This window comes from Stutzerimonas sp. Brlt_14 (assembly GCF_051948915.1).
Classification (GTDB): Bacteria; Pseudomonadota; Gammaproteobacteria; order Pseudomonadales; family Pseudomonadaceae; genus Stutzerimonas; species Stutzerimonas stutzeri.
Genome location: NZ_JAYJLM010000004.1, coordinates 230,687 through 286,926, shown reverse-complemented (window position 1 = coordinate 286,926; position 56,240 = coordinate 230,687). Strand labels below are relative to the sequence as shown.

At 64.8% G+C, this 56,240-nt stretch carries 52 protein-coding genes, 3 tRNA genes and 2 pseudogenes (1 of these 57 cut by a window edge); 34 read left to right on the top strand and 23 right to left on the bottom strand.

Going from position 1 to position 56,240, the window contains the following annotated elements:
- Positions 1-546 precede the first annotated feature (546 nt).
- Positions 547-1,017: a DUF2231 domain-containing protein gene (locus VF716_RS11730; RefSeq protein WP_011914608.1), complete on the top strand. Its 471-nt coding sequence runs from the start codon at positions 547-549 to the stop codon at positions 1,015-1,017.
- The gene (locus VF716_RS11725; RefSeq protein ID WP_108242322.1) at positions 1,014-2,309 is read left to right on the top strand and encodes a PQQ-dependent sugar dehydrogenase; all 1,296 of its coding nucleotides are present in this window, start codon (positions 1,014-1,016) and stop codon (positions 2,307-2,309) included. The genes VF716_RS11730 and VF716_RS11725 overlap by 4 nt, the downstream gene beginning before the upstream one ends.
- 59 nt (positions 2,310-2,368) lie before the next feature.
- Here VF716_RS11725 and VF716_RS11720 read toward each other — a convergent pair whose 3' ends face one another.
- Both VF716_RS11720 and VF716_RS11715 read right to left on the bottom strand, forming a co-directional pair.
- Positions 2,369-2,713 (bottom strand): ester cyclase, encoded by a 345-nt coding sequence (locus VF716_RS11720; RefSeq protein WP_017244470.1) that lies wholly within the window; start codon positions 2,711-2,713, stop codon positions 2,369-2,371.
- A gap of 37 nt (positions 2,714-2,750) precedes the next feature.
- Positions 2,751-3,320 (bottom strand): flavin reductase family protein, encoded by a 570-nt coding sequence (locus tag VF716_RS11715; RefSeq protein WP_017244471.1) that lies wholly within the window; start codon positions 3,318-3,320, stop codon positions 2,751-2,753.
- 253 nt (positions 3,321-3,573) lie between these two features.
- Between VF716_RS11715 and VF716_RS11710 the strand changes: the two are divergent.
- The 3 genes and pseudogenes from VF716_RS11710 to VF716_RS11700 all read left to right on the top strand — a co-directional run bounded on the left by VF716_RS11710 (position 3,574) and on the right by VF716_RS11700 (position 6,429).
- Positions 3,574-4,333: pseudogene (locus VF716_RS11710) on the top strand (aminoglycoside adenylyltransferase family protein).
- Between the two features lie 152 nt (positions 4,334-4,485).
- A complete protein-coding gene (locus tag VF716_RS11705; RefSeq protein ID WP_125919299.1) occupies positions 4,486-5,778 on the top strand; it encodes a hypothetical protein in 1,293 nt (430 codons plus the stop codon).
- Positions 5,779-6,429, top strand: a complete 651-nt coding sequence (locus VF716_RS11700; RefSeq protein ID WP_440552713.1) for a LysE family translocator — start codon at positions 5,779-5,781, stop codon at positions 6,427-6,429. It begins immediately after the preceding gene.
- Here VF716_RS11700 and VF716_RS11695 read toward each other — a convergent pair.
- Both VF716_RS11695 and rutR read right to left on the bottom strand, forming a co-directional pair.
- Positions 6,367-7,194 carry a helix-turn-helix domain-containing protein gene (locus VF716_RS11695; protein ID WP_157782545.1) on the bottom strand — a complete coding sequence of 276 codons (828 nt, stop codon included), beginning with the start codon at positions 7,192-7,194 and terminating at the stop codon, positions 6,367-6,369. The two genes, VF716_RS11700 and VF716_RS11695, sit on opposite strands and share 63 nt — an antisense overlap.
- 110 nt (positions 7,195-7,304) lie before the next feature.
- Positions 7,305-8,015 (bottom strand): HTH-type transcriptional regulator RutR, encoded by a 711-nt coding sequence (rutR, locus tag VF716_RS11690; RefSeq protein ID WP_017244476.1) that lies wholly within the window; start codon positions 8,013-8,015, stop codon positions 7,305-7,307.
- A gap of 293 nt (positions 8,016-8,308) precedes the next feature.
- Between rutR and rutA the strand changes: the two genes are divergently transcribed.
- The 9 genes from rutA (at position 8,309) to VF716_RS11645 (ending at position 15,183) form a co-directional block, all read left to right on the top strand.
- Positions 8,309-9,391: a pyrimidine utilization protein A gene (rutA, locus tag VF716_RS11685; RefSeq protein ID WP_125883087.1), complete on the top strand. Its 1,083-nt coding sequence runs from the start codon at positions 8,309-8,311 to the stop codon at positions 9,389-9,391.
- Positions 9,391-10,137 carry a pyrimidine utilization protein B gene (gene rutB / locus VF716_RS11680; protein ID WP_011914620.1) on the top strand — a complete coding sequence of 249 codons (747 nt, stop codon included), beginning with the start codon at positions 9,391-9,393 and terminating at the stop codon, positions 10,135-10,137. The genes rutA and rutB overlap by 1 nt, the downstream gene beginning before the upstream one ends.
- Positions 10,138-10,215: 78 nt before the next feature.
- The gene (gene rutC / locus VF716_RS11675) at positions 10,216-10,602 is read left to right on the top strand and encodes a pyrimidine utilization protein C (RefSeq protein ID WP_020305953.1); all 387 of its coding nucleotides are present in this window, start codon (positions 10,216-10,218) and stop codon (positions 10,600-10,602) included.
- Between the two features lie 65 nt (positions 10,603-10,667).
- The gene (gene rutD, locus VF716_RS11670; protein ID WP_011914622.1) at positions 10,668-11,465 is read left to right on the top strand and encodes a pyrimidine utilization protein D; all 798 of its coding nucleotides are present in this window, start codon (positions 10,668-10,670) and stop codon (positions 11,463-11,465) included.
- A 10-nt stretch (positions 11,466-11,475) separates the two neighbouring features.
- On the top strand, positions 11,476-12,066 hold the full coding sequence (locus VF716_RS11665; RefSeq protein WP_011914623.1) for a malonic semialdehyde reductase: 591 nt from the start codon (positions 11,476-11,478) through the stop codon (positions 12,064-12,066).
- A 13-nt stretch (positions 12,067-12,079) separates the two neighbouring features.
- On the top strand, positions 12,080-12,604 hold the full coding sequence (gene rutF, locus VF716_RS11660) for an NADH-dependent FMN reductase RutF (RefSeq protein ID WP_011914624.1): 525 nt from the start codon (positions 12,080-12,082) through the stop codon (positions 12,602-12,604).
- Between the two features lie 318 nt (positions 12,605-12,922).
- Positions 12,923-13,327: an RNA polymerase-binding protein DksA gene (gene dksA / locus VF716_RS11655; RefSeq protein WP_014597731.1), complete on the top strand. Its 405-nt coding sequence runs from the start codon at positions 12,923-12,925 to the stop codon at positions 13,325-13,327.
- 9 nt (positions 13,328-13,336) lie between these two features.
- Entirely contained in the window at positions 13,337-14,539 is a 1,203-nt protein-coding gene (gene zigA, locus VF716_RS11650) for a zinc metallochaperone GTPase ZigA (protein ID WP_125919306.1), read from the top strand.
- Positions 14,539-15,183, top strand: a complete 645-nt coding sequence (locus VF716_RS11645) for a DUF1826 domain-containing protein (RefSeq protein WP_125919307.1) — start codon at positions 14,539-14,541, stop codon at positions 15,181-15,183. Before zigA ends, VF716_RS11645 begins: the two co-directional genes overlap by 1 nt.
- A gap of 45 nt (positions 15,184-15,228) precedes the next feature.
- Here the strand turns inward: VF716_RS11645 and VF716_RS11640 are convergent, their stop codons facing one another.
- A complete protein-coding gene (locus tag VF716_RS11640; RefSeq protein WP_279640562.1) occupies positions 15,229-15,558 on the bottom strand; it encodes a four-helix bundle copper-binding protein in 330 nt (109 codons plus the stop codon).
- 208 nt (positions 15,559-15,766) lie between these two features.
- On the opposite strand from VF716_RS11640, the gene VF716_RS11635 reads away from it, so the two are divergent.
- The 3 genes from VF716_RS11635 (at position 15,767) to VF716_RS11625 (ending at position 18,018) form a co-directional block, all read left to right on the top strand.
- A complete protein-coding gene (locus VF716_RS11635; RefSeq protein ID WP_242100277.1) occupies positions 15,767-16,354 on the top strand; it encodes an IMPACT family protein in 588 nt (195 codons plus the stop codon).
- A gap of 448 nt (positions 16,355-16,802) precedes the next feature.
- The gene (locus VF716_RS11630) at positions 16,803-17,753 is read left to right on the top strand and encodes an adenosine deaminase (RefSeq protein WP_207238608.1); all 951 of its coding nucleotides are present in this window, start codon (positions 16,803-16,805) and stop codon (positions 17,751-17,753) included.
- Between the two features lie 100 nt (positions 17,754-17,853).
- A complete protein-coding gene (locus VF716_RS11625; RefSeq protein ID WP_011914631.1) occupies positions 17,854-18,018 on the top strand; it encodes a hypothetical protein in 165 nt (54 codons plus the stop codon).
- Between the two features lie 2 nt (positions 18,019-18,020).
- Here VF716_RS11625 and VF716_RS11620 read toward each other — a convergent pair.
- Positions 18,021-19,189, bottom strand: a pseudogene (locus tag VF716_RS11620) (Bcr/CflA family multidrug efflux MFS transporter).
- 201 nt (positions 19,190-19,390) lie between these two features.
- On the opposite strand from VF716_RS11620, the gene VF716_RS11615 reads away from it, so the two are divergent.
- Positions 19,391-20,038 carry a TetR family transcriptional regulator gene (locus VF716_RS11615; RefSeq protein ID WP_440552712.1) on the top strand — a complete coding sequence of 216 codons (648 nt, stop codon included), beginning with the start codon at positions 19,391-19,393 and terminating at the stop codon, positions 20,036-20,038.
- Between the two features lie 12 nt (positions 20,039-20,050).
- On the opposite strand, the gene VF716_RS11610 is transcribed toward VF716_RS11615, so the two are convergent.
- On the bottom strand, positions 20,051-20,242 hold the full coding sequence (locus tag VF716_RS11610; protein ID WP_011914634.1) for a heavy-metal-associated domain-containing protein: 192 nt from the start codon (positions 20,240-20,242) through the stop codon (positions 20,051-20,053).
- Positions 20,243-20,390: 148 nt separating this feature from the next.
- Here VF716_RS11610 and VF716_RS11605 point away from each other — a divergent pair, with 148 nt between their 5' ends.
- The 3 genes from VF716_RS11605 to VF716_RS11595 all read left to right on the top strand — a co-directional run bounded on the left by VF716_RS11605 (position 20,391) and on the right by VF716_RS11595 (position 25,313).
- A complete protein-coding gene (locus VF716_RS11605) occupies positions 20,391-22,769 on the top strand; it encodes a heavy metal translocating P-type ATPase (RefSeq protein ID WP_440552711.1) in 2,379 nt (792 codons plus the stop codon).
- Positions 22,770-22,782: 13 nt separating this feature from the next.
- Positions 22,783-23,223 carry a Cu(I)-responsive transcriptional regulator gene (gene cueR, locus VF716_RS11600; RefSeq protein WP_125460376.1) on the top strand — a complete coding sequence of 147 codons (441 nt, stop codon included), beginning with the start codon at positions 22,783-22,785 and terminating at the stop codon, positions 23,221-23,223.
- Between the two features lie 167 nt (positions 23,224-23,390).
- Entirely contained in the window at positions 23,391-25,313 is a 1,923-nt protein-coding gene (locus tag VF716_RS11595) for a methyl-accepting chemotaxis protein (RefSeq protein WP_125460377.1), read from the top strand.
- A gap of 42 nt (positions 25,314-25,355) precedes the next feature.
- Here VF716_RS11595 and bfr read toward each other — a convergent pair whose 3' ends face one another.
- The gene (gene bfr / locus VF716_RS11590) at positions 25,356-25,823 is read right to left on the bottom strand and encodes a bacterioferritin (RefSeq protein ID WP_125460378.1); all 468 of its coding nucleotides are present in this window, start codon (positions 25,821-25,823) and stop codon (positions 25,356-25,358) included.
- Between the two features lie 246 nt (positions 25,824-26,069).
- On the opposite strand from bfr, the gene VF716_RS11585 reads away from it, so the two are divergent.
- From VF716_RS11585 to VF716_RS11575, 3 genes are read left to right on the top strand one after another with little or no spacing between them, the layout of a single operon-like run.
- On the top strand, positions 26,070-27,149 hold the full coding sequence (locus VF716_RS11585) for an efflux RND transporter periplasmic adaptor subunit (RefSeq protein WP_125460379.1): 1,080 nt from the start codon (positions 26,070-26,072) through the stop codon (positions 27,147-27,149).
- A 4-nt stretch (positions 27,150-27,153) separates the two neighbouring features.
- Entirely contained in the window at positions 27,154-30,198 is a 3,045-nt protein-coding gene (locus tag VF716_RS11580; protein WP_125460380.1) for an efflux RND transporter permease subunit, read from the top strand.
- A complete protein-coding gene (locus VF716_RS11575; protein WP_011914641.1) occupies positions 30,195-31,661 on the top strand; it encodes an efflux transporter outer membrane subunit in 1,467 nt (488 codons plus the stop codon). Before VF716_RS11580 ends, VF716_RS11575 begins: the two co-directional genes overlap by 4 nt.
- A 76-nt stretch (positions 31,662-31,737) precedes the next feature.
- Here the strand turns inward: VF716_RS11575 and VF716_RS11570 are convergent, their stop codons facing one another.
- Positions 31,738-32,628: a PA4780 family RIO1-like protein kinase gene (locus tag VF716_RS11570; protein WP_017244499.1), complete on the bottom strand. Its 891-nt coding sequence runs from the start codon at positions 32,626-32,628 to the stop codon at positions 31,738-31,740.
- Between the two features lie 157 nt (positions 32,629-32,785).
- On the opposite strand from VF716_RS11570, the gene ada reads away from it, so the two are divergent.
- Genes ada through VF716_RS11555 form a run of 3 tightly spaced genes read left to right on the top strand, consistent with a single transcriptional unit; the run spans position 32,786 to position 34,949 of the window.
- On the top strand, positions 32,786-33,826 hold the full coding sequence (ada, locus tag VF716_RS11565) for a bifunctional DNA-binding transcriptional regulator/O6-methylguanine-DNA methyltransferase Ada (RefSeq protein ID WP_125883092.1): 1,041 nt from the start codon (positions 32,786-32,788) through the stop codon (positions 33,824-33,826).
- Between the two features lie 51 nt (positions 33,827-33,877).
- A complete protein-coding gene (locus tag VF716_RS11560; RefSeq protein ID WP_125852958.1) occupies positions 33,878-34,120 on the top strand; it encodes a hypothetical protein in 243 nt (80 codons plus the stop codon).
- A gap of 49 nt (positions 34,121-34,169) precedes the next feature.
- A complete protein-coding gene (locus VF716_RS11555; RefSeq protein ID WP_013984059.1) occupies positions 34,170-34,949 on the top strand; it encodes a TatD family hydrolase in 780 nt (259 codons plus the stop codon).
- Positions 34,950-34,958: 9 nt separating this feature from the next.
- Here the strand turns inward: VF716_RS11555 and VF716_RS11550 are convergent, their stop codons facing one another.
- From VF716_RS11550 to nfi, 4 genes are all read right to left on the bottom strand, one after another.
- Positions 34,959-36,989, bottom strand: coding sequence for a methyl-accepting chemotaxis protein (locus VF716_RS11550; protein ID WP_197860857.1), 2,031 nt, complete (start codon positions 36,987-36,989; stop codon positions 34,959-34,961).
- 310 nt (positions 36,990-37,299) lie between these two features.
- Positions 37,300-38,136: a regulatory signaling modulator protein AmpE gene (ampE, locus tag VF716_RS11545; protein ID WP_440552710.1), complete on the bottom strand. Its 837-nt coding sequence runs from the start codon at positions 38,134-38,136 to the stop codon at positions 37,300-37,302.
- 15 nt (positions 38,137-38,151) lie between these two features.
- Positions 38,152-38,703, bottom strand: coding sequence for a 1,6-anhydro-N-acetylmuramyl-L-alanine amidase AmpD (ampD, locus tag VF716_RS11540; protein WP_026006502.1), 552 nt, complete (start codon positions 38,701-38,703; stop codon positions 38,152-38,154).
- A gap of 103 nt (positions 38,704-38,806) precedes the next feature.
- The gene (gene nfi, locus VF716_RS11535; RefSeq protein WP_017244505.1) at positions 38,807-39,532 is read right to left on the bottom strand and encodes a deoxyribonuclease V; all 726 of its coding nucleotides are present in this window, start codon (positions 39,530-39,532) and stop codon (positions 38,807-38,809) included.
- Between the two features lie 154 nt (positions 39,533-39,686).
- On the opposite strand from nfi, the gene VF716_RS11530 reads away from it, so the two are divergent.
- On the top strand, positions 39,687-40,676 hold the full coding sequence (locus VF716_RS11530) for a GlxA family transcriptional regulator (RefSeq protein ID WP_106442357.1): 990 nt from the start codon (positions 39,687-39,689) through the stop codon (positions 40,674-40,676).
- Positions 40,677-40,821: 145 nt separating this feature from the next.
- On the opposite strand, the gene zapE is transcribed toward VF716_RS11530, so the two are convergent.
- The 3 genes from zapE to VF716_RS11515 all read right to left on the bottom strand — a co-directional run bounded on the left by zapE (position 40,822) and on the right by VF716_RS11515 (position 44,117).
- Positions 40,822-41,916, bottom strand: a complete 1,095-nt coding sequence (gene zapE, locus VF716_RS11525) for a cell division protein ZapE (RefSeq protein ID WP_019405341.1) — start codon at positions 41,914-41,916, stop codon at positions 40,822-40,824.
- 163 nt (positions 41,917-42,079) lie between these two features.
- Entirely contained in the window at positions 42,080-43,438 is a 1,359-nt protein-coding gene (locus VF716_RS11520; RefSeq protein WP_079328990.1) for a tryptophan--tRNA ligase, read from the bottom strand.
- Between the two features lie 52 nt (positions 43,439-43,490).
- Positions 43,491-44,117 (bottom strand): alpha/beta hydrolase, encoded by a 627-nt coding sequence (locus VF716_RS11515; protein ID WP_020305933.1) that lies wholly within the window; start codon positions 44,115-44,117, stop codon positions 43,491-43,493.
- Between the two features lie 138 nt (positions 44,118-44,255).
- Here VF716_RS11515 and VF716_RS11510 point away from each other — a divergent pair, with 138 nt between their 5' ends.
- Positions 44,256-44,684, top strand: coding sequence for a YhcB family protein (locus VF716_RS11510; protein WP_013984067.1), 429 nt, complete (start codon positions 44,256-44,258; stop codon positions 44,682-44,684).
- A 40-nt stretch (positions 44,685-44,724) separates the two neighbouring features.
- Here VF716_RS11510 and nadC read toward each other — a convergent pair whose 3' ends face one another.
- A complete protein-coding gene (gene nadC, locus VF716_RS11505; protein ID WP_017244509.1) occupies positions 44,725-45,573 on the bottom strand; it encodes a carboxylating nicotinate-nucleotide diphosphorylase in 849 nt (282 codons plus the stop codon).
- A gap of 426 nt (positions 45,574-45,999) precedes the next feature.
- Between nadC and VF716_RS11500 the strand changes: the two genes are divergently transcribed.
- The 3 genes from VF716_RS11500 (at position 46,000) to VF716_RS11490 (ending at position 49,897) form a co-directional block, all read left to right on the top strand.
- Positions 46,000-48,258: a DUF1631 domain-containing protein gene (locus VF716_RS11500; protein WP_440552709.1), complete on the top strand. Its 2,259-nt coding sequence runs from the start codon at positions 46,000-46,002 to the stop codon at positions 48,256-48,258.
- Between the two features lie 116 nt (positions 48,259-48,374).
- A complete protein-coding gene (locus VF716_RS11495) occupies positions 48,375-48,548 on the top strand; it encodes a DUF3094 family protein (RefSeq protein ID WP_017244511.1) in 174 nt (57 codons plus the stop codon).
- Between the two features lie 53 nt (positions 48,549-48,601).
- Positions 48,602-49,897 carry an NAD(P)/FAD-dependent oxidoreductase gene (locus VF716_RS11490; protein WP_011914657.1) on the top strand — a complete coding sequence of 432 codons (1,296 nt, stop codon included), beginning with the start codon at positions 48,602-48,604 and terminating at the stop codon, positions 49,895-49,897.
- Between the two features lie 117 nt (positions 49,898-50,014).
- Here the strand turns inward: VF716_RS11490 and VF716_RS11485 are convergent.
- The 6 genes from VF716_RS11485 to rluD all read right to left on the bottom strand — a co-directional run bounded on the left by VF716_RS11485 (position 50,015) and on the right by rluD (position 54,886).
- Positions 50,015-50,090, bottom strand: a tRNA-Lys gene (locus VF716_RS11485).
- 5 nt (positions 50,091-50,095) lie between these two features.
- Positions 50,096-50,172: transfer RNA gene (locus tag VF716_RS11480), tRNA-Pro, on the bottom strand.
- Positions 50,173-50,181: 9 nt separating this feature from the next.
- A tRNA-Asn gene (locus tag VF716_RS11475) sits at positions 50,182-50,257 on the bottom strand.
- Positions 50,258-50,443: 186 nt separating this feature from the next.
- Positions 50,444-53,008, bottom strand: coding sequence for an ATP-dependent chaperone ClpB (clpB, locus tag VF716_RS11470; RefSeq protein WP_020305930.1), 2,565 nt, complete (start codon positions 53,006-53,008; stop codon positions 50,444-50,446).
- Positions 53,009-53,177: 169 nt separating this feature from the next.
- Entirely contained in the window at positions 53,178-53,915 is a 738-nt protein-coding gene (gene pgeF / locus VF716_RS11465; RefSeq protein WP_017244513.1) for a peptidoglycan editing factor PgeF, read from the bottom strand.
- Positions 53,912-54,886 (bottom strand): 23S rRNA pseudouridine(1911/1915/1917) synthase RluD, encoded by a 975-nt coding sequence (gene rluD, locus VF716_RS11460; protein WP_011914661.1) that lies wholly within the window; start codon positions 54,884-54,886, stop codon positions 53,912-53,914. Before rluD ends, pgeF begins: the two co-directional genes overlap by 4 nt.
- A gap of 204 nt (positions 54,887-55,090) precedes the next feature.
- On the opposite strand from rluD, the gene VF716_RS11455 reads away from it, so the two are divergent.
- Complete coding sequence (locus VF716_RS11455; RefSeq protein WP_020305926.1) at positions 55,091-56,080, top strand: outer membrane protein assembly factor BamD; 990 nt, start codon at positions 55,091-55,093, stop codon at positions 56,078-56,080.
- Between the two features lie 121 nt (positions 56,081-56,201).
- Positions 56,202-56,240 carry the beginning of a PP0621 family protein gene (locus VF716_RS11450; RefSeq protein ID WP_013984074.1) on the top strand. Its footprint extends 195 nt past the window's final position, so only the first 39 of its 234 coding nucleotides appear in the window; the start codon lies at positions 56,202-56,204; the stop codon falls past the right edge of the window.

Sequence of the window (56,240 nt, the reverse complement as noted above, 5' to 3'; positions counted from 1 at the left end):
TGACGCAAGGCGGGTATCGAGCGCGTCGCCGATGGCGCGGGCGCTTCTCTGTATGCGTGACGCCGCCGCCCGCGTGCACGCCGGGCGACGGGGAGGAGAGAGCAGAAAGCGTGCCACTGGATCGAAGCGCTTATGGATCAGGGACTTGGCGTCGCATCAGAGAAAAACCGGATCAAGTGGTCCGCTTCGGAGCACTTGGTTTGTGCGTCAGGCACGAAAAGCGGGCGGCCGAGGTGCGCCGGACTGAAGGGCGCTGCGGGGCGAATCGGCAGCCAGGCGGGCGATGGCGCGAGGCAAGCTGCAACATTTCATTTCCTCGCCAGCACCGCAGCACACGGAAGCTCGAACGACCGAATCGGGGGGCATCCCTGCGCTCCTTGCCGTTCCGCGGCGCCGCAGCCTCCACGCCGCGCCATGCCCCGCCGCCTACACGCGCACTTGAATGCCCGTCGGCAGTGAACTAACGACGCAGCGTCGCGATCCCCTTTTAAGCACAGTCAGAGCGATCCGGGCCGGCAGCGCGCCGCGCAGGTCCGGTCTCAAGCGATGAGGAGCCCCTCCGTGACCGTTATCACCCACCGCACGCAAACCACCCAGACCACCCACAGCGTCTCCCGCCACGTACCGAACCCCGTGCACGCGACCCTGCTCGCCGGCTCGGTCCCGCTGTTTCTCGGGGCCATGCTGAGCGATATCGCCTACTTCAAGACCTACGAGATCCAATGGAGCAACTTCTCCGCCTGGCTGATCGCCGGCGGGCTGGTGTTCTGTGGCCTGGCGCTGCTGTTCGCGCTGGCGAACCTGATCGGCGCGCGGCACAAGCAGGGGCGACCGCTGATCTATTTCGCACTACTGCTGGCCACCTGGGTGCTGGGCTTTTTCAACGCCCTGGAACACGCCAAGGATGCCTGGGCGACCATGCCCCAAGGGCTGGTGCTTTCGGTGATCGTCACCCTGCTGGCCTGCGCGGCCAGCTGGATCGGCCTGAGCAATCTGCGCTCGGGAGGTGAAGCATGAAGCACTCGAGCGCATTGACCACCCTGGCCATGGCTGCCCTGCTCAGCGGCTGCGGCGGTGAAGAGCAGAACGCTGCCCAGCATTACGGACCCGATCCCAAGCTGCCCGAACCGGAGCGTGGGCTGCTGCCGAGCATGAAGATCGCCGAGCCAACCCCCTGGGGCGATCAGCTACCCACCGTGCCGGACGGTTTCAGCGTGACGGCAATTGCCACCGATCTGAAGATCCCCCGCCAGACGCTGGTGCTGCCCAACGGCGACATCCTGGTGGCCGAAGGCCGCGGCGGCAATGCACCCAAGCTCAAGCCCAAGGACGTGATCGCCGACGTGATCAAGGCACGCGGCACCACCTCGGTGGAGAGCGGCGACCGTGTCACTCTGCTGCGCGACGCCGATGGCGACGGCGAGTACGAGCTGCAGACGGTGTTCGCCGAGGATCTCAACGCCCCCTACGGGCTGGCGTTCCACGACGGCAACCTCTACGTTGCCAATCAGGACGCGCTGGTGCGCTTCGAATATCAGGACGGTCAGACCGAGGCCAGCGGTCCGCCGACCAAGGTCGTTGACCTGCCCTCGGAGATCAACCACCACTGGACCAAGGCGATGACCATCAGCCCCGATGGCCAGTACCTCTACGTCGGCATCGGCTCGAATAGCAACATCACCGAGCGCGGGATGGAAGCCGAGGTCGACCGCGCCATGGTCTGGCAGATCGATGCCGAGACAGGTGCCTATAAGCCGTATGCAACCGGCCTGCGCAATCCGACGGCGTTGGCGATACAACCCGGCTCCGGGCAACTGTGGGCGGTGGTGAACGAGCGGGACGAGCTGGGCGAGGATCTGGTCCCGGATTACCTGACCTCGGTGCGCGAAGGCGGTTTCTACGGCTGGCCCTATAGCTACTGGGGCAAGAACGTCGACCCGCGGGTGCGCCCACAGAATCCGGACAAGGTCACCACCGCGATCACGCCGGACTACAGCCTGGGCTCGCACGTCGCCGCGCTCGGCCTGGACTTCTCCACCGCCGCCATGGGCGAGCAGTTCGCCGACGGCGTGTTCGTTGGCGAGCACGGCAGCTGGAACCGCAAGGAACCAGTGGGCTACAAGGTGACCTTCGTGCCGTTCAGCAACGGACGCCCGTCTGGCGAGCCGATTGACTTCGTAACCGGTTTTCGCACCGAAGATGGCAAGACACGCGGACGCCCGGTCGGGGTGACAGTCGACCCGAGCGGCGCGCTGATCGTGGCCGACGATCTGGCAAACACTGTTTGGCGGGTGACGCGCACCCCATGACGCTCCGGGCGGCGTCGACGGCCGCAGGGCCGTCGGCTTGCCGGGGCCGGGCGAGCGGGCTAACCGATCTGCGCCGCGATCGCGGCCTTGTCGATGACGGACCAGACCTCCCGGACGCGCCGGCCGTTGACCGGGAGGTCGAACAGGATGCCGGTGGGCGTGCAGTCGAACTGCAGCCGACAAGCCACCTGTGGCGGATCGACGATCAGTTGTTGCACGTCGAAGCGAAGGTCCGAGATCGTCCTGAAGTCGTTCTCCAGCATGGCGCGATAGCCGGCCAGGCCGACGCGCTGGCCGTTGTAGTGGACCTCGTCGTGGACGAAGGTTCCGAGCCCGGGCCAGTCCTGCTCGTTCAGGCAGGCGATGTAGCCGCGGTAGCGCTCGGCAAGGTCGGTTTTGTTCATGGGCCGGGCCTGTCGTTCATGTGGCTGAGGTGCCTATCTAATCGTCCAGCAAATCCGGGCGGAACAGCTCGCGCCTGTCCACCACCCGCCCTCCCGCCACCACGAACACCCCGTTCCCGGTGTAGTGCAGGGTTTCCGGGTGCGCCGGCTCCGGCGCGACCTTCGCCTTCACCACCTCGAAGATGAAGAAGTTGTACTGCTCCACCAGCACATCGTCGTACAGCCGGCATTCGAAGCTGGCGTGGCACTGTTCGAGCAGCGGGGCGGCGACGCGTTCGGCCTTGGCGGTGGCGAGGCCGAAGGCTTCGAACTTGTCGACCTCGGCGCCGGAACAATTGCCGATCTTCACCACGGTGTCCAGCAGGGGCAGGGTGGGCAGGTTGATCACGCACTCGCCGCTCTGACGGACGAGTTCAAAGCTGTGGTTGCCGGCAGAGATCATGCAGCCGACCAGCGATGGCGAGAATTCCATGACGGTCTGCCAGCCTAGGGTCATGACGTTGCGCTGGCCGGCGTGGCAGGAGGTGATCAGCACGATGGGGCCGGGTTCGAGGTAGCGGCGCACCTGGTGGACGGGAAAGCCCTGCTTGGCGATGGGGAGGGTCATGGTGGGCCTCGGTGGGAGAGACTGGTTCCATGATTGGGACCGCGTCGTTGAGCAGGGTTCAATAGAGACTGATAGAGCAGCCGCTGGAAAACGCTTCGCGATCTTCACCTTGCGCACTGAAAAGCATCGCCCCAAGACCAGCGGGAGGCGCGCCCTCGCAGCTTTGGCAAGCCACAGGACTGCCAAAGCTGCAAGCCGGAATCAGCAATTGTCATTTAAATGAACAGCATGGAAGCTGGCCCGCCATGAACCTATCAGCCCAAGCGAAATCGCCGAACAGCTGTCCAGCGCCTGCGCCGTGCTCGAACGTCACCTGGGCGGAACGCTGCTGGCCATTCACCTGTTCAGCTCGGCGCTCGACGGCGGGCTCAAGCCACATAGCGACATCGACCTGCTGGTGACCGTGAGCACACCCTTGCCCGCCCCGCTGCGGCGCGCGCTGATGCTGGACCTGCTGTCGGTTTCGGCATGGCCCGGCACCGCCCCATCGCGGCGCGCACTAGAAGTTAAGCTGCTGGTTCGCGAGCACGCGGTGCCCTGGCGATACCCGCCGCAACGCGAACTGCAGTTCGGCGAATGGCTGCGCGAGGAACTGCAGTCCGGCAGCATCCCGCCTGCCGCCTCTGTCCCCGATATCGCGATCCTGCTGAGCAAAGCCAGACAGCGAAGCCTGTGCCTAGCCGGACCGCCGGTCTCCGAGCTGTTCGAGCCGGTCCCGCGGGAGGACTTCGCCAGGGGCGCTTGCGGATATCGTCGCCCAGTGGAACGAGGCGTCGGACTGGCAGGGAGACGAGCGCAACGTGGTGCTGGCGCTGGCACGCATCTGGTACAGCGCCGCCACGGGCGCCGTCGCCCCCAAGGACGTCGCCGCCAACTGGGCCCTCGAACGACTGCCGCCGGAGCACCGCCCCGTTCTGGCTAGCGCGCGGGCCTCTTATCTCGGAAGTGCCAATCACGACCTTGCCGATCGCGCCGAACAGGTGGCCGCGTTTGTGCGCTATGCCGACCAGTAGGGTTGCTCGAAGTCAGCACGGTCTGGCCTATCCAAATCAGCAATGGATTGCGGCCCAGACGATGACAAGCAGCCAGCTCTGCTGCAGCAATTATTTCCAATACCACTTTTTGGCCAGTTGTTTTGATTGCACTTCATTCAAGGAGAGCTATCATGAACAGCATTTTTTGGCCATACCGAAAACAACATAAACTGCGCGCCGTCGAGTTGGCCGAACCTAGATTTCTTACGCCTACTCTAAGGGCATCATTGAAAGGCATTCTGCCGCTGGCCAACGCTATCCGTGATTTGGAACGAGCCGGAGAGGGGGATTCAGAGCTTTCTCGCAGGATGAAAGCTCTGATCAGGAACCATCTGACTACTGCGTCAGCGGAGTTGACCGATAAGGCATCAAGACAAGGCCTCGATCTAATAGCCAAAGGGTTGATTAACGACGATCAATACAAATCGAACGGTTCCATATTGGCAAGCTTGGACGAACAGGAGCTCGTTGGGCATGTGGGGCCGCTCGGCACCTGGCTCGGAAAATCTCGCAAGCTGTTCTTTTCCGCTTTTTTCGGCACACCAAATAATTCTCTTCAAGCGGTTTCAGATGTGGTTGATAAGTATTTCGAAGGAGCAGTCTCAAGGCTCTCAGCTAGCCTGGGCATAGAGCTGAAAACCACCCCAGGCTGCGCCTATAAGATCATCGACCTGTTCGGAATCGCCGGAGAAGCCGATACGTTTCCGAAACACTTTGCTTACTTCATGCCAGAAGATCAAGGCGTCAAATATGCTGAAAATAAACGCACCGTGGTTTTTGCCAACACCTATCTGGTCCTTTATCAACAAATAGCGCATGAGCAAAAAGTTATCTTTGGCTGGACCGATATTGACCTTCCCTGTCGCTCAGAGATAGGGCGCTATCTCATCGGTTGGTTCCGCGGCCATGATCTCGGCCATTCCATCGTCACAGAAGCAACCGACTATCGCCTCCTGAGTAAACACGACCGTTGGGGATCAATGGTAGTCCAAGAAGCCGTAGCGGATGTCTTCGGGTTTCTTCTTATACTGGATCCGGAGATCGCGGAATGCCTCGAACTCGACATCTCGAAGATGATCCGGCTCTATGTTCTGGAACTGCTCCGTTATCTGCGAAGAGGACCTGCAGACTTTCCTGACGCAGGATCTGCCTACATTCAACTCCGCCTACTCGAAGAGTGGGATGTGCTATCGGTTAATAGTCCGGGATCAATCGATATAGACTGTGCGCGGTTTGTTTCTGCAATGGCACGCATCGCCGAGCTGCTGGTCAAAACGGTCCTAGTCAGCGATGTCGGTTCGTTCGATGCCTTTCTGAATAGCTATAGCCCCCATCTTGCCGACACTGATCAGGATCTTTTGTTTGGACTGGAAATTTGCGATACATCGCTGTTTTACGAGCAAACCTTGACGGAGAAAACCTGAGTGGAGTTCTACAATGGCTTCTTGCTGAGCCTATCTCTATGCATGGAGATAGGCCTGGCCAATATGGCGATGATCACGCTGTCGATGCAACGCGGGTTCAGCAAAGGCGTATGGCTTGGGATAGGAACGTGCATAGGCGACCTGGTCTACGCCATTCTGGCCATGGCTGGCATGGCGGTGCTGCTGCAATATGAGGTCGTCCGTTGGGCTCTCTGGCTGGGAGGCTCGGCAGTACTTGCCTATCTGTGTGCAAAAATGGTGACGAGTGCACTTCGAGTAAAGGCCGGGATGGCACAGGTAGATATCCAGTGGGGCAGGACCAACCTGGCTCTGTTTTCAAAGGGCGTATTCCTCGCAATGTCCTCCCCCAGCGCCATACTTTGGTTCGCTGCGGTAGGTGGGGCGATAATTGCGAGACAAGGAGCTGATGCAACGAGTGCCATCATCTTCCTTTCCGGCTTCTTCGCCGCAGGGGTGTTCTGGGCTCTGGTGCTTTGCGGTCTTGCCTACCATGGCGGCAGAATGCTCGGAGAACGGATGCTGAAATGGACTTACATCGCATCAGCCCTGATATTCGCGTACTTCACCCTATACGTTGTGGTTACTGGATACCTTGAATTCGTGATGCCGGCGAGCGTCCCCCACCATTGATGCATAGCGCACCGGAGAGATGCCCATCACTCTCCGGAACGAGTTGGACATGTGGCCCTGGTCGTAGAAATAGAGTTCGGTTGCGACCCGGGCCGCAGCATCGCCCCGCCGAAACCTCTTACGTGCCTCGATCAGCCTGAGCTGCTTCATGAACTGCATCGGCGGCAGCGACTTCGCCGCTTTGAAGCTTCGCACCAGATGAAACTTGGACAAGCCCGTAACGGCACTCATATCGTCGAGGTCGACTTCGTCGTAAAGGCTGTCCTGCATGTACTCCACCAATCTGGCTATCTTGTCCGGGTCGGCCTCATCACTGCCCTTTCCTCCAAAGCGAAAGAGCTCACCAAGCATTCCGTAGAGAGCTTCTTCCCGCTGGCCAGGCAGATTCGCGAAATGCAGGGCAAAGATGGCTTTGAACAGTGCCAGATCATTGAAGACTCCCTCGTCAAAAAGTGGCCCATGCAGTGCACCGCCATTCTCACGGAAAGCCGTGCGCACGCGCTCAGCATCCAGATGAACACTTATGAACCTGGATCCAGCCGAACAAAACCGAGAGGACTGCACTGTCATCGGGTTGTAAATGGTGACCTGGTTCGACAGCACCTCCCCGGAGCGACCGTCGTACCAGATCTTTTCACAGCCGGCGAGATTGGCGCTCACCACATACTCCTCATGAGTATGACGGGGATATTCTGCATCGCAGGCCGAAACCATGGAGCATTCGGCAAATTGGACTTTCGAGAGTGCTTCGATATTCGGTGACATCATCGTGTTCCTTACGAGGACGATACGGTTGCCATACATTCCATCCGGCCAGAATCGAGACTGTATCCGGCGCCCTGCCCATGACGAATGAGTTGCCTTGAAATACCCGGCTAGCGCGGCCGAACCCCGTTGAGTATCAGTGACTGCAAGCTCTGCAGCGCTTCTTCGAAGAACGCCGGATCGTCCAGCGTACGGCCGGCGACGGCCTCGACCTGGACGCGGAAGTCGGCGTAGTGCTGGGTGGTGGCCCAGAGCGAAAAGATCAGGTGATGCGGTTCGACCGGCGCCAGCTTGCCGGCATCGATCCAGGCCTGGATCACGGCGACCTTGTTCTCGACGAGTTCACGCAAAGGCTGTTCCAACTCGCCCAGCAGCAACGGTGCGCCACGCATGATTTCCATGCAGAACAGCCGTGATTCGGCAGGATGGTCGCGGGACAGCTCGAGCTTGACCCGCAGGTATTCGCTGATCGCCTCGACCGGGTCCTGCTCGGCGCTGAACGCCCGCAGCGGTCGCAGCCAGACGTCCAGCAACTGGCGCAACACGTTGACGTAGAGCTCTTCCTTGCTGCCGAAGTAATACAGCAGGTTGGTCTTGGAGACATCGGCCTGGGTCGCTACCTGGTCGAGACTGGTGCCGTGCAGGCCGAAGCGGGAAAACAGGTCCAGCGCGGCGTCGAGAATGCCGGCGCGTTTGCTTTCGATCAGCCGCATGCGGCGGTTCAGGGCGCTGGCGCTGGGTTCGCGCACGGCACCCTTGGCCTTGGCGGTCTTGCTGGCGATGAGCCGCCTGCGGGGCGGCGTAGGGGTCTTGTCTGTCACTGCATTACCGGTAGGGCTCGAACGGGCCGCTACTGTAGCGCGCAGCGGGGCCGCCGCGCACGGCCGGTGACGGCCGACCGCAACGCTGCGCAGTTTTTGCGCATCGGCGGACGCCACGCACAAACCAGGTGCTCCGATTCGGACCAAATGGTCCACCACTTATCGGGAAAATATCCCAAGCACCTGAATGAAAAGGGAAATTCGTTTATGGCCTGCTTCCTGCTAACGCTCTGTGACCCTGCCCGCCATGTTCGGGCAGCGCTTTCTAGCCATTGCGTACAGAGGTGCTACCCATGGATGTTGGTGTTTTCATTCCGATCGGCAACAACGGCTGGCTCATCTCCGAGAATGCGCCGCAGTACATGCCGAGCTTCGAACTGAACAAGGCCATCGTGCAGAAGGCCGAGGGCTACGGATTCGACTTCGCGCTGTCGATGATCAAGCTGCGCGGCTTCGGTGGTAAGACCGAGTTCTGGGAGCACAACCTGGAATCCTTCACGCTGATGGCGGGCCTGGCCGCGGTCACCAGCAAGATCCAGCTGTTCGCGACTGCCGCAACGCTCACTCTGCCGCCGGCCATCGTCGCGCGCATGGCCTCGACCATCGACTCGATCTCCGGCGGCCGCTTCGGCGTGAACCTCGTCACCGGCTGGCAAAAGCCGGAGTACAGCCAGATGGGCCTGTGGCCGGGGGATGAATTCTTCGGCACCCGTTATCAGTATCTCGGCGAGTACGCCCAGGTGCTGCGCGACCTCTGGGCCACCGGCCGCAGCGATTTCAAGGGCGAGCACTTTCAGATGGAGGACTGCCGCGTCAGCCCGAAACCCCAGGCGGACATGAAGATCATCTGCGCCGGCTCGTCCGATGCCGGCATGGCCTTCTCGGCGCAGTACGCCGACTACAACTTCTGCTTCGGCAAGGGCGTGAACACCCCCACCGCCTTCGCACCGGCCGCCGAACGGCTGCAGACGGCCTGCGCCAAGACCGGCCGACATGTCACCTCCTGCGTGCTGTTCATGGTGATCGCCGACGAGACCGACGAAGCCGCCCGGGCCAAGTGGGAGCACTACAAGGCCGGCGCCGACGAGGAAGCCATCGCCTGGCTCGGCGAGCAGGGTGCCGCCGACAAGGGTGCGGACAGCAACATCCGGCAGATGGCCGACCCGACCTCGGCGGTGAACATCAACATGGGCACGCTGGTGGGCTCCTACGCCAACGTAGCGCGGATGCTCGACGAAATCGCCACGGTGCCGGGCATGCAGGGCGTGATGCTGACCTTCGATGACTTTCTCGAGGGCGTCGAAGCCTTCGGCCAGAAGATCCAGCCGCTGATGCAGAGCCGCCGGCACGTCACCGCGCTGAAGGAATCGGCCTGATGAACGCCGTCGAACAGATCTCCGGCTACGGCCTGAGCGCAACGGACGAACCTGTGCAACTGCCGGCACGACCAGAGCCGCTGGCGATGAAGGCGAGCGAAACCGCGCTAATCGTGGTGGATATGCAGAACGCCTATGCCAGCCGCGGCGGCTATCTCGACCTGGCAGGTTTCGATGTTTCGGCGACCCAGCCGGTGATCGCGAAGATCCGCCAGGCGCTGAACGCGGCCCGCGCCGCGGGCATGCAGGTGATCTTTTTGCAGAACGGCTGGGACAACGGGTACGTCGAGGCGGGCGGGCCGGGCTCGCCGAACTGGCACAAGTCCAACGCGCTGAAGACCATGCGCAAGCGCCCGGAACTGGCCGGCACACTGTTGGCCAAGGGCGGTTGGGATTACGCGCTGGTGGACGAACTGGCACCGCAGCCCGGCGACATCCTGGTGCCCAAGCCGCGCTACAGCGGTTTCTTCAATTCACAGCTGGACAGCACCCTGCGCGCCCGTGGCATCCGCAACCTGGTGTTCACCGGGATCGCCACCAACGTGTGCGTGGAATCGACGCTGCGCGACGGCTTCCACCTGGAATATTTCGGTGTGGTGCTGGCCGATGCCACCCACCAGGCCGGGCCGGAATTCGCCCAGCAGGCGGCGCTGTACAACATCGAAACGTTCTTCGGCTGGGTCTCCAGCGTCGACGCCTTCTGCCAGAGCTTCGCGGCCGCGCCAGAGGTGGCGGTCGCCAGCTGATTACCCCAAGTGCCCGACCGCGGCGCCCGCAGAGGCGCCCGCCGGGTTCGCCTGAATGCCTTGCAAGGAATCAACGACATGCCCAAGCAATCCATCATCCCCGCCGGCACCGGCAAACCGCTCGCCCCCTACGTGCCCGGCTCCATGGCCGATGGCGTGGTCTACGTCTCCGGCACCCTGCCGTTCGACAAGGACAACAACGTGGTCCACGTCGGCGACGCCGCCGCCCAGACCCGCCATGTGCTGGAAACCATCAAGGGCGTCGTCGAGGCTGCCGGCGGCAGCATGCACGACGTCACCTTCAACATGATCATGCTCACCGACTGGGCCAACTACGCCAAGGTCAACGAGGTGTACGCCGAGTACTTCCCCGGCGAGAAGCCCGCGCGCTACTGCATTCAATGCGGGCTGGTAAAGCCCGATGCGCTGATCGAGATCGCCAGCATCGCCCACGTCGGCCAATAGCGCCTACCAGAGCGGGTCAGCCGGCACGCCGGCGGCCCGCTGGTCGACCTCGCGGAGGGAGTGACATGCACTACGAACTTCATGGTCGCATGGAGCCGGATGCACCGACCCTGGTGCTCAGTTCCGGCCTCGGCGGCGCCGCTGCCTTCTGGTTGCCGCAGCTGCCGGCACTGACGCAGGACTACCGGGTGCTGGTCTACGATCAGCTGGGGACCAACAAGAGCCCGGCGAACCTGCCGGCGGGCTACTCCATCGAATCCATGGCAGTGGAATTACTGGAGCTGCTGGACACCCTGGGCATCCGCCGCTGCCATTTCATCGGCCATGCACTCGGCGGGCTGGTCGGCTTGCAGATCGCCCTGCTGCGGCCGCAGCTGTTGCAGAGCCTGGTGCCGATCAATGCCTGGAGCAGCCCCAACCCGCACAGTGCGCGCTGTTTCGCAGTACGCCTGAAGCTGTTGCACGACAGCGGCCCGGCAGCCTATGTGCAGGCGCAGTCGCTGTTCCTCTACCCGGCCGACTGGATCGCGGCCAACAGCGAGCGCCTGGCACGCGACGATGCCCATGCACTGGCGCATTTCCCACCGACGATGAATCTGGTGCGGCGCATCGAGGCACTGCTGGCCTTCGATATCGAGGCCGAGCTGCCGCGCATCACCACCCCGACCCTGCTGATCGCCAACCGCGACGACATGCTGGTGCCCTGGCAACGCTCGCAGCACCTGGCCGACAACATGCCCAACGCACAGCTGGCGCTGCTGAACTACGGTGGCCACGCGTCCAGCGTCAGCGACAGCGAACCCTTCAACCAGATCCTGCTGGACCATCTTGCCGAGCAATGCGGCCAGGTCGCAGCAGCCTGAGGACCCGAACATGCACGCCCCCATCGACTCGAATGCCCTCGCGACGCTGTTCAGCGAGGCCCGCACCCACAGCGCCTGGTTGGACAAAGCGGTACCGGATGCCCTGCTCGAACAGCTCTACGAACACGTCCGCCTCGGTCCGACCGCGGTCAACAGCTGCCCGGCGCGCTTCGTCTTCGTGCGCAGCGCCGAGGGCAAGCAGAAGCTCGCGCCCTGCCTGTCCAAGGGCAACCTGGACAAGACCCTGGCCGCGCCGGTGACGGTGGTCGTCGCCTATGACGAGGACTTCCCGGAAACCCTGCCCGAGCTGTTCCCGCACGCCGACGCGCGCAGCTGGTACGCCGGGCAGCCGGCACTGATCACCGAGAACGCACTGCGCAACAGCTCGCTGCAGGCCGGTTATCTGATCCTCGCTGCCCGAGCTTTGGGGCTCGATTGCGGACCGATGTCCGGCTTCGACGGCAAGGCACTGGATGCGGCCTTCTTCGCCGGCACGAGCTGGAAATCCAATCTGCTGATCAACCTCGGCTACGGCGATGCCAGCAAGCTGCGCGACCGCCTGCCACGCCTGCCCTTCGACCGCGCCTGCGTCCTCGCCTGATGGAGAACCGACCATGCAACTGGCTCAATGCGAAACCACCAGTCAATTCAGCGCTCCAGTGATTCGTGAGGATTATCGTGATGCCATGGCGCGCCTGGCCGCGGCGGTCAACATCATTACCACCGACGGCCCCAGCGGCCGTGCCGGCTTCACCGCCACCGCGGTGTGCAGCGTCACCGACGAACCGCCGACGCTGCTGGTGTGCCTGAACCGCAGCGCATCGGCACATCCCATCGTCACCGCCAACGGGCAGCTGTGCGTGAACACCCTGGCCGGTGCGCAGCGGGACCTGTCCAACCTGTTCGGCGGCAAGACGCCCATGGCCGAGCGCTTCGCCGCAGCGCAATGGAGCACCGGCGTGACCGGTTCGCCGCTGCTCGACGGCGCCACAGTGTCGTTCGACTGCCGCATCAGCCACAGCGCCAGCGTCGGCACCCACGACATCCTCTACTGCGAGGTGCTCGCCGTGTACCGCCGCGACAGCAGCGATGCGCTGGTGTACTTCGGCCGCAACTACCACGGGCTTTCAAGCAGCTGAGCAAACGAATGCTCTCCCATCGGGCGGGCTTGGGCGCATCCACGGTGCAGAATGCGGTGGGCTGAAGCCCACCCTACAAAACCTCGAAGCCTTCTGTGCCTGCGCTCCACGTCGCATCCCTCGTAGGGTGGGCTTCAGCCCACCAGAGCGCGCCAACTCGCCCCAAGCCGGCGACAAGACCGCTATCGCAAACATCCTCGTAACCCAATCCAAGCCTACCCATCTGTTGCGCAATGCCTGGCACTACCCGATATGCACTCGTATCAGCCATAAACGTTATGTTATAACTAATCAATCAACCTTGCCGGGCACCCGCTCATGACCGAAGCCGAACTACTCGCCCAACCCGCCGAGGCGTACATGAACGCCGAACAACAGGCCTTCTTCCGCGACTTGCTACTGCAACAGCGCCAAGAATTGCAGAGCCGCATCGCCGAGGAATTCGACGCCTTGCGCGAAGTTGAACCCAGCAGCGATCCAGCCGACATCGGCAGCGCCGAAGAACAGCGCCAGTGGCAGCTGCGTGTGCTTGAACGTGAGAAGAAGCTGCTGGACAAGATCGACGATGCACTCGACAGCATCGCCCGCGGCGAATACGGCTGGTGCGCCGAGACTGGCGAACCCATCGGTCTGCAGCGCCTGTTGCTACGCCCCACCACGACGCTGTCCATCGAGGCGAAACAACGCCAGGAACAGCGCGAAAAACACCAACGATCCGCCTGAGAGACCGCCATGAACCGCCTCCCCGTTACCGTCCTTTCCGGCTTCCTCGGTGCCGGCAAGAGCACCCTGCTCAACCACATCCTGAAGAATCGCGAAGGCCGCCGCGTCGCGGTGATCGTCAACGACATGAGCGAGATCAACATCGACGGCAACGAGGTGCAGCGCGGCGTCAGCCTCAATCGTGCCGAAGAAAAGCTGGTGGAGATGAGCAACGGCTGCATCTGCTGCACCCTGCGCGAAGACCTGCTTGAGGAAGTCGGCAAGCTCGCCCACGAAGGCCGTTTCGACTACCTGTTGATCGAGTCCACCGGGATTTCCGAACCGCTGCCGGTGGCCGAGACCTTCACTTTCCGCGATGAACAGGGTCAGAGCCTGGCCGATCTGGCTCGCCTGGACACCATGGTCACGGTAGTCGACGGGGTTAATTTCCTGCGTGACTTCCAAGAGGCAGAAAGCCTAGCCAACCGCGGCGAAACCCTTGGCGAGGACGACGAGCGCTCGGTCACCGAGTTGCTGATCGAGCAGGTGGAGTTCGCCGACGTCATCCTGATCAGCAAGATCGACCTGATTTCCGCCGCCGAACGTGAAGAGCTGACCGCCATTCTCGGTCGGCTCAATACCCATGCCGAGATTCTGCCGATGAGCATGGGTCAGGTGCCGCTCGACCGAATCCTCGACACCGGCCGTTTCGACTTCGAACGCGCCGCCCAAGCGCCGGGCTGGCTCAAGGAAATGCGCGGTGAGCATGTGCCGGAAACCGAGGAATACGGCATCGCCTCCACCGCCTATCTGGCGCGCCGGCCGTTCCACCCACAACGCTTCTACAACTTCCTCAACCGCGAGTGGAGCAACGGCCGCCTGCTGCGCTCCAAAGGCTTCTTCTGGCTGGCCACCCGGCCAGAGGAAGCAGGCAGCTGGTCCCAGGCCGGTGGGCTGATGCGCTACGACTATGCCGGCCGCTGGTGGCACTTCACCCCTGAATCGGCCTGGCCGAGCGACAGCGAAAGCCGCACGGCAATCCTCGGCAAGTCCCGCGGTGAGTTCGGCGACTGCCGCCAGGAGCTGGTCTTCATCGGGCAGAACATCAACTTCGACCAGCTGCGCCGCGAACTCGACGCCTGCCTGCTGAACGACAGCGAGTGGGCCGTGGGCGTCACCGGCTGGCTGCGCCTGCCGGACCCGTTCGGCCCCTGGCACGAGCAGGTCGCCTGATGCTGGCGCAGCAGATCATTCGCCCACAGCCACGCCAGCTGCTGGGCGATTCTCCCGCGATACTCGGCGAAACGCTGAACGATGGCGTCAACCTCGCCGTATGGCAGCGCCAGCTGCCGCTGCACATAGCCGAGTTCGCCGAAACTCTCCTGGCCCTGGGCGAACCACTGGCGGAATCGTTGGCGCTCGAACCGGCCGGCGACGGTGAGCTGCAGCTGCCAACCCTGGCGGCGGCCTATCGGGACCTTGCCGGCCATGCCGGTTTCGTCGCCGACGTGGCCTGGCTGGTGCGGGCGTTCAGCTGCCTGGTCGATGCGCGGCGCATTGGCTTGCGTCTGCGCATGCTGGACAAGCCAATGTGCCCGCGCTTTCACGTCGATCATGTCCCCCTGCGACTGATCACCACCTACGCCGGCGCAGGTAGCGAATGGCTTCATGAGGGCGGTATGCCGCGTCGGCGTCTGGGTGATCCGGCCGCCGAGCCGACCGACCCGGCGGCCATCCAGCAGCTCGGCGCTGGCGACGTGGCGTTGTTCAAGGGAGAGAAATGGCTAGGTAACGAAGGCGCCGGAATCATTCACCGCTCGCCGCAGGCGACCAGCTCCGAGCGCCGCCTGATCCTGACGCTGGACTGGCTGGGCTAAAGCAAAAGGGCCGCAACTGCGGCCCTTCGGATCGACAAGATCCGATCACGCGGCCATCTTTTCGCACTCGTCAGCACACTTGCGGCAGGCTTCGGCGCAGGCCTGACAATGATCGTGCTTATGCTGGCCGCACTCCGCGGCGCAATCACGGCAGACCTGCGCGCAGAGTTTGCAGAAGGCCCTGGCATAGGGGCTGTCGCGGGTCATCAGCACTGCAGCGATCGCACACATGTCGGCACAGTCACGATCGAGCTCGATGCAGCGCGCCATCATCTTCACGTCGTCCTCGCGCAAGCAGGATGCCGCACAGGTCTCGCAGACTAGGGCGCAATTGGAACAGGCCTGGATGCATGCCTGGTAACTGGAATTGAGCATGGAATGTCCTCCATCTGATATGCCAGCGAAATGCGGTACGGCGGGCCTTTAGGCCATTCGCACGAACCGCCACTTACTAGGTAGGGGTTGGACGGTCCGGCGAAGTTCAATCCGTTCGCCGGATGCTCTTGCGTGATGGCACAGAGCGCAGCCGCGGTGGCGCCGCTACAATGACGCCCCGCAAACCATCACCGACGCCGTAATTGCCATGCCTTTCACCCTGTCCGCTCCCTGCGAATTGCTGGAAGTCATCAGCAAAAGCCGCTTCCTGGCCAAGGCGGCTCCCGTGCAGAGCGCCGAAGAAGCTCAGACATTCATCCAGTCGGTCAGCGATCCGACCGCTACGCATAATTGCTGGGCGTGGAAGATCGGCAATCAGTACCGCTTCAGTGATGACGGCGAGCCCGGCGGTACGGCGGGTCGGCCGATGCTGACGGCGATCGAAGGGCAGGACTTCGATCGGGTCGCGGTGGTGGTGATTCGCTGGTTCGGTGGCATCAAGCTAGGAACCGGTGGCCTGGCCCGCGCCTATGGCGGCACCACGGCCAAATGCCTGCAAGCGGGCGAGCGCAGCGAGCTGGTGTCACGCTCGCGCTGCCATTGTCATTGCCGATTCGCCGAACTGGCGCTGCTCAAGGCGCGCCTGGTGGACTTTGAAGCGCTGCTGGAAGCCGAGCACTTCGACGCCGAAGGCGCGACGCTGGAGATAGCCCTTCCCGCCGACCAGCTGCAGCCACTCGACAGATTGCTCGCTGATATCACCCGCGGGCGAAGCCGGCTGCAAGCCTTGGACTAGACGCGCCTTTGCCCACAATAACTGTGGACGCAATTGTGGATAACAATTGTATGGTGCGCTGCGAAGCGCCTGCCGCGGGGCCTGCAGAAAACTGTACACTTTTTAACCAGAACGTATTTCGTACCCGGTAAGGCCGCGTTAAACGCTTGAATTTCGGTGTTTTTTGACTGGCCGGCCGAGCGATGACGTTATGCCATCAATTGCGTTCTGCCAGCTGCCAGTTATGCCCGATTCACGTGGAGAACCTTGTGGATAACGTTGGGAACAACCTTGCCAGCCCGCGCCGTTCTTGGCCCGCAGACCACTGGTCAAATTTTCGCCAAATGCAACGGGAGCTTCATCGCGTTGTCATCGGCGCCTGATAGCCGCTTCAAACGGCCGATGGCCATATCGGTCATACAGCCCCGTCGCTAGAATGCCCTCATACCCGCAAGACGAGAATTTCGCGATGCAAGACTGGCTCAACAACCTGCCCAAGGCCGAACTCCACCTGCACCTGGAGGGCTCGCTGGAGCCGGAACTGATGTTCCGTCTGGCCGAGCGCAACAAGATCGCCCTGCCCTGGAATGACGTCGAAGCACTGCGCAGCGCCTACAACTTCGGCAACCTGCAGGAGTTCCTCGATCTCTACTACGCTGGCGCCGACGTGCTGCGTACCGAGCAGGACTTCTATGACCTGACCTGGGCCTACCTGCAGAAGTGCGAAGAGCAGAACGTGGTGCACACCGAGCCCTTCTTCGACCCGCAAACCCACACCGACCGCGGCGTACCGTTCGAGGCCGCGCTCAACGGCATCAGCGCCGCGCTGGCCGATGGCCGCGAGCTGCTGGGCATCAGCAGCGGGCTGATCCTCAGTTTCCTGCGCCACCTGCCGGAAGAGGAAGCCTTCAAGACCCTGGAAAAGGCATTGCCCTATCGCAACGCCTTCTTCGCCGTCGGCCTGGACAGCTCCGAAGTCGGCCATCCGCCGAGCAAGTTCCAGCGCGTGTTCGACAAGGCGCGTGGCGAAGGCTTGCTGACCGTTGCCCATGCCGGCGAGGAAGGTCCGCCCGAGTACATCTGGCAGGCACTCGACCTGCTCAAGGTCAGCCGGATCGACCACGGCGTACGTGCCGCGGAAGATCCGAAGCTGATCGCCCGGCTGATCGAGGAGCAGATTCCACTGACGGTCTGCCCGCTGTCCAACACCAAGCTCAAGGTGTTTGCCGACATGCGTCAGCACAACATCCTCGACCTGCTGGAGCAGGGCGTGAAGGTCACGGTGAATTCCGACGATCCGGCCTATTTTGGCGGCTATGTCACGGAGAATTTCGTCGCGCTGCACGAAAGCCTGGGCATGACTGAAGCCCAGGCCCGCCGCCTGGCGCAGAACAGCCTGGACGCCCGCCTGGCCTACTGAGCCATTCGTCGGCGCAAGGCCGACCTGCGACACCATGGCTCGCCGCGCGAGCCATGGCTGCGCCTAGACTGTGCGGCGTTCGACACGTGAGGAGATCGCCATGCACATTCTCGTCCGCCCCATGACGCCCCACCCCGACAGCGCCTGGCAGGTCTGCCTGGATCGCCAGCGCATCACCTTTCGCAGCGAAGCCGAGGCCAGGGCCTTCGCCGAGACCCTGCAGCGGCGCCTGCAGGCGCCCCATCGGCTGCCGCTGAGCGCCTGACCTCACTCCGTGCTGGCGCGGGCGGTGCCATAGGCGACCAACGTCGCCAGCAGCCCGCACAGACTCATGATCGCCGCCAGCGGCACCGCGGTGCCGTTGTGCAGCGCCCCCACCGCGGAAGCGGCAATGGCCGCGATGGTGAACTGCAGGCTGCCGAGCAGAGCCGAGGCGCTGCCGGCATTGGCGCGCTGATCGGCCATGGCGCAGGCGGTGGCATTGGGCAGCAGGCAGCCCAGGCAGGACACACAACAGAACAGCGGGATCAGCAAGGGCCAGAGCGATTCGGGCTGCGCCGCCGCCACTGCCAGCAACGCCAGCGCACTGGCGAAGAAGAACCACACCCAGCGCCGCACCCAGAATTCCGGCCCGCGCCAGCGCACCAGCCGCACGTTCACCTGCGCCATCAGGATGAAGCCCGCCGCATTGATACCGAACAGCCGAAATGCTCGGGCTTGACGCCGTACAGCTCGATGAAGACGAACGGCGAGCCGGTGATGTAGGCGAACATCCCCGCCATGCACAGCGCGCCGGTGAGCACGTGGCCCATGAAGAAACGATCGCGGAACAACCGCAAGTACTGACCCAGGGCCCCGGCCATCGGCTGGCGCGGCAAGCCCGGCGGGTAGGTTTCCGGCAGCCAGAGCGCCACCGCCACCAGGCACAGCGCGCTGAACAACGTCAGCAGGATGAAGATCGACGGCCAACCGAACGTCGCCAGCAACGCACCGCCGGCCACCGGCGCGAGGATCGGCGCCAGGCCCATGACCAGCATCAGCTGTGAGAACACCTTGGCGCTGGTCATCGGATCGCAGAGGTCGCGCACCACGGCCCGCGCCACCACCATGCCGGCGCAGCCACCCAGCGCCTGCACGAAGCGCACGCCGATCAGCCAGTCCATCGACGGTGCGAAGGCGCTGGCCAGCGATGCCAGGGTGAACAGGGTCACGCCCACCAGCAGCGGCCCGCGCCGCCCGTAGCGATCGGCCAGCGGACCGTAGACCAGCTGACCGATGGCCAGACCGACGAAATATGCCGCCAACGACAGCTGAACGTGATCGACACTGGTACCGAAGGCCTGCGCGATCAGCGGAAATGCAGGCAGGTACATGTCGATGGCCAGGGGACCGAACGCGCTGAGCGCGCCCAGGATGAGGAGAATCCGCAAAGACATCAGAGGCTCGCAAAGCAGGAAAAGGGACGTGCCGAGGCCAATGCTTGGACCGCAGCCTCGGTGGGGCAATTGCACCGGCGTGCAAGATGCTGTTACATACACCGCCGATTGTAAACATGCATCGCGACGAGATGCCTCGTTACACTGGTCGCCTCCACCGCTGCTGGATGCCTGAAGCAGCCGCTACCGCCGAACCTGCCCATGCGCCGAACCAAAGAAGAAGCCGAGAAGACCCGCATCGCCATCCTCGCCTCCGCCGAGCGGCTGTTTCTGGACAAGGGAGTGGCCCACACCAGTCTCGATCAGATCGCGCGCGACGCTGGCGTGACGCGCGGCGCCGTGTACTGGCACTTCCAGAACAAGGCGCACCTGTTCCACGAGATGCTCAATCAGATCCGCCTGCCGCCTGAGCAGATGACCGAGCGTCTGTGCAGCTGCAATCGGCAGCAGCCGCTGCAGGCTCTGATCGCCCTGCGCAACCTGACGGTCGAGGCCATCAGCACCCTGGCCAGCAACGAGCAGAAGCGCCGGATCTTCACCATCCTGCTGCACAAGTGCGAATTCACCGACGAGCTGCGCGAGGCCGAAGAGCGACATCACGCCTTCATCAACCAGTTCATCGATCTGTGCGAGAACCTGCTGCGCAACGCCTCGGCCTGCCTGCGACCTGGCGTCTCGCCGCGCCTGGCGGCATTGTCGCTGCATGCCCTGGTGGTCGGGCTGTTCACCGACTGGACCCGCGACACCGGGCTGTTCGCGCCGCTGGTCGACACCAAGGCGCTGATCGACCCGCTGTTCCGCGGCCTGGTCCGCGACTGGCCGGACGACCCCGACCAGCTCGGTGCCTGAGTGCCGGCATGATCACGCCACCTGATAGCCCTCCTCGCTGATCGCCTGGCGAATCGCCTGCTCGCTGGCGCTGCTCTGCACCTCGACCGTCCCGCTCGCCAGATCCACCTTCACCTGGGCCTGCGCGTCCAGCGCCTTGATGGCCTGGGTGACCGCGCGCTCGCAGTGGCTGCAGGTCATTCCGCTCACGTTGAATACAGGCATCGTCGTTCTCCTCGATCGTTGGATGGATCGATTCTCGAGCTTGCCACCCTGGCAAGGTCAAGGCCCTGGCTGTCGCAGATCATGGTGTTGACCTTGCCATAGGGTTAAGGTCGATCCTGAGCGCATCGCCATCCAAGGAGACACAGCTATGTCCAGCGCCACCCATACGCTGCCGGTCAGCGGTATGACCTGCGCCAGCTGCGCCGGCCGCGTCGAACGCGCCCTGCTCAAGGTGCCGGGTGTGGCCAGCGCCAGCGTCAACCTGGCCAACGAGCAGGTGCGCGTCGAAAGCAGCGAGGCGGACCTCGCGGCCCTGATCGAAGCCGTGCAGAAGGCCGGCTATGGCGTGCCGGTGCAGAGTCTGGAGCTGGCCATCGACGGCATGACCTGCGCCAGCTGCGTTGGCCGCGTCGAGCGTGCCCTGCTCAAGGTGCCCGGGGTGCGCAGCGCGGCGGTGAATCTGGCCAGCGAGCGCGCCCACGTCGAAGTACTCGGCCCGCCGGACCCGGCCGCGCTGATCCAGGCCGTCGAGGCAGCCGGTTATCACGCCACGGCGAGCAGCGAGCGCCGCCCGGCGGCCGATGCCGAACGACGCCTGCAGCGCGAACGCTGGGCAGTGATCGCCGGCCTGCTGCTGGCCGCACCGCTGGTGCTGCCGATGTTCGGCGAGCTGTTCGGGCAGCACTGGATGCTGCCGGCGTGGATCCAGTTCCTGCTCGCCACGCCGGTGCAGTTCGTCCTCGGTGCGCGCTTCTACGTCGCCGGCTGGAAGGCGGTGCGCGCCGGTGCCGGCAACATGGACCTGCTGGTCGCCATCGGCACCAGCGCCGGTTACGGCCTGAGCCTCTATCAATGGTGGGCGACGCCGGCCGGGCAGATGCCGCACCTGTATTTCGAGGCCTCGGCGGTGGTCATCGCCCTGGTGCTGCTGGGCAAATACCTCGAAAGCCGCGCCAAGCGCCAGACCAGCGCGGCGATCCGGGCACTGGAAGCCTTGCGTCCGGACCGCGCGACACGGGTGATCGACGGCCGCGAGGAAGACGTCGCCATCGCCGCGCTGCGCCTGGACGACCTGGTGCTGGTCAAGCCTGGCGAGCGTTTCCCGGTGGACGGCGAAGTGGTCGAGGGCGAAAGCCAGGCCGACGAAGCGCTGATCAGCGGCGAGAGCCTGCCGGTGAACAAGGCGCCAGGCGACCGCATCACCGGCGGCGCGATCAACGGCGAGGGTCGGCTGCTGGTGCGCACCACCGCGCTCGGTGGCGAGACTGTGCTGGCGCGGATCATCCGCCTGGTGGAAGACGCCCAGGCGGCCAAGGCACCGATCCAGAAGCTGGTGGACAAGGTCAGCCAGGTGTTCGTCCCGGCGGTGCTGGTGATCGCCGTGTTCACCCTGATCGGCTGGTTGCTCACTGGCGCGCCGGCCGAGGTCGCGCTGATCAATGCGGTGGCGGTGCTGGTGATCGCCTGCCCCTGCGCGCTCGGCCTGGCGACACCGGCGGCGATCATGGCCGGCACCGGCGTGGCGGCACGCCACGGCATCCTGATCAAGGACGCCGAGGCCCTGGAAGTCGCCCATGCGGTGAATGCGGTGGCCTTCGACAAGACCGGCACGCTCACCTCCGGCAAGCCGCAGATCATCCACCTGCATGCGCTGGAAGGTGACGAGGCGAGCCTGTTGCGCCTGGCCGGCGCTCTGCAACGTGGCAGTGAACACCCGCTGGCACGTGCCGTGCTGGAGCGCTGCGAAGCCGATGGCATCGCGGTGCCGGATGTGCAGAAGAGCCAGGCCCTGAGCGGCCGCGGCATCGCCGGGACGCTGGACGGTCGGCAGCTGGCGCTGGGCAATCGGCGCATGCTGGACGAATTCGGCCTGCAACCGGGCGAGCTGCTGGATACCGCCCAGTGTTGGGAAGCCGAAGGCCGCACGCTCTCCTGGCTGGTGGAGAGCGCACCGCAACCGCGCGTGCTCGGCCTGTTCGCCTTCGGTGACAGCCTCAAGGAGGGAGCCGCGGCGGCGATCGCCGCACTCGATGCCCGGCATATCCGCAGCCATCTGATCACCGGCGACAACCGTGGCAGCGCGCGGGTGGTGGCCGAAGCGCTGCACATCGACGACGTGCATGCCGAGGTGCTCCCGGCAGACAAGGCCGCCACCGTGGCGGAGCTGAAGATGGGCGGCGCCGTGGTGGCGATGGTTGGCGATGGCATCAACGATGCGCCAGCCCTGGCCGCAGCGGATGTCGGCATCGCCATGGGCGGCGGCACCGACGTGGCCATGCACGCCGCCGGCATCACGCTGATGCGCGGCGACCCGCGCCTGGTGCCGGCAGCGCTGGAGATCGCCCGGCGCACCTACCGCAAGATCCAGCAGAACCTGTTCTGGGCCTTCATCTACAACCTGGTGGGCATTCCGCTCGCCGCCTTCGGCTTTCTCAGCCCGGTGGTGGCCGGTGCGGCAATGGCCCTGTCGAGCGTCAGCGTGGTGAGCAACGCCCTGCTGCTGCGCTCCTGGAAACCGGAAGAATGATCGGGAGCACGCCATGAACATCGGTCAGGCAGCCAAGCACAGCGGCCTTACGGCGAAGATGATCCGCTACTACGAATCCATCGGCCTGCTCACGCCGGCCGGGCGTGGCGCCAATGGCTATCGCCACTACAACGAGCGCGACCTGCATCAGCTGGCCTTTATCCGTCGCGCCCGTGACCTGGGTTTCTCACTGGAGGAGGTCGGCAAGCTGTTGGCGCTGTGGCAGAACCGCCAGCGTGCCAGCGCCGACGTGAAGGCCCTGGCCGGCGCGCATATCGACGAGCTGAACCGCAAGATCGCCGAGCTGGTCGGCCTGCGCGACACGCTGCAGGAGCTGGTCGACCACTGCCAGGGTGACGATCGGCCGGACTGCCCGATCCTGCAGGGCATCGAAAGCGGCTGCTGCGTCCGCCCTGAGCAGGCGCCGTCACCGCTCACGCGCAATCAGACCTGACCGATCGAACAGATCTGGTTCGGCGTTGCGGAGCGATCATCCGGCGCTACGACCGCTCCTCGCTTTACATTCAAGTTCGTATGCATCCGGCCGAAAGCGCTGCGGTATACGAGCCTCGCCTTGCGGCGTCGACTCGGACCGACTACTTCGCTTTCGCTTGGAGTGCCATGAACAACTGGTTTGCAAATATCGGGGTCAGCAGGAAGCTCACGCTGGGCTTCGCCACCGTCCTGATACTCACCATCGTCCTCGCCTGGAACGGCTGGGGCAGCCTGGACAGCGTCATCCAGCGCAGCGGACTGATGACCGAAATATCCCAGCTGAACAAGACCCTCACCGACCTGCGCATCGCCCGCCTGCAATTCATGCTGGCCAGTGGCGACAACGAGTCCACCAAGCGGCTGGACAACAACCTGGGCGTCTACCTCTCCCAGCAGACCAAGCTGCTGGAGACCTTCGAGCACCCGGACGACGTCGCCCAGCTCAAGGAACAGGCCGGCTACAACGCCCAGTACCAGAACTCGCTGAACGACATGCGCAAGGGCTACGCCCAGGCCAACGCCGCGCGCACCACCATCGACGGTGCCGCCGCGCGTCTGGCAGAGCTGAACGCTGGCGTCACCGGCCAGGTGCTGCGGTTGTCGGAATACGATGAAGGGCGCTTCGCGCAGTTCCAGGCCATCACCCGGATCGAGGATGACGTGCAGCGCGCCCAATACCTGCTGCGGGTCTATATGGCGGCTCCGGGTGCCGAGGCGGCCAAGGCCGTCTACGCGCAACTGGATGCCGCCCAGGCCACGCTGGATCGCCACGCTGCCGCGCTCGACGCCGACCACGCGGCGACGCTTGAGCAGATCCGTGCCGTGCTCGGCGAATATCGCAGCGCCATCGAATCGCTGGAGAAGGCCACCCTGGCAATCGCCAAGGCGCGCCAGGAAATGACCGATCAGCAGAAGGAAATCGTCCGCATCAGCGACTCGCTCTACCAGCTTCAGCTCGACCTACTCGCCGCGGAAAGCGCCGCCGCGCGTACACGCCTGATCGTCAGCGCGTTGCTGGCGCTGGTGCTGGGCATACTGGCCGCCTGGCTGATCACCCGGCAGATCATTCTGCCGCTGCGTGCCACCCTGGCCGATGTCGAGCGCATCGCCTCCGGCGACCTCAGCGCCACCGCACAGATCAAGCGCCGCGACGAGCTGGGCGTGCTGCAGCGCGGCATCCAGCAGATGGGCGCGACCCTGCGCGAACTGATCGGCGGCATCCGCGATGGTGTCAGCCAGATCAGCGCCGCCGCCGAGGAGCTTTCGGCGGTTACCCAGCAGACTAGCGCCGGGGTGAACAGCCAGAAGGAAGAAACCGACCAGGTTGCCACCGCCATGCACGAGATGTCGGCCACCGTCCAGGAAGTCGCGCGCAACGCCGAGCAGGCCGCCCTGGCCGCCACCGAAGCGGATGGCGAAGCCCGTGAAGGCGACCGCGTGGTCCTGGAGGTGGTCAACCAGATCGAGCGCATGGCCGATGCCGTGGTGCGCTCCACCGAGGCGATGAGCGCGCTGCAGAGTGAGAGCGACAAGATCGGCAGCGTGATGACAGTGATCCGCGCGGTGGCCGAGCAGACCAACCTGTTGGCGCTCAACGCCGCCATCGAGGCTGCCCGTGCCGGCGAGGCCGGCCGCGGATTCGCCGTGGTCGCCGATGAGGTGCGCGGGCTGGCGCAGCGCACGCAGAAGTCCACCGAGGAAATCGAAGGGCTGGTCGCCGCGCTGCAGAACGGCACCCAGCAGGTCGCCTCGATCATGCACACCAGCCGCGACCTGACCGACAGCGGCGTCGAGCTGGCACGCCGCGCCGGCGCTTCGCTCGGCAGCATCACCCGCACCGTGTCGAACATCCGGGCGATGAACCAGCAGATCGCCGCGGCCGCCGAGGAACAGAGCGCGGTGGCCGAGGAGATCAGCCGTAGTGTGGTGAACGTGCGCGATGTGTCGGAGCAGACCGCCGCCGCCAGCGAAGAGACGGCCGCCTCGAGCACCGAACTGGCGCGTCTGGGTGGTCAGTTGCAGATGATGGTGAGCCGCTTCCGGCTCTGAGAAGAGGCACCGCGAGGCAGGCCATGCCTCGCGGTGCAGCGATCAGCTGGCCTGGGATTGCAGGTAGTTCTGCAGACCGATGCGGTCGATCAGGCCGAGCTGCTGCTCCAGCCAGTAGGCGTGGTCTTCCTCGGTGTCGTGCAGCTGTAGGGCCAGAATGTCGCGGGTCGGGTAGTCGCCGTGCTGTTCGGCCAGCGCGATGCCCTGCGCCAGCGCCGCACGCACCCGGTACTCCAGCGCCAGGTCGTTGCGCAGCATGTCCGGGACGCTGTGGCCCGGGTTGATCGGTTCCGGCGTCATGTCCGGCGTACCTTCGAGAAAGAGGATGCGCTTGAGCAGGGCATCGGCATGCTGGGTCTCCTCCTCCATCTCATGGTTGATGCGCTCGTAGAGCTTGCTGAAGCCCCAGTCGGCGTACATCCGCGAATGCAGGAAATACTGGTCGCGGGCCGCCAGTTCGCCGCGCAGCAGCTCCTTGAGATAGTCGATTACCGGTGCCTGGCCTTGCATTGCGTATTCCCCATGACTGATGCGCCTTTGACAGCGGGCAAGCATCCCCGCCGGGTTCGTCACGGTCAAGCGCTGCAGAGCTGCAGTCGCGCACCTTGAGTACGGCAGAGCCTCGGCAGAAATCGACCGCCCGGTCACATCATTTGGCAACAATTTGCAGCCGAACTCCTGCGCCGACACGAGGCTCTACTGTTGGAGCCCAACGTGTGCCAGCACGCCCGCAACGCCGATCAGACAGGAGCCATGATGACGTCAACGCGAGCATTCCCAGTGTCCCGTGCCTGGTTGACGATCATCGTCTGTGCGCTGCCGCCGCTCGGTGGTTGCTCCTCGGAGGCCGAGCCGGCACCCGAGCCGCCAAGGGTGGCACTGGTCGAACCATTGCAGGCGGCCGAGCCGAAAGCCGAGGCGCTGCGCTTCTCCGGCGTGGTGCAGAGCGTGACGTCCACGCAGCTGTCGTTCGAGGTGGCCGGGCGTATCGAGCGCATCCTGATCGATGAAGGCACCCGCGTCAGGCGCGGTCAGCCACTGGCGGAGCTGGATCGCACCGACTACCGCCTGCAGCTGCGCGAAGCCGAGGCGCGCCTGCGCCAGCTGGAGGCGGATCTGGCGCGCAAGCGCACGCTGCTTGCCGAGGGCATTCTCGCCCCCGCCGCCATCGAGGCGCTGGAGGCCAACACCGTGGCCGCGCGGGTGGCGCGCGACAGCGCCCAGCGCGATCTCGATCAAAGCACGCTGAATGCACCGTTCGACGGCGTGGTGGCGCGCCGTCTGGCCGAGCCGGACATGGTGGTCGCGGTCGGCACGCCGGTCTTCGAGATGCAGGACAACGGCCATATCGAAGTCAGCGTCGACCTGCCGGAAACTGCCGCCTTGAGCATTCCGCTCGGCCCCGGTCTGCAGGCCGAAGGCGAGCTGGTGATCGCCGATGTGCGCCTGCCGCTGCGCTACAAGGAGCACAGCACCCAGCCGCGTGAAGGCGCGCGCACCTACCGCCTGGTGCTGCAGGGCGAGCCGCCCGAGGACTACAACCTGCTGCCGGGCATGGCCATGCGCGTCAGCATCGAACGTCCGCCGCAGCCGCAGAGAACCCATGACGCCTTCCGCCTGCCGCTGGCGGCGCTGCAGACCGGCAGCGACGGCCAGCACTTCATCTGGCAGGCGGACGATGGCCGCGCGCGGCGGCAGCCGGTGCAACTTGAGCAGATCGATGGCGATCAGGCACTGATTCGCGGTGACGGCCTGCAGGCGCGGATGCCGATCATCGTCGCTGGCGGCAGCAAGCTGCACGAGGACCAGCCGATCGAAGCGCAGGAGCGGAACTGAGCCGATGGATTTCGCCCGCTACGCCATCACCCGGCCGGTCAACATCTGGATTCTGGTACTGATCTGCCTGCTCGGCGGCACCCTCGCCTTCTTCGAGATCGGCCGCCTGGAAGACCCGGAATTCACCATCAAGCAGGCCATCGTCAATGTGCAGTACCCCGGCGCCACGGCGCTGGAGGTCGAGCAACAGGTGACCGAGCCGCTGGAAAGCGCCATCCAGCAGATGTCGCAGATCAAGGAGATCCGCTCGCGCTCGATGCCGGGCATCGCCGAGATTCGCGTGGAGATACAGGACCGCTACGACGGCGATGCGCTGCCGCAGATCTGGGACGAGCTGCGCAACAAGATCAACGATGCCCAGGGCGACCTGCCGCCGGGGATCGAACCGCCGCAGGTCAACGACGATTTCGGCGACGTCTACGGCATCTTCTACGCCCTGACCGGCGACGGTCTGACGCTCAAGGAACTGCACGAAACGGCCAAGGACCTGCGCCGCGCACTGCTCACCGCCGATGGCGTCGGCAAGGTGGAGATCGCCGGCGTGCAGGAGGAACACATCCTGGTGGAGGTCGATCAGGCGCAGCTGGCGGCGATGAACATCGCCCCGGACGAGATCGCCGCAGCGCTGGACGATACCGATGCCGCGGTGGAGGCCGGCGGCGTCAATGCCGGCGACTTCTTCGTGCGCCTGCGCCCCAGCGGGGCGTTCGACTCCCTGGAGGAGCTGCGCGCGCTGTCGGTCGGCCAGGGCCCGCAACGGGTCGAGCTGGGCGCCATCGCCAAACTCTCGCGCGACTACGCCGAGCGGCCGCAGCAGATCATCCGCCACAACGGCCAGCCAGCGCTGACGCTGGGTATCAGCGGGGTGTCCGGAGCGAACATCGTCGAGGTCGGGCACAGCGTCGAGGCAGTGCTGCAGGCCAACGAGCACCGCATGCCGCTGGGCGCCGAGCTGCACGCGCTGTACGAGCAGCACCGCATCGTCGACGAGTCGGTGAACAGCTTCGCCCTCAACGTGTTTCTCTCGGTGGCCATCGTGGTCGGCGTGCTGTGCATCGCCATGGGCCTGCGCGCCGGGGTGATCATCGGCGCGGTGCTGTTTCTCACCGTGCTCGGCACGCTGCTGGTGATGTGGCTGGCGGGCATCGAGCTGGAGCGAATTTCCCTCGGCGCGCTGATCATCGCCATGGGCATGCTGGTGGACAACGCGGTGGTGGTCTGCGACGGCATGCTGGTGCGTCAGCGCCAGGGCAAGAGCATCCTCGAGGCGTCGCAGCAGACGCTGCAACAGACGCAGTGGCCGCTGCTGGGGGCGACCATCATCGGCATCCTGGCCTTCGCCGGCATCGGCCTGTCCCAGGACACCACCGGCGAATTCCTCTTCTCGCTGTTCTTCGTCATCGCCGTATCGCTGCTGCTCAGCTGGTTGCTGGCCCTGCTGCTGGTACCGCTGTTCGGCCATTGCCTGCTGCGCAACGCCGGCGCCGACGAGGACGCCGATGCCGCATACGACGGCCCCTGGTACGCGCGCTATCGCCGGCTGGCTACAGGCGTGCTGCGCCGGCCGAAGCTGACCATCGGCGCGCTGCTGGTGCTGACGGTGATCAGCGCGGTGATCTTCACCCGCCTGCCGCAGAGCTTCTTCCCGCCGTCGAGCACGCCGCTGTTCTACGTCAACCTGTTCCTGCCGCAGGGCACGCATATCCGCGATACCGCGCGTGCCGCCAGCGAGGTCGAGCAATATCTGGCCGAGCAGGACGGCGTGAGCGATGTGTCGAGCTTCATCGGCGCCGGGGCCTCGCGCTTCATGCTCACCTACATGCCGGAGCAGCCGAATGCCTCGCTGATGCACTTTCTCGTGCGCACCGAGGATGCCGAGCGGATCGACGGCCTGGTCCGGCAGATCAACCAGGAGTTGCCGCAGCGCTATCCATCGGCGGACGTCAGCGCCGCCCAGTTCATGTTCGGCCCCAATGCCGAGGCCAAGCTGGAGGCGCGCATCAGCGGCCCGGACATCCAGGTGCTGCGCGAGATATCCGCCGAGGGGCGCAAGCGCTTGCAGGAGCAGGGGCAGGTGCTCAACGTGCGCGACGACTGGCGTCAGCCGGTACTGGTGCTGCGTCCGCAGCTGGCGCTGGATCGCCTCGCCGATGCCGGGCTGACCCGCCAGGCGGTGGCGCGCGCACTGGCTGCCGGCAGCGAGGGCCAGCGCGTCAGTCTGCTGCGCGAGCGCGACGAGCTGATCCCGGTGCTGCTGCGTGCTGCGCCGGATGACCGCATCGACGCCGACAACCTGCTGCAACGGCTGATCTGGAGCCCGGCCGGCAACGGTTACGTGCCGCTGGCGCAGGTCGCCGACCGCATCGAACCGAGCAGCGAGGACGGCATCATCGTGCGCTACGACCGCGAGCGCACCATCTCCATCCGCGCCGAACCGCGCGACGGCGAGAACACCAACGAGGCGCATGAGCGCATCCGTCCGCTGATCGAGGGCATCGAACTGCCGGTCAACTACAGCCTGAAGTGGGGCGGCGACTACGAGCAGTCCTCCGATGCCCAGCAGGCGCTGGCCAGCACGCTGGCGGTGCCCTACCTGGCGATGGTGCTGGTCACCGTGCTGCTGTTCGCCAAGGTGCGCCAGCCGCTGATGATCTGGCTGGTGGTACCCATGGCGATCTGCGGCGTCAGTTTCGGCCTGTTGCTCACCGGCCAGGCCTTCGGCTTCATGGCGCTGCTCGGCCTGCTCAGCCTGACCGGCATGCTGATCAAGAACGCCGTGGTGCTGGTGGACGAGATCGACCGGCAGATCGATGACGAAGTGCCACGCCTGACCGCCATCATCGAGGCCTCGGCGTCACGCCTGCGCCCGGTGATGATGGCCGCCGGCACCACGGTGCTGGGCATGGTGCCGCTGCTGTTCGACCCGTTCTTCGCCAACATGGCGGTGACCATCATGGGCGGCCTGGGCTTCGCCACGCTGCTGACGCTGCTGGCCGTGCCCTGCCTGTACCTGCTGCTGATGAAAGTGCGCCCGGAGGAAACCGCATGACTGCCAAGGCCCTGGCCGCTCCGCTGCTGCTCGCCCTGGCCCTGAGTGCCTGCTCCAGCGCACCGCAGCACCCGGCGCCGCAACTGCCGGATACCTGGTTCAGCGCCGCCGGCGCCCACCCGGCCGATGCCGAGTCGCTGGCCAGCTGGTGGCGTCAGTTCGACGACCCGCAGCTCACCGCGCTGGTCCACCGCGCCATGCAGCAGAACCACGATGTTCGCCTGGCCATGGCGCGGGTCGACAGCGCCCGCGCGCAGCTGCGCCAGTCGCGCGCCGGCCTGCTGCCGAGCTTCGACCTGCCGGGCTCGGCCAGCCGCCAGTGGATCGAGAACGACCAGGACGCCGAACCCGGCAGCCCGCTGGCCGAGTTCATCCCGGATGACGACCCGATCGCCTTCGACAGCTGGGAACTGGCGCTGCAGGCGACCTGGGAACTGGACCTGTTCGGCGCCACCCGCGCCCGACGCGACAGCGCCGCCCAGCAACTGCGTTCGGCCGAGGCGCAGACGGTGGCCGCGCGCCTGGCCGTGGCCGCCAACACCGCGCAGGGCTATCTGCAACTGCGCGCGCTGCAGGGGCAGCGCGCGCTCTTGGTCGAAGGCATCGAGGTGGCGCGCGAACTGGAGCGCATCGCCGGACTGCTGTTTCACGCCGGCGAGGTGACCCGGCTGGACGTGGAGGCCACATCCGCCGAACGCGCATCGCTGGAAGCCGATCTGGACGAGCTGGACATCCACCTGGCCGAAGCGCAGCTGGCGCTGGACACCCTGCTCGCCGCGCCGCCGGGCAGTAGCGCCGTCCAGCTCGCCGCCAGTACGGCGGTGCCGTTGGCCGAATCGCGCATCGCCGCCGGTCAGCCCATCGACCTGCTGCGCCGCCGTCCGGACCTGATTGCCGAAGCGGCACGGCTGGACGCCGCCGAGCTGCAATCGCTGGCCGCTCGCCGCGACCTGTTTCCCAAGCTGGCGGTGCAGGCCGCGGTGGGCCGCTCCGGCTTCGCGCTGGGCGACGCCGTTTCCAGCGCTTCGAACTTCGCCCGGGTCGGCGCCACCTTCGGCCTGCCGCTGCTGGACTATGCAAACCGTGGCGCCGCCATCGAACTGGCCGATGCCGAAGGCGAGACCGCCTACATCGCCTTCGAGCAGGCCCTGGCCCGCGCGCTGGAGGAGGTCGAACGCGGCCTGACACGCATTGCCGGCCAGCAACGTCGGCACGCCGCCCTCAGCCGCACCCGCGATCACCGCGAGCGCGCACACCGGCTGGCACAGCGCAGCTACGAGCTGGGCGAGGCGAACCTGAGCGAGGTGCTGGACGCCCAGCGCGGCGCACTGCAGGCGCGCCAGCGGGCACTGGAAGGCCGCACCGCACTGGCGACCGCGCAGGTGGCGTTGTACGTGGCACTGGGTGGTGGCTGGAACGCCGCGGATGGTGCGGCGGTCTCTGAGGATCAGTCAGCGCCCTGAGGGGTCGGTTGGTGACAATGCAAGCCGGCTGGCGCATGGGCTACTTGGCAGCGGGCGGGCCGAGTAGCCAAAACCATCACCCCTTCATCCAGGGCGGCTCGGGCGCCTCGTCCGGCTCGCCGTCTTCTGCGCCCCGCATGGCCTCCCGCCGCGCCTGTTCGGCCAGCGTCGCCTTGATCTCCCGCATCACCGCATCGATATCCGCCGCATCCTCCGGCTCGGCGAACTCGCCGGTCAGCTCGGTCTCCGGGGTCAGCTTGCCCTGCTGATAGAGCGCCCACATCTCCTTGGCATAGCGGGTGAACCTGAGCTCCGGGGCGAAGCGGCCGAAATAGGCCGACATGTTGCCGACATCCCGCTCAAGCATCTCGAATGCATGGTTGTTGCCCGCCGCGTCCACCGCCTGCGGCAGGTCGATGATGACCGGGCCGTGCTCGTCGAGCAGCACGTTGAACTCCGACAGGTCGCCGTGCACCAGCCCGGCGCAGAGCATCTTCACCACTTCATGGATCATGAAGGCGTGGAATTCGCGGGCATCGTCCGGATGCAGGTCGACATCATTGAGGCGCGGTGCGGCATCGCCATCCTCGCCGGCGATCATTTCCATCAGCAGGACACCATCGAGAAAGTCGTAGGGCTTGGGCACCCGCACGCCGGCGTCAGCCAGGCGGAACAGGGCCGCCACCTCGGCGTTCTGCCAGTTCTCTTCCTTCTCCTTGCGCCCGTGCTTGGAGCCCTTGGCCATGGCGCGCGCGTCGCGACTGCTGCGCACCTTGCGCCCCTCCTGGTATTTCACGGCCTGGCGGAAACTGCGCTTGTTGGCTTCCTTGTAGACCTTGGCGCAACGCAGCTCGTCGCCGCAGCGCACCACATACACCGCTGCTTCCTTGCCGCTCATCAGCGGCCGCAGCACCTCGTCGATCAGGCCATCCTCGATCAGCGGTTCGAGTCGTTTAGGCGTTTTCATCAGCGGCTTGCAGGTCCTTCGGTCAGGGGCGGTGTTGCAGGTTACGGCAATCACAAACCGGCTTCCATGCCTGCCATCGAGTTTGAAAGCGCGCTTTGGATTGGCGCACAGCACGTTCAGCGCCGACAATCGAGCCATCATTCCCTGGAGCACCGTCATGCTCGATGAAGACCGTTGCTGGCAGGCGCTGTGCGAGCGCGATGCCGCCTTCGATGGGCGTTTCGTCTTCGCCGTGCGCTCGACCGGCATCTTCTGCCGGCCCAGCTGCCCGGCCCGCCGCCCCGCCCGCGAGCGGGTGGCCTTTTTTGCCGATGGCGAAGCGGCCCGCGCCGCTGGCTTTCGTCCCTGCCGACGCTGCTCGCCAATGGGGCCAAGCCCGAGCGAGCAGCTGGACGCGCTGGTCGTCGCCGCCTGTCGCCTGCTCGACGAAGCCACCGGGCCCATGACACTGCCCCAGCTGGCTGCACGTATCGGCCTGTCGCCGACGCATCTGGCCCGCGCCTTCAAGGCCCGCACCGGTCTGACGCCCCATGCCTGGGCAACCGCGCGCCGGCGTGAACGCCTCGATGCCCAACTGCCCGAGGCCGGTTCGGTATTGGATGCCGCCCTTGCCGTCGGTTACTCCGGCACCCGTGCGCCCTATGCCGAGGCACGGGCGCTGACCCCGGCACAACGGCGTCGCAAGGGCGCCGGCGAAACCCTGCGCTATGCCCTGGCGCCCTGTCCGCTCGGCCTGCTGCTGCTTGCCGCCAGCGACAAGGGCATCTGTGCCCTGCTGTTCGGCGATGACGAAGGCGCGCTGGAGCAGGAGCTGCGCTCGCGCTTCGCCGCCGCCGACCTGCGCCGCGATCAGGCCGGGCTGGGCGACTGGCTGCAGGCGATCGTCAGCCAGCTGGAAGAACCGCAGCGCGCCACCCAGCTGCCGCTCGACCTGCGCGGCACAGCCTTTCAGCAGCGCGTCTGGCAGGCGCTGCAGCAGATTCCCGCCGGCGAGACACTCCGCTACGGCGAGCTGGCGGCAACCCTCGGCAGCCACGCGCGGGCGGTGGCGCGCGCCTGCGCCAGCAACCCGATCGGCCTGCTGGTACCCTGCCACCGCGTGGTCGGCAGCCAGAACGCGCTGACCGGCTACCGCTGGGGCTTGGCGCGCAAGGCCAGGCTGCTCGATCGGGAAGGGCAAGGCGAGTCGGGAGCCTGAGCGGATTTCAGCGGTCGGATATTGCAGTGCCGCCCACCGCAGGAAGCCGTCATGACCGAACTGAAGCGTTACCGCATCCACTACCGCATCAATGGCGAGCCAGCCTCGCTGCTGATCAGCTCGTTCGAGATGCCCGGTCTCGAACAGGCCGAGCTGGAGATCCTGCTGCATCATGTCCGCGAGCCGCGTGCCGCGGTCGACGCACCCTGGGAGAACCCGGTGCGCCCCAGCGAAGCCAGCCGCTTGAGCGAACTGGGCGTCAGCGATATCCAGATCGAAGAGGAAAGCCGCTGAAGTCCCGGTAGCATTGCCCACCCGCCCTCGCAGACCGCATGGAGCTCTCGTGCAGCTGATCGACACTCATACCCACCTCGACTTCGAGATGTTCGACGATGACCGGGCGCAGGTGATCGCCCGCGCCCGGAACGCCGGTGTCGAACGCATCGTGGTGCTCGGGGTGCATGCCGCCAACTGGCAGCGGGTCTGGCAGCTGGCCTGTGACGAACCTTCGGTGCATGCGGCGCTGGGCCTGCATCCGGTGTTTCTCGAGGAGCACCAGGACGCCCACGTGCAGCAGCTGCGCGACTGGCTGGAGCGTCTGCGCGGCGAGCCTAAGCTCTGCGCCGTCGGCGAGATCGGCCTGGATTACTACATCGACAACCCGGACATCGAGCGCCAGCAACGGTTGCTCGAGGCGCAGCTGGCGCTGGCGGCCGATTTCTCCCTGCCGGTGCTGCTGCACGTGCGCCGCGCCCATGCGCCGATGATCGCCACGCTCAAGCGTTACAAGCTCGAGCGTAGCGGCGTCATCCACGCCTTCAGCGGCAGCTGGGAGGAAGCGCGCGAGTATCTGCGCCTCGGATTCAGGCTCGGTCTCGGCGGCGCCGGCACCTGGCCCCAGGCGCAGCGGATGCATCGGGTACTGCGGCAATTGCCGTTGGAGGCCATCGTGCTGGAAACCGACGCGCCGGACATTCCACCCGCCGGCCATGCCGGCGAACGCAACAGCCCCGAGCTGCTGCCGGAAATCTGCCGACGCCTGGCCGACCTCAAGGGCATCGATGCGCACGCGCTGGCGGCGGCCAGCTATCGCAACAGCTGCGAACTGTTCGGCTGGCGCTGAGCCGCCCCGTCAGACGCGGAAGGCGGCGATCAGCTGCTGCAGGTGCCCGACCAGCTGGGTCAGCTCCCGACTCGCCTGCTCGGTGTGGCCGGCGCCCTCGGCGGTGCGCTGGCCGGCCTCGTTGATGGCGACGATGTTGCGATCGATATCGTGAGCCACCGCCGTCTGCTGCTCCGCGGCTGCGGCGATCTGCTGGTTCTGATCGACGATCAGGCCGACCGCATCGAGGATGTGCTCCAGCGCCTGCTCCACCTGCGCCGACTGGCCGACGGTGTCTTCGGCCAGCGCATGGCTGGCATGCATGGTCTTGACCGCCGCGCCGACGCCGTTCTGCAGGCGCGCGATCATCTGCTCGATTTCCGCCGTGGATTTCTGCGTGCGCTGTGCCAGTCCGCGCACCTCGTCGGCCACGACCGCGAAACCGCGTCCCTGCTCGCCGGCGCGGGCCGCCTCGATGGCCGCGTTGAGGGCCAGCAGGTTGGTCTGTTCGGCGATGGTCTTGATCACGTCCAGCACCTGGCTGATCGCCTGGCTGTCACCGGCGAGCTGGTTGATCACGGTGACCGACTGCTCGATCTCGCTGGCCAGACGCTGAATCCCGCCCACCTGCGCGACCACCAGGGCACGGCCGTTGACGGTTTCTTCGTTGACGCTCTGGGCGCTGCCCACCGCGGCTTCGGCGCTGGTGGCGACCGCCTGGGCGGTGGCCGACATCTCGTTCATGGCAGTGGCCACCTGCTCGATCTGGCCGCGTTGCTCGGACACCGTCTGGTTGCTTTCGCCGGAAACGCTCTCCACCCGTCCGGCCTGGCGTTCCACCTCGGCGACGGTCTGGCCGACCCGCTCGATCAGTTCACGGATCTGCGCCACGGTAGTGTTGAACACCTGGCCCAGCTCGCCGAGCTCATCGCGGCTCTGTACCTGATAGCGCGCGGTCATGTCGCCGGCGGCGACCTTGTCCATGATCCTGCCGAGGCTGTGCAACGAGGCGCGCGTCGAAGCGTAGAAGCCGGCATACAGGTAGGCCACCAGACACAACACCACCGCCAGGGCCGAGAGCAGCAACGTCATCAGCAGGCGCTTCTGTTCCAACCGTTCGGCGAGCTCCACGTCGAGAAATGTCAGGATGGCGTCGTTCAGCTCGTAGGTCTTGGCCATCTCGGCGCTGATGCGCTCATAGAACTGTTCCCATGGCTGGTCCAGCGCGTCGGCCATGATCACCTCGTCCTGCAGGATGTCGCTGCTCGCCTGCAGGGACTCGCGGCTGGCCGTAGCGAAAGCGTCGAGCCGGGTTCGCGCGGCCTGGCTCGCGCCGAGGGCGTCCTGCAACTGTGCGGCGTACTGCGCCTGCTGCTTTTCCAGTTCCAGCACGAGGTTGTCCAGCGTATTGCTGGCATCGGAGTTCAGGTAGCCCTGGCCGAAGGTGTAGGAGCCCACCGCACGTCCTTCGCCGAGCGATGCGCTGATGGCCGGGGTTACCGTGGTCAGCAGCTCGGCCAACTGACGCACCTCACGCTCGAGATCCTGGCTGAGGCCGGACTGACCGGCGACGAGCTTGATCATCACCTGCGACTGACCCAGCAGCGTCTCGGCCATGGCCGCCTTGGACTGCAGCGATTGCTCGGCCTGGGCAGCCCGCAGGCCAGCCACCAGTTCGTCGCGCCGGGCATTGAATTCGGCCACCTGCTCGGGCGCATCGCCAACGGGGGCCAGCGCCTGCAGCTGCGCCGTCAGCTCGCTTTCGACACGGTTCAGACGCGTCTGCAACGCCTCGACATTGCCGGTCTGGCCGATGATCGACTCGATGTGCACGAGGTCTTTCCAATCCTCCATGCTGCGCCGCACCTGCAGTGTCGAGCCGAGCAGCTCGAGACTCTGCAGCTCCGTTCGCGTGCCGACGAAGGCCCGGTACGACTCGCGCACCAGGTAGTAGTTGCTCAGCAGCATGGGAACGAAGAACAGGACGCTGACCAGACTGAACTTCATGCCGAAGCTCAGGCGGTTCATGAACGCGATCGCGGGATACAACAGGCTATTCACACGACGTCTCCCAAATCTTATTGGTATGGGCTTGCACGCAATTGCAGCGCGCAGCAGGGCTCGTCAGAGAGTGGCATCTGCCCGGGTTATACGGGATATCGGTAGCGGAATTTGTAACTTAAGGTAATGGCTAACTGATGGCTCGCCAACGACCAGCGGTCGCCCGAGCTGCGAAGCGTCTAGCCTGAGCTCTGCAGCGTTGCGAGCCGGTTTGCGCCATACAGCGGCCGTATGGCGGCGTATTCAGAACTGCGTCAGTCAACGCCAAGCGAGTGGCCTGTGCCCGCTGTGCGGGCCAGGTTTACACAAACTAGGCCAGCAGCGTCAGCACCGCGATCACCGCGTACCACAGCACGCGGGTGCGTACCAGCAACGCCGCCAGGCCGTCGAGGCGAGCGATGCCGGCTTCGCCGTTGATCGCAGCGGGCAGGTCGGCGGCAAGGGGCCCGGCATCGGCCAGCAGGCGCCGAGCCGACACGTCCCAGCTCAGCAGCTCGTGCAGCAGCGCGCGGTTGACCGCAACGAAATTGCCGACCAGGGCGAAGCTCCCCAGCAGCAGACGCACCGGCAGCCAGTCGAACGCATGTCGCAACTGCTCGGCGCGTTCGCGCAGCTCGTCGTGCTGGGCGTGCTCGACGCACAACGCCAGCAGCCGATAAGCCAGAGCCGCCATCGGTCCGAGCAGCAGATACCAGAAGATCACGGCGAAGAAGCCTTCGTAGCTCTTCCACAACAGTCGCGTCTGCACCGCGTGCATCAGGCTGGCCGGGTCATTCTCGCGCAGGCCGGCATCACGCTCGGCAGCCAGTGCTGCGGCTTCTTCGTCGCCGCGCCGCCAGGCATCACGGAAGGCGCCGAGCTCGGCCTTGGCGTGACCGCGCCCGAGGCTGTAGAGCAGTACCAGCAAGTGCACCGGCAGGGCCAGCCAGCCATAGGCCAGCGGCTCCAGGACCTCCAGCAGCAGACCGAGCAGCACCACCGGCAACACGACCAACAGCAGCAGCGTCAGCCAGGGCGCATCCCGCAGGCGCGGATTGGCTTCGGCCTGACGCAGCCTGGTCAGCCAGGGGCCGTCGTGCTGCAGGCGTGGTCGCCAGTCGGAGAACTTGTCCACCAGCAGCACGAGCAGGATCACCAGAAAACTCATCGTCCCTTCCTTTCGTCAGCAGGTAATGGAGGCCGCCCGCAGGCGCAGCCAGTCGAAGGCCGGCCCCGGATCGGTCTTGCGTCCCGGCGCGATGTCGCTGTGGCCGCATACACGCTCGGGCGTGATCGCCGGATATGCACACTGCAGCAGCCGGCAAAGCTCGATCAGCGCCTGGTACTGCGCCTCGCTGAACGGCTCGTGGTCGGTGCCTTCCAACTCGATACCGATGGAAAAGTCGTTGCAGCCCTCGCGGCCGTCGAAGCAGGACACACCGGCATGCCAGGCCCGATCCAGACAGGAGACGAACTGAGTGATGGCGCCATCACGCTCGATGAAAAAATGTGCGGAGACCTGCAGCCCGGCGATCTCTTCGAAGAAAGGATGCTCGTCGCACTGCAGACAGTTCTGAAAGAACTGCTGAACCCTGCCGGTACCGAACTGGCCTGGCGGCAGGCTGATGTTGTGGATCACCAGCAAGGAAATCTCGCCGGCCGGGCGCTGATTGAAGTTCGGCGAGGGGCAGTGGCGCACGCCATGGCACCAGCCGGTGGCGGAATCCAGGTGCATCGTGGGAAGGCCCATGCTGAAGGCAGGCGAGCAGGCTAGCGCCTGCATGACACCCGCTGCAAGCGCAGCGTCCGGCGCCAGTATGGCCTGATGTGTCCCGCTCTTACCTGAGCGCGGCCAGCCGCCGACTGGCTGCCTTCTCCTCGCGCCGCGAGGCGAGCCGGTCGGCCAGGCGCGTCGGTTCCGGCAGGCGGTAGCGGGTCACGTAGCGCATGACCAGCTCCGGCGCCGTGGCGAGGCTGACCCGGTTGCCCGGCGAGATGATCAACGGCCGCACCTTGTCCTTGCTACGCAGCACACAGCCGATCACGTCGCCGGTCTTCTTGTCGCGCAGCGCCACCCGGGCACCGCGCTGCAGGTCCAGCTCGTCATGCTCGCCGGTGAGCAGCTTCTTCGCCACGCCAATGGTGGGCAGGCCGGTCACCACCCCCAGATGCGCAGCGATGCCCAGGCGCCGCGGGTGGGCGATGCCGTGGCCGTCGGAGAAGATCAGGTCGGGAACTGCCGGCAGTTCCGCCAGCGCCTGCAGCACGGCCGGCAGCTCGCGAAACGACAACAGGCCGGGCACGTACGGCATGTTGGTGGGGATTCGCGCCAGGCTGCTGCCCACCAATTCCAGGGTATCGGCATCCAGCAGCACCGCTGCCGCCCGGGTGATGGTGCCGCCGTCCTCGAAGCCGACATCCACCCCGGCGATCAGGCGCAGCGCTGGGAAATCGTCCTGCAGCCGCACCTGCGCAGCCAGCGTCAGCTGCATCGCTCGTGCCGCGGCAGGACTGCCATCCCAGTCGCCGAACGGGGCAGCGGGATAGTGACTGATCTGGCTCATGTTTCGCTCCTCTGCATCAGCGATTCGACGCCGCACCGCCCACGCCGTTCAACGCGACGCGCTGAGTTCGTACTGGACTTTGCCCTGGAAAAATAGGACGCTCCAGCCGCCGCACGGCTGATTTACCCTGAAATCCCACAATAATTAGAATCGTATGACCCATCTCGCCTCGATCCAGCGCGTCAGCATATTGGCCACCGAAGGGGTTTTCGCCTCGACGCTCATGCAGGCCAAGGACTTTTTCCATATGGCTAGCCTGCGCTACGGCCGCCAGCTCGGCCTTGAGCTCAAACCGGCATTCGAAACCCGCCTGGTCAGCCCGGACGGCGGTCCGGTGAGCACGTTCAGCGGAACCAGCATTGCCGTGGATGGCGCGCTGGACAATGCCGACATGCTGATCCTGCCGGCGTTCTGGGGCGATTTCGACGCGCTCTGCGCGCGCTACCCGCAAGTCGCCCGCTGGCTGCGCGAACGCCATGCCGCCGGCAGCGTCATCTGCGGCGAAGCCACCGGAGCTTTCTGGATGGCCCAGGCCGGGTTGCTGGAAGGCCGCGAGGCGACCACCCACTGGCGCTTCGCCGGGGAGTTCGCCGAGCGCTTTCCTGGGGTCCAATTCAGCGCCGACAAGCACCTCACCGACAGCGACAACCTCTACTGCGCCGGCGGCACGACCTCGGCCTGCGACCTGTACATGTACCTGATCGAGCGCTTCTGCGGCGCCCATGTCGCCCAAGGCATGGCGCGCGATGTGCTGTTCGAACTGCAGCGCAGCTACAGCCCGGGCCGACTGGGCTTCGGCGGGCAGAAGCTGCACCTGGATACCCGCATCCTGCAGATCCAGGAATGGCTTGAGGCCAACTACGCAGAGAAATTCCGCTTCGAGGACGTCGCTCGCCAGCACGGCATGAGCATCCGCAACTTCATGCGGCGCTTTCAGGCCGCCACCGGCGACAAGCCGCTGCACTATCTGCAACGCCTGCGCATCGAGACGGCCAAGAGCCTGCTCGCCACTACCGGCAAAAGCATCAAGACGATCAGCTACGAAGTGGGCTACGACGATGCCAGCTTCTTTGCCCGCCTGTTCCGCCAGCACACGGAGCTATCGCCGAACCACTACCGGCAGAAGTACCGGCCGGCATCCTAGGGCAAACACGGAAACAGCCATGGCGTGCCGAAGCGGGCAGCCGACTGCAGCGGGCGGCCTGGCAGGGAGACCGCTCCGACAACAGCGTAGTAATCATGCGGGCGACCCCGGCCGCGAAGAACAGGTCTTCGCGACCGGCTCACGGTCAGGGCTTGTGCGGACGCGCCAGGTACTCGTGGGACTGCATCTCCAGCAGCCGGCTCAGGGTCCGCTGGAATTCGAACTCCAGACGACCTCCGGTGTAGAGGTCCTTCAGTTCCACTTCGGCGGAAATGATGAGCTTGACGTTGCGGTCGTAGAACTCGTCCACCAGGTTGATGAAACGGCGCGCCATGTCGTCCTTGGTGACGTTCATCTGCTCGACGTTGGCCAGCAGGATGGCACCGAATATCTTGCCCAGCTCGATGTAGTCATTCTGGCTGCGCGGCCCGTCGCAGAGCTCGCGGAACTCGAACCAGGCCACGTCGTTGCCGGTCTTCACCGCGCGGATTTCACGGTTCTCGATCATCAGTGCGTCGTTGTTAACGACCCGGCAGTTCTCCGGCAGCAGGCTCTTGAAGCTGCGCTCCAGGCTCTGTTCGGCCTCGGCATCGAGGGGGAAGTGGAACAGTTCGGCCTGCTCCAGCGCACGCAGGCGATAGTCGATGCCACTGTCGACATTGACGATCTCGGTGTGCTTCTTCAACAGGTCGATCGCCGGCAGGAAGCGCGCACGCTGCAGACCGTCCTTGTACAGACCGTCCGGCACGATGTTGGACGTCGCCACCAGGCTCACGCCGTTCTTGAACAGCTCGTCGAGCAGCGTGGCGAGAATCATCGCATCGGTGATGTCGGAGACGAAGAATTCGTCGAAGCAGATGACCCGGGCTTCGTCGGCGAAACGCTTGCCGATGATGGTCAGCGGGTTCTTCTCACCCTTGAGGGTTTTCATTTCCTCATGCACGCGCTTCATGAAGCGGTGGAAGTGCGTGCGCATCTTCTGCTCGAAGGGCAGCGCGTCGAAGAAGGTATCCACCAGGTAGGTCTTGCCGCGGCCGACGCCGCCCCAGAAGTAGATGCCCTTGATCGGACCCTGCTGCTTCTTGCCGAACAGCTTGCCGAGCAAGCCGCTCTTGCTGCGATCGTCTGCCACCAGATCGTCGTACAGACGCTGCAGGTGACGCACCGCGTTTTCCTGGGCGGCATCGTGGAAGAAGTCAGGACGTTTCAGGTCGGCCTGATAGCGCTCAAGAGGAGTCATGGCGGAGTCTGGGTAGTGAAACGGGGCCGCCACTTTAGCGGCGCCCTCGGTGGTTGGCAATTTACTCAGGTCGTTCAAGCGTCAGCCCTCCTGGGACACCCGTACTTGGAAATCACCGCGTCGCCGAGCGCACCCATCGGCCGCGCCCGGCCTGCCAGCAGCGTTACTCGACAAGCGTGGCCAGCGCCTCGCGCACCCGCAACATGGCGGCGTCGAGCGCTTCGGCGCTCTCGTAGTGCGGGCTGTCGGCGATGCATTCGTCGTCCAGCCACAGGGTGAATTGATCACCTTCGTCCTCGCGAAGTTCCAGGGCATCCGGGCCACCGGCGATCAGGCGCTGGGTCAGGCTGCCGATGGCCTTCGGATTGCTCAGCGGACGGGACAGCAGCAGCTCCTCGCCGTCGGCGGCGAAGAAGCGGAAACGGAAGGCGCCATCGGCCTCGCGGAAGCTGGCAAAACGAGCGGTCTTGCTGGAGTTCTTCTTGGTCGGCGCCGCGCTTTTCACTTCGCTGCTGAAGTTGCGCAGCCCCACCGCCTCGCGCAACTCGCCGAGAAATGGTGTGGCGATCCGGCGTGCCTTGGCCGCTCCCGCCTGCAGAATGTCTTCCAGCTCGGCCGGCTTGGCGATGAGCTGGTGATACAGCTCGCGCGCCTGGCCCAGTTCGTTGTCGAGCAGCTCGAACAGACGTTGCTTGGCATCGCCCCAGGCCAGGCCATCGAGCAGCTCCTGGCGGAAGGCAGCCTGCTGCTGCGCGGTGGCAAAGGCCTGGTAAAGCGTAAACAGGTGGGAGTTGTCCGGATCCTTCGGTTCGCCCGGCAGGCGCGAGTCGGTGACGATGCGTGCGATCGCCGCCTTCAGCTCCTTGGCACTGCCAAACAGCGGGATGGTGTTGTCGTAACTCTTGGACATCTTGCGCCCATCGAGACCGGGCAGCGTGGCGACGCTCTCCTCGATCACCGCTTCGGGCAGGGTGAAGAACTCGCGGCCGTTGCCGAACAGATGATTGAAGCGCTGGGCAATGTCACGGGCCATTTCCACATGCTGGATCTGGTCACGCCCCACCGGCACCTTGTGCGCGTTGAACATCAGGATGTCCGCCGCCATCAGCACCGGATAGCTGTACAGGCCCATGGTGACTCCGGCATCCGGGTCTTCGCCGTTCTCCACGTTCTTGTCCACCGACGCCTTGTAGGCATGGGCGCGGTTGAGCAGGCCCTTGGCGGTGACGCAGGTCAGCAGCCAGGTCAGTTCGGGAATCTCAGGCACATCCGACTGGCGGTAGAAGGTCACGCGCTCGGCATCGAGGCCGCAGGCCAGCCAGGTCGCGGCGATTTCCAGACGCGAGCGCTGGATGCGTAGCGGATCGTCGCACTTGATCAGCGCATGGTAGTCCGCGAGGAAGTAGAACGAATCGGCGGCCGCGTCGCGGCTGGCGAGGATGGCCGGGCGGATCGCTCCGGCGTAGTTGCCCAGATGCGGCGTACCGGTCGTGGTGATACCGGTCAGGATGCGGGTAGTCATGCAGTCATTCTCGAATCGTTGCAGCGCGACGGAGGGGGATTGGCACGCAGCATCAAAGCCGCGGGACGACCAGTTCCTTCAGCTCCACCAGCTTGCCGTGAAAAAAGTGGCCGCATTCTGCCACTTTCAGCAGCTCGTGGGGGTGCTGCAGCTGCGCAGAAAAGGCATACACGGACTCGGCATCGATCACCTCGTCCTGCTCCGGCTGGATGATCGTAAGCTGACAATCTTCAGCCAACGACAGCGCCGCAAGACGCGACACCGCCGGTGCCACCATCATCAACCGCTGCACCGTCACGCCCTCGGCGTTCAATCGGCCGGCCAGATTGCCGGCAACGAACCCACCGAAGGAGAACCCCAGCAGCGTCAGCGGCAGCTCGGGGTTCTGCTGGCGCAGCCAGCGCAGCGCGGCCTCGGCGTCATCCACCTCACCCTCGACCATGTCATGCGCGCCGGCACTGCCGCCGACACCCCGGTAATTGAAGCGCAGCGTGCTGTAGCCGGCATCCCGCGCGGTGCGCTGCAGGGTCGAGACCACCTTGTTCAGCATGGTGCCGCCCTTGACTGGGTTCGGATGGCAGATCAGCGCCAGGCCGCGGGCCTGCGGCTGATCAAAATACAGCGCTTCCAGCACCCCGCAGGGGCCATCGATAGAGAGGGGCTCTTCGCGTTTCAACAAAACAGGAACTCCGTGACCTTGGGACGAGTCGACTCGTCTTGCTAACTAGCTGCCGATAACCGCCGCCTCGCGTTGCGGTATACAGAGCAGGTACGAGACGTTAACGTAAGCACAGCCGTTTATATAGAGGAAGGACTCGTGGAACAGACCCTCGCGACCTGGTTGCTCCCGATCGTCGGCCTGATCGCCGGCATCGCCATCGGTTATCTGGTGGCGCGCAGCAGCGCACCCAACCGCACACAGCGTCAGGTCGACGACCTGCAAGAGCGCTTCGACACCTATCAGAGCGAAGTGGTCACCCACTTCAACACCACTGCCAGCCTGCTGCGCAAGCTCACCCAGAACTACCAGGACATCCAGGAACACCTGTCCGATGGTGCCAGCCGCCTGGCGCTCGACGAGCAGACCCGCCAGCGCCTGATGGCCGCCCTGCACGAGGAAAACCATGGCTCGCGCGAGCGGCTCTCCTCGCCGGCCTTCACCGAACCGCCCAAGGACTACGCTCCCAAAGGCGACGATACCCCCGGCACCCTGCACGAAAACTTCGGCCTGAAGAGCCGTCACTGATCCATCGCCTGGCGCAGCCACTGCGCCAGGCGCCCCTCTCCTACTGACGCAAGCGCATCGACAGGTCCACCGCCTGTACATGCTTGGTCAGCGCCCCGATCGAAATGTAATCCACGCCGGTTTGTGCAACGCTGCGTAGCGTGTCGTCGCTGATTCCACCTGATGCTTCGAGCTTGGCCCGGCCCGCCGTGATCGCCACGGCCGTGCGCATGTCGTCGAGCGTCAGTTCGTCGAGCATGACGATATCCGCCCCTGCCCCCAGCGCCAGCTCGAGCTCGTCGAGGCTCTCCACCTCGATTTCCACCGGCTTGCCCGGCGCGATGCGATGCGCAGCCGCCACCGCCTCGGCGATCCCGCCACAGGCGGCGATGTGGTTCTCCTTGATCAGAAAAGCGTCATAGAGGCCGATCCGGTGGTTATGGCAGCCCCCGCAGGTCACGGCGTACTTCTGTGCCAGGCGCAGGCCTGGAATAGTCTTGCGAGTGTCCAGCAGGCGCACGCCCGTGCCCTCGACCATGTCGGCGTAGTGTCGGCAACGAGTGGCCACACCCGACAGCATCTGCAGGAAATTCAGCGCGCTGCGCTCGCCGGTCAGCAACGCCCGAGCCGGCCCTTCCAGGTGGAACAGCACCTTGTCCGCCTCCACCCGGTCCCCGTCGGCGACCTGCCAGTGGACTGCGACCCGAGAGTCCACCTGCCGGAACACCGCGTCGACCCATGCGGTTCCACTGATCACCGCCGCCTCGCGCGTGATGACCGAGGCATGTGCCAACCGCTCGGCAGGGATCAGCTGCGCGGTGATATCTCCGCTGCCGACATCTTCGGCTAAGGCGCGGCGTGCATTGGCATCAATTTCTGCGGATAGATCGGCAAGGCTGAGATTCGGCATGTCGGGCTCCTCGAGTTTGCGCGGAGTATAAAGGCTCGCACCGACCGCGGCAGCGTCAAGCTGCCGACAGCCTACGGGTCGCTCGACCGGCTTTTTTTAACCTCCTGGCGGAAAACCTGCGAGCATCTGTGAGCCAGGTCATGTCCAATGAAAAACTGACCTTGGCAGGGGAGCACAATGCTTATAATCCCCTCCAAGAATATTGACGCCACCTAACTGACGATACTTGCTGACGAGGCGTCGTTGTAAAATCAAAGCGCTCGGCTATGCTGCGTCTGGATCCGGTTCGACAGAAGAAACCCGCACAAGATTGCGGGCTCGCCCGGTACCTTCCGCCTTGCCCTGCCGACTTGGTTACCTATATAAGACGCTGCCGAATTCAAGCGTTGTGACCGCCGCAAAGCAGGCGACCGCAGGAGAGTCTCGATGCGAACCGATGCGAAAGTGGTGCACCTGAACAAGGTTGCCCCTGAGCACAAGCCGTCTTCACCGGCAGGCCGCCTTCCGGTGGCGCTCATCAGCGTGCGCGACAAGGCCGCCCAGCAACTGCGTCAGGCGCTGCAATCGCTGTTCGACAACGCCGATGACTCGCTCTTCGAGATCGCCGATCGCGCGACCAGTAACGCCGAACAGAACGCTTTTTTCGAGGCTATGCGCGACCTGCGCATGAAGCGCCGCAACATCGAACGCGGCTTCCTGCAGCAGCTGTTCGAAGCATTCGCCAAGCTCAACCAGTATGAAATCGGCGAGCCGCCCGCGCTGGATGCCGTCTCCTTCGACAGCCTTTCCCTGGTGCAGAACGACGAGCTGGAAGAATCCGTAGCCGTCGACACCATGGTCGCCAAGGTCATGAGTCGTGCCGCCCAGCCGCTGGGCCACCTGACCACGCGCATGAACGCGCTGATCAGCAAGAAGCTCGACGACAAGAGCAACCCCCTCGGCCCTCATGCGCTCTGTGATTATTTCATCGAAGCCAGCAGCAGCCTGGGCGTGCAGATCAAGGTCAAGCTGATCATCTTCAAGCTGTTCGAGAAGCATGTTCTTGGCGATATCGACCAGCTATATGCCGAAGCCAATCAGACCCTGGTGGCTGCCGGCATCCTGCCCGAACTCCAGTCTGCACCGCCGCGCCGGCAGCAGCGCCCGGGCGGTCCGGCTGCCAGCCACACCTCGCCAGCGACGCATAGCCAGCCGGTCCATGTCGACGAGGGGCTACAGGAAGCCGCTTTCAGCGCCTTGCACAACCTGCTGTCCGACCTGCGCGGCAGTAGTGTTCTGCCTGCCCGCAACGTGCCCAGCGACGCCATTCCGATCTCCAGCGGAGACCTGCTCCGCCTGCTGTCGCACATGCAGACCCGCGCGCCACAGACGGTCGACGATTTCGATCTGCAAGAGCAGCTCGGCAGCCTGCTGAGCCGGGTAAGTGCCAAGACCGGAAAATCGCGGGTGGTTGGCGAGATCGATGACGACGTCATCAACCTCGTCTCCATGCTGTTCGAGTTCATTCTAGACGACCGTACCCTGCCGGATTCTCTCAAGGCCCTGATCGGGCGCCTGCAGATCCCGTTGCTCAAGGTCGCGGTAATCGACAAGACCTTCTTCAGCCGCGGCAGTCACCCTGCGCGCCGCCTGCTGAACGAAATCGCGTCGGCAGCGATGGGCTGGGGCGATCAGGACGAGGCGCAACGCGACAGCCTCTATCAGAAGATCGAGCAGATTGTGGCCCGCCTGCTCAACGACTTCGTCGATGATCCGGCGATCTTCTCCGAGCTTCTGGCCGATTTCCTCGCCTTCATCGGTGACGAGCGACGCCGCAGCGAACTGCTCGAGCAGCGCACCCGTGACGCCGAAGAGGGTCGCGCCAAGGCTGAAATCGCTCGCCAGGAAGTCGAGCACGCGCTGAACCAGCGCCTGCTGGGCAAGACCCTGCCGGAAGTGGTGGTGCGCCTGCTGCAGGAGGCCTGGAGCAAGGTTTTGCTGCTCACCTGCCTGAAGCACGGCACCCAGTCCGAGGAATGGCAGGCAGCCCTGGACACCATGGATGACCTTGTGTGGAGCGTGACTCCCCACGAGGACGACGAATCCCGCGCGCGTCTGCTGGAGCTGGTCCCGAGCCTGCTCAAGGCATTGCGTGAGGGGCTGGTCAGCGCCGCGTTCGACCCCTTCTCCACCGGCGACTTTTTCACCCAGCTCGAAGCACTGCACGTACAGACCCTGCAACGCATTCAGCAACCGCAAGCCACTCCAGGCGCATCCGGACCGGCCGCTGACGCGTCAGGCGAGTCGATCGCCGCCGCAGCGGTCGAAGCTGCGCCGACCATGGTCGAGGTGGTGGACGAGATCGTGCTGCTGGCACCCGGCGAGAGCCGCGAGCCCGAGCCGGAAATCAGCCTGCCGGACAACGACGAAGCGCTGATCCAGGTGGACAATCTGCGAGTCGGCAGCTGGGTGGAATTCCAGGAGGATGAAGAGCACAAGCTGCGCTGCAAGCTGGCCGCGGTGATCAAGCCCACCGGCAAGTACATCTTCGTCAACCGCACCGGCATGAAGGTTCTGGAGAAGACCCGCATGGGCCTGGCCAGCGAGTTCCAGCGCGGCGCCATTCGCCTGCTCAACGATACCCTGCTGTTCGACCGCGCCCTGGAATCAGTGATCGGCAACCTGCGAAAGCTGAAGAACACCTGATCCGCGCCGAGCATGCCTGCCGGCATGCTCCTTCCCCTGCGCGGCAAAGCGCCGCACTTCGCGCTTGGCTTTTGACCCCGCGCAGCTAGAATGCCTGCATTCTACTCGAGGTGCCTATGCCCAGCCGCCTGAACCCCGAAGACCAGCAGCGCGTCGATGAATACCTCCGCGCCCCGCAGCATCAGGTCGAACGCCAGCCGTTTCGCCCCTGGATCCTGCTGCTCGTCGTGCTGGCGGTGGTAGTCGGCCTCGGGCTTCTGAGCCGCCTCCTGAGCCGCCTGGTGCTTTGAGCCTCGCTCGCCCCGTCGCGCCGCCGTTTCTCTTGCAGCTATGAGTCATTCCCATGTCACATCGAATCGTAATCGTCGGCGGCGGCGCTGGCGGCCTGGAGCTTGCTACCCGCCTGGGTAGAACCCTGGGCAAGCGCGGCAAAGCCAGGGTCACCCTGGTCGACGCGAATCTCACCCACATCTGGAAGCCGCTTCTGCATGAAGTGGCAGCCGGCTCGCTGAACTCGTCAGCCGACGAGCTCAACTATGTGGCGCAAGCCAAGTGGAATCACTTCGAGTTCCAGATGGGCCGCATGGCCGGCCTGGACCGTGCGAACAAGTGCATCCGCCTGGAAGCCACACGCGACGAGTTCGGCGTGGAGCTCGTGCCCTCGCGTGCGTTGAATTACGACACCCTGGTGATAGCGGTCGGCAGCACGACCAACGATTTCGGAACCCCCGGGGCCGCCGAGCACTGCATTTTCCTGGATACCCGCGAGCAGGCCGAACGCTTCCATCGCCAGCTGCTGAGCCGTTACATGAAGGCACATGCCGGTGAAACCGGGCCGAGCGGCATCAGCATGGCCATCGTCGGCGCTGGCGCCACCGGTGTCGAACTGGCCGCCGAACTGCTGCATGCAGCCAAGGAACTGGCCGCCTATGGCCTCGATGGAATCAAGCCGGAAGATGTGAAGATCACGCTCATCGAGGCCGGCCCGAAGGTTTTGCCGGCACTGCCCGAGCGCATCAGCCAACCGGTACACCAGACACTGCTCGACCTGGGTGTGAAGGTGCTGACCGGCGCAGCGGTCAGCGAAGTCACCGCCGACGGCCTGCACACCAAGCAGGGTGAATTCGTGCCGGCCAGTCTCAAGGTCTGGGCGGCCGGTATCAAGGCACCTGCCTTCCTGCATGAAATCGATGGGCTGGAGACCAACCGGATCAATCAACTGGTCGTCCACCCCACCCTGCAGAGCACCCGCGACGAGAACATATTCGCCTTCGGCGACTGCGCCGCCTGCCCGCAGCCGGACAGCGACCGCAACGTGCCGCCTCGCGCCCAGGCAGCCCACCAGCAGGCGTCGATGCTGGCCCGGTCGATCCGCAACCGACTGGAAGGCAAACCCCTACCGACCTACCGCTACAAGGATTACGGCTCGCTGATATCGCTCTCGACCTTCTCGGCCGTGGGCAATCTGATGGGCAATTTGACGGGCAACGTCATGCTCGAGGGCTGGCTGGCGAGGATGTTCTATATCTCGCTGTACCGCATGCACCAGATCGCACTGTACGGCATGCCGCGCACGCTACTGATGATGCTGGGCGACAAGCTCAGCCGTAGTACCGAACCACGCTTGAAACTCCATTGACGCATTGATGGCGCACCCGAGCGGTGCGCCATCTGGCAAGCAATAAACGGCAGGCAATAAAAAAGCTGGACGCCCGTATGGACATCCAGCTTTTCATGCTTGCCGAGCAAGCCTGTATGGTGGGTCGTGTAGGATTCGAACCTACGACCAATTGGTTAAAAGCCAACTGCTCTACCAACTGAGCTAACGACCCAAAAATGGTCGGGGTAGGGGGATTCGAACTCCCGACATCCTGCTCCCAAAGCAGGCGCGCTACCGGACTGCGCTATACCCCGATTGGAATTTGGCTCCGCGACCTGGACTCGAACCAGGGACCCAATGATTAACAGTCATTTGCTCTACCGACTGAGCTATCGCGGAACAACTAGCATTCCAGCTCCTTGGCGTTACGTTCCCGCCTCAGAGGCGCGCCATTTTACGGTTCCAAACCCTGCTGTCAACCCTAAAATGCGATTAGCGACAACAGTTTGCGTCCGGCTCGCGACCGCGACCCGTTGATCGGACGACCGCATGGCATTCGTCATGCCATGCGGATTGCCCTGGGCCTCAATCGAAGACGATCTGCTCGCCCTCCACCCGAGCCTTGACGCTGCTGCCCGGGGCGAACTGACCCGCGAGGATCTGCTGCGCCAGCGGGTTCTCGATCCAGCGCTGGATCGCGCGCTTGAGCGGCCGCGCACCGTAAACCGGGTCGTAGCCGACGGCGATCAGCTTGTCCATCGCCTCCTGGCTCAGCTCCAGGCTCAGCTCGCGCTCGGCCAGGCGCTTGCGCAGCCGGCCCAACTGGATCTCCGCGATGCCGGCGATCTGCTCGCGACCGAGCGGATCGAACACCACCACCTCGTCGATACGGTTGATGAACTCCGGACGGAAGTGGTGCGCCACCGCATCCATCACCGCAGCGCGCTGCGCATCGGGGTCGCCAACCAGCTCCTGGATCTGCGCCGAGCCCAGGTTCGAGGTCATGACGATCACGGTGTTCTTGAAGTCTACGGTCCGCCCATGGCTGTCGGTCAGACGACCATCCTCGAGCACCTGCAGCAGCACGTTGAACACGTCCGGATGAGCCTTCTCCACCTCGTCCATCAGCACGACCGAGTAGGGTTTGCGACGCACAGCCTCGGTCAGGTAGCCGCCCTCCTCGTAGCCGACGTAGCCCGGCGGTGCGCCGATCAGACGCGCGACCGAATGTTTCTCCATGAACTCGGACATGTCGATGCGGATCATCGCCTCTTCGGTGTCGAAGAGGAATTCGGCCAGTGCCTTGCACAGCTCGGTCTTACCCACACCGGTCGGACCGAGGAAGAGGAAGGAACCGCTCGGCCGGTTCGGGTCGGCCAGCCCGGCGCGCGACCGGCGCACGGCATTGGCCACTGCCACTACCGCCTCATGCTGGCCGATGACACGTGTGTGCAGCATGTCTTCCATGCGCAGCAGTTTGTCCCGCTCGCCTTCGAGCATCTTCGACACAGGAATGCCGGTCCACTTGGAGACCACCTCGGCGATCTCCTCATCGGTCACCTTGTTGCGCAGCAGCTGGTTTTCCTTCTTGCCGTGCTGGTCGACCATTTCCAGGCTGCGCTCGAGGTCTGGGATGATGCCGTACTGCAGCTCGGCCATGCGCGCCAGGTCGCCCTTGCGCCGCGCCGCCTCGAGGTCGGCCTTGGCCTGCTCGATCTTCTGCTGGATCTGCGCGGAGCCCTGGACCTCGGCTTTTTCCGATTTCCAGATCTCCTCCAGATCCGAATATTCCTTCTCCAGCTTGGCGATATCGTCCTCAAGCTTGGCCAGGCGCTTCTTGGTGGCCTCGTCGTCCTCCTTCTTCAGCGCCTCGCGCTCGATCTTCAGCTGGATCAGCCGGCGGTCGAGACGATCCAGCTCTTCCGGCTTGGAGTCGATCTCCATGCGGATGCGGCTGGCGGCCTCGTCGATCAGGTCGATGGCCTTGTCCGGCAGCTGACGATCCGTGATGTAGCGATGGCTGAGCTTGGCCGCGGCGATGATGGCGCCATCGGTGATGGTCACGCCGTGGTGCACCTCGTAGCGCTCCTTGAGGCCGCGCAGGATGGCAATGGTGTCCTCCTCGCTCGGCTCGTCCACCAGAACCTTCTGGAAGCGGCGCTCCAGGGCGGCATCCTTCTCGATGTACTGACGGTACTCGTCGAGGGTGGTGGCGCCGACACAGTGCAACTCACCCCGGGCAAGAGCGGGCTTTAGCATGTTGCCGGCATCCATGGCGCCCTCGGCCTTGCCGGCACCGACCATCGTGTGCAGCTCGTCGATGAACAGGATGACTCGGCCTTCCTGCTTGGACAGCTCGTTGAGCACGGCCTTGAGACGCTCCTCGAACTCGCCGCGGAACTTCGCACCGGCGATCAGCGAGCCCATGTCCAGCGCCAGCAGACGCTTGTCCTTCAGGCCATCCGGCACCTCGCCATTGACGATGCGCTGGGCCAGCCCTTCGACAATGGCGGTCTTGCCGACACCGGGCTCGCCGATCAGCACCGGGTTGTTCTTGGTGCGCCGTTGCAGGACCTGAATGGTGCGGCGGATTTCGTCGTCACGGCCGATCACCGGATCGAGCTTGCCCTCCTCGGCGCGTTTGGTCATGTCGACGGTGTACTTGTCCAACGCCTGACGCGACTCCTCGGCATTGGGGTCATTGACCGCCGCGCCACCGCGCAGGTTGCTGATGGCGTTCTCCAGGGCCTTCTTGCTCACGCCCTGGGCCAGCAGGAGCTTGCCCAAACGGGTGTTGTTGTCCAGCGCGGCAAGCAGTACCAGTTCGCTGGAGATGTACTGGTCGCCCTTCTGCTGGGCGAGGCGATCGGCCTGGTTGAGCAGACGCGCCAGATCCTGCGACAGGTTCATGTCACCGGTGGGGTTCTGCAGCTTGGGCAGCTGGTCCAGCTCCTTGGTCAGGGCCTGGCGCAGCGCGTTGATGTCGAAGCCGACCTGCATCAACAAGGGCTTGATCGAACCGCCCTGCTGCTCCAGCAGAGCCTGCATCAGGTGCAACGGCTCGATGGAAGGGTGATCCAGGCCAACGGCAATGGATTGGGCATCGGAGAGCGCAAGCTGAAGCTTGCTGGTCAATCGATCGATACGCATGAATGTTCATCCTCAGGTAAAGCGGGCCGGCACCATGAATCGCGCCTTACAAATAACCCGCGAGATGGAGCATAGATGAGGATGATTGTTGGAGATTCAAGGCGGATGACATTGATGCAGGTCATGCCGGGACCGCGGAGTCACGGCGCTGTCGAACCGCTAGGAAGGGCTAAGGCTCCAGCCAGATCAGACTGGCGAAGCGCCCCGTGCGCGAGGCACGGCGATAGGAATAGAAACGCGGATCGCCGAAGGTGCACAGCCCGCCGCCGTAGACGGCTTCGACTCCGACCGCGGCCAGGCGAATGCGCGCAAGCTGATACAGATCGGCCATGAAGCGCCCCTCGTTGCGGCTCGGCACGAATGCCGCCGCAGCCGCCGGGTGCCGCGCGACGAATGCCTCGCGCACCTCGCCCCCCACTTCGAAAGCAGCGGGCCCGATCGCCGGCCCCAGCCAGACCAGCACGTCTTCGGCACGAATCGCCAGCGCCTCGAGCGTTGTTTCCAGCACGCCGCCAGCCAGCCCGCGCCAGCCCGCGTGCGCCGCCGCGACACGACTGGCGGCGCGGTCACAGAACAGCACCGGCAGGCAGTCGGCGGTGAGCACCGCACAGGCTTCGCCCGGCGTCTCGCTCCAGCTGGCATCGGCAGTGGCGCAGACGCCGGGACTTGCCTTCACGGCCACACAGGAATGCACCTGTTCCAGCCAGATCGGCTGGCAACCCAGCACATCGCGCAGATGCTGGCGATTGCTGGCCACCGCAGCCGGATCATCGCCGACATGATCGCCGAGATTGAAACTGTCGAACGGAGCCGCGCTGACACCCCCCTGGCGGGTCGTCACGCAGGCACGAACGCGTGCCGGCGCTGGCCAGTCGGGCAACAGCCAATTCTCGTTGCCGACAGTCACCCGACGAAGGCCTCGCGATCCTGTTGCAGGAGCGTCAGCAGCCAGACGAAGTCGTCCGGCAATGGCGACTCCCACTTCATGCGCTGCCCGGTCACCGGATGATCCAGCTCGAGGAAGCGGGCATGCAGCGCCTGCCGTGGGAACTCGCGCAGCGTCTGCACCAGTGTCGGATTGGCAGCGGGCGGAATACGGAAACGCCCGGCATACAGCGGATCGCCCACCAGCGGGTAGCCGAGGTGGGTCATGTGCACACGAATCTGGTGGGTACGCCCGGTTTCCAGCTTGACCCGCACATGGGTGTGCGAGCGGAAGCGCTCGAGCACACGATAGTGACTGACCGCGGGCTTGCCCCCCTCCACCACCGCCATGCGCTGGCGCTGCTGGCCGTGACGGCCGATCGGCGCATCCACGGTGCCGCCGGTGATGATTACGCCGATGACGATGGCTTCGTAGATACGGCTGACACTGCGCGCCTGCAGCTGCTCCACCAGGCGGGTCTGTGCCTGCAGCGTCTTGGCCACCACCATCAGCCCGGTGGTGTCCTTGTCCAGACGATGAACGATGCCGGCGCGCGGCACGTTGATCAGGTCAGGTACGTGATGCAGCAACGCGTTGAGCAGCGTGCCGTCGGCATGCCCGGCCGCCGGATGCACCACCAGCCCGGCCGGCTTGTCGATCACCAGAATCTGGTCGTCTTCATAGACGATGTCGAGCGGAATGTCCTGCGCCACCCATTCGCCCTGCGCCTGCTGTTCGGCGCTCAGCTCGAGCACCGCACCGGCATGCACGGTGTCGCGGGGGCGCAGCACGGCGCCATCCACCGTCAGCAGACCATCCTTGATCCAGGCCGCGAGGCGCGAACGCGAGTGTTCGGAGAAGAGCTGCGCCGCGACCTGATCGAGACGTTGCCCGCCTAGGTCAAACGGCACCTCGGCACGGAGTTGAATGGCCTGTTTGGAGATCGTGGACATACGGCGAGATAGATTCGTCAGAGAGAGGCGAGCGGCATCCGTTGCTGATGGATGCCCGGAGGACCGCAGATGGCGGAGCGGCCTTTGGTTTCGGCTACACGCTTGTGTTTAAATACGGCGTCTTTGTCCCGGCGCACCGGGGCGCCCATCATAACAGGACGGCTCCGCGCGAGACAGCCAGCCGTCACAGGGACGCAAGCCGCCATGCAAGTGAAACACCTGCTGCTGATCGCCATTTTCGCCCTTACCGCCGCCTGTTCATCCAACGAAACCGTCGACGAAAACCTGGGCGAGGTCGAGCTGTACCAGCAAGCACAGGCCGACCTGGACAACAAGAGCTATACCAGCGCCATCAGCAAGCTCAAGGCGCTGGAGTCGCGTTACCCGTTCGGTCGTTTCGCCGAGCAGGCGCAGCTCGAGCTGATCTACGCCTATTACCGCAACGCCGAGCCGGAAGCTGCACGTTCGGCTGCCGAGCGCTTCATCCGCCTGCATCCGCAGCACCCGAACGTCGACTACGCCTACTACCTCAAGGGCCTGGCCTCGTTCGATCAGGACCGCGGCCTGCTCGCTCGCTTCTTGCCGCTGGACATGACCAAGCGCGACCCGGGCGCTGCCCGCGACTCGTTCAACGAATTCGCCCAGCTCACCAGCCGCTATCCGTACAGCCGTTATTCGCCGGATGCCAAGGCGCGCATGATCTACCTGCGCAACCTCCTGGCAGCCAACGAGATTCACGTCGCCCACTACTACCTCAAGCGCCAGGCCTACGTGGCCGCCGCCAACCGCGGGCGCTATGTGGTGGAAAACTTCCAGGGCACACCGGCCGTGGCGGACGGGCTGGCTGTGATGACCGAGGCCTACCAGCGCCTTGGCCTCGATGACCTCGCCGATGCCAGCCTCAAGACCCTTCAACTCAACTACCCGGATCATGCCACCCTCGAGGACGGCAAGTTCACCCCCATCGAGCGCGAAGAAGACACCCGCAGCTGGCTGAGCAAGGCCACGCTCGGCCTGATCGAAGGCGAAGCGCCGCGTCCCGACACCTCCCGTGCCAACCGTGACGTGTTGCGCCAGTACGAGAACGCTGCGCGTGATCTGCCGGAAGAACTGCGCCCCGTACTCAAGGAAGTGGAACAGCAGGAGCCGAAGCGCTCCTGGTGGAGCCGCCTGACCTTCGGCCTGTTCGACTGAAATGGGCTGACCATGCGCCGCTGCGTCGAGCCCTGTGCTCGTCGCCGTCGGCGCACCGGGCCAGGACCGGCCCTGGCTAGACCGGTGGCCGGTCGCCACGCATAAACAGGAAGGAATCGATATGGGGCTGTTTCGACTGCTGTTCTGGATCGCACTGATC

Coding starts and splice junctions, on each gene's coding strand:
- VF716_RS11730 (WP_011914608.1), top strand. CDS start 547: ATGAGGAGCCCCTCCGTGACCGTTATCACCCACCGCACGCAAACCACC.
- VF716_RS11725 (WP_108242322.1), top strand. CDS start 1,014: ATGAAGCACTCGAGCGCATTGACCACCCTGGCCATGGCTGCCCTGCTC.
- VF716_RS11720 (WP_017244470.1), bottom strand. CDS start 2,713: ATGAACAAAACCGACCTTGCCGAGCGCTACCGCGGCTACATCGCCTGC.
- VF716_RS11715 (WP_017244471.1), bottom strand. CDS start 3,320: ATGACCCTCCCCATCGCCAAGCAGGGCTTTCCCGTCCACCAGGTGCGC.
- VF716_RS11705 (WP_125919299.1), top strand. CDS start 4,486: ATGAACAGCATTTTTTGGCCATACCGAAAACAACATAAACTGCGCGCC.
- VF716_RS11695 (WP_157782545.1), bottom strand. CDS start 7,194: ATGTCACCGAATATCGAAGCACTCTCGAAAGTCCAATTTGCCGAATGC.
- rutA (WP_125883087.1), top strand. CDS start 8,309: ATGGATGTTGGTGTTTTCATTCCGATCGGCAACAACGGCTGGCTCATC.
- rutB (WP_011914620.1), top strand. CDS start 9,391: ATGAACGCCGTCGAACAGATCTCCGGCTACGGCCTGAGCGCAACGGAC.
- rutC (WP_020305953.1), top strand. CDS start 10,216: ATGCCCAAGCAATCCATCATCCCCGCCGGCACCGGCAAACCGCTCGCC.
- rutD (WP_011914622.1), top strand. CDS start 10,668: ATGCACTACGAACTTCATGGTCGCATGGAGCCGGATGCACCGACCCTG.
- VF716_RS11665 (WP_011914623.1), top strand. CDS start 11,476: ATGCACGCCCCCATCGACTCGAATGCCCTCGCGACGCTGTTCAGCGAG.
- rutF (WP_011914624.1), top strand. CDS start 12,080: ATGCAACTGGCTCAATGCGAAACCACCAGTCAATTCAGCGCTCCAGTG.
- dksA (WP_014597731.1), top strand. CDS start 12,923: ATGACCGAAGCCGAACTACTCGCCCAACCCGCCGAGGCGTACATGAAC.
- zigA (WP_125919306.1), top strand. CDS start 13,337: ATGAACCGCCTCCCCGTTACCGTCCTTTCCGGCTTCCTCGGTGCCGGC.
- VF716_RS11645 (WP_125919307.1), top strand. CDS start 14,539: ATGCTGGCGCAGCAGATCATTCGCCCACAGCCACGCCAGCTGCTGGGC.
- VF716_RS11640 (WP_279640562.1), bottom strand. CDS start 15,558: ATGCTCAATTCCAGTTACCAGGCATGCATCCAGGCCTGTTCCAATTGC.
- VF716_RS11635 (WP_242100277.1), top strand. CDS start 15,767: ATGCCTTTCACCCTGTCCGCTCCCTGCGAATTGCTGGAAGTCATCAGC.
- VF716_RS11630 (WP_207238608.1), top strand. CDS start 16,803: ATGCAAGACTGGCTCAACAACCTGCCCAAGGCCGAACTCCACCTGCAC.
- VF716_RS11625 (WP_011914631.1), top strand. CDS start 17,854: ATGCACATTCTCGTCCGCCCCATGACGCCCCACCCCGACAGCGCCTGG.
- VF716_RS11615 (WP_440552712.1), top strand. CDS start 19,391: ATGCGCCGAACCAAAGAAGAAGCCGAGAAGACCCGCATCGCCATCCTC.
- VF716_RS11610 (WP_011914634.1), bottom strand. CDS start 20,242: ATGCCTGTATTCAACGTGAGCGGAATGACCTGCAGCCACTGCGAGCGC.
- VF716_RS11605 (WP_440552711.1), top strand. CDS start 20,391: ATGTCCAGCGCCACCCATACGCTGCCGGTCAGCGGTATGACCTGCGCC.
- cueR (WP_125460376.1), top strand. CDS start 22,783: ATGAACATCGGTCAGGCAGCCAAGCACAGCGGCCTTACGGCGAAGATG.
- VF716_RS11595 (WP_125460377.1), top strand. CDS start 23,391: ATGAACAACTGGTTTGCAAATATCGGGGTCAGCAGGAAGCTCACGCTG.
- bfr (WP_125460378.1), bottom strand. CDS start 25,823: ATGCAAGGCCAGGCACCGGTAATCGACTATCTCAAGGAGCTGCTGCGC.
- VF716_RS11585 (WP_125460379.1), top strand. CDS start 26,070: ATGACGTCAACGCGAGCATTCCCAGTGTCCCGTGCCTGGTTGACGATC.
- VF716_RS11580 (WP_125460380.1), top strand. CDS start 27,154: ATGGATTTCGCCCGCTACGCCATCACCCGGCCGGTCAACATCTGGATT.
- VF716_RS11575 (WP_011914641.1), top strand. CDS start 30,195: ATGACTGCCAAGGCCCTGGCCGCTCCGCTGCTGCTCGCCCTGGCCCTG.
- VF716_RS11570 (WP_017244499.1), bottom strand. CDS start 32,628: ATGAAAACGCCTAAACGACTCGAACCGCTGATCGAGGATGGCCTGATC.
- ada (WP_125883092.1), top strand. CDS start 32,786: ATGCTCGATGAAGACCGTTGCTGGCAGGCGCTGTGCGAGCGCGATGCC.
- VF716_RS11560 (WP_125852958.1), top strand. CDS start 33,878: ATGACCGAACTGAAGCGTTACCGCATCCACTACCGCATCAATGGCGAG.
- ampE (WP_440552710.1), bottom strand. CDS start 38,136: ATGAGTTTTCTGGTGATCCTGCTCGTGCTGCTGGTGGACAAGTTCTCC.
- ampD (WP_026006502.1), bottom strand. CDS start 38,703: ATGCACCTGGATTCCGCCACCGGCTGGTGCCATGGCGTGCGCCACTGC.
- nfi (WP_017244505.1), bottom strand. CDS start 39,532: ATGAGCCAGATCAGTCACTATCCCGCTGCCCCGTTCGGCGACTGGGAT.
- VF716_RS11530 (WP_106442357.1), top strand. CDS start 39,687: ATGACCCATCTCGCCTCGATCCAGCGCGTCAGCATATTGGCCACCGAA.
- zapE (WP_019405341.1), bottom strand. CDS start 41,916: ATGACTCCTCTTGAGCGCTATCAGGCCGACCTGAAACGTCCTGACTTC.
- VF716_RS11520 (WP_079328990.1), bottom strand. CDS start 43,438: ATGACTACCCGCATCCTGACCGGTATCACCACGACCGGTACGCCGCAT.
- nadC (WP_017244509.1), bottom strand. CDS start 45,573: ATGCCGAATCTCAGCCTTGCCGATCTATCCGCAGAAATTGATGCCAAT.
- VF716_RS11500 (WP_440552709.1), top strand. CDS start 46,000: ATGCGAACCGATGCGAAAGTGGTGCACCTGAACAAGGTTGCCCCTGAG.
- VF716_RS11495 (WP_017244511.1), top strand. CDS start 48,375: ATGCCCAGCCGCCTGAACCCCGAAGACCAGCAGCGCGTCGATGAATAC.
- VF716_RS11490 (WP_011914657.1), top strand. CDS start 48,602: ATGTCACATCGAATCGTAATCGTCGGCGGCGGCGCTGGCGGCCTGGAG.
- clpB (WP_020305930.1), bottom strand. CDS start 53,008: ATGCGTATCGATCGATTGACCAGCAAGCTTCAGCTTGCGCTCTCCGAT.
- rluD (WP_011914661.1), bottom strand. CDS start 54,886: ATGTCCACGATCTCCAAACAGGCCATTCAACTCCGTGCCGAGGTGCCG.
- VF716_RS11455 (WP_020305926.1), top strand. CDS start 55,091: ATGCAAGTGAAACACCTGCTGCTGATCGCCATTTTCGCCCTTACCGCC.